Raw genomic sequence first — 57,671 nt, forward strand, 5'->3', positions numbered from 1 at the left:
TCTGGATCAGGCCCTCCTGGAGACCGACCAGGGCGGTGGCGTGCGTCAGGTTCGGGAAGTACCCGATGCGGACCTCGGAGGCGGACAGCTTCTTGGCGTCAGCGGCGGGGGCGGCGGACGTCTTCGCGTCGTCCTTCCCGGCCTCGGAGCCGTAGCCGCACGAGGCGAGCGCGCCGATCAGGAACGGGAGGGCGGCAGCGGCGGCGATACCGCGGCGAGCGGCCTTACGGGTGGTGATACCGGTGGCAGGCACGGGAGGGCTTCCTCTCGTGACGTCGTCTCATGACGCGCGTCTTCGTTTGCGGAGCGGGGGCGGGTACGGCTCGTGGGGGGTGAGGGCGCAATTGCGGGATGCCGACGGCAATTCGGTCATCGCACACATCGCGCCACTCCTCCCTGGCCGCTGCCGAGGCGGCCGCTGCCTACGCGGCCGCCCTCCTTGGCGAAGCTCGAGTAGATGTCGGAGAGCATGGGTTAGAAGTCCCACCCTTCTTCATCCGCCTGGACGGTGGTGCGGGCCTGGGAGGCGAAGGACTCGCCGGCCATGCCCGCCGCGAGGGTGGTCCCGTCGGCCGGGTCGATCAGCAGGAAGGACCCGGTACGGCGCGAGTCGGCGTACGCGTCGAGCGCGAGCGGCTCGGCGGTGCGGACGACGACGCGGCCGATGTCGTTGGCCACCAGCTGCCCGGGGTCGGGGTGCTGGGACAGGTCGTCCAGGGTCAGCCGCGAGGGGATCTCCTTGACGATCGCCTTCACCGTGCGCGTGGTGTGCTTGAGCAGCACCCGCGCGCCGACGGCCAGGGGCTGGTCCGCGACGTGGCAGACCGTCGCGACCACGTTCTGCGTGGTGGCGGGGGCGCTCGCGGACGGCGCGATCAGATCGCCGCGCGAGATGTCGATGTCGTCCGCCAGACGCACCGTCACCGACTGCGGCGCCCAGGCGATGTCCACGCTCTCGCCGAGCGCGTCGATCCCGGCGATGACCGAGGTACGGCCCGAAGGCAAGACCGTGACCGGCTCGCCGACGCGCAGCACACCGGAGGCGATCTGGCCCGCGTAGCCCCGGTAGTCCGGGTGCTCCGCGGTCTGCGGGCGGATCACGTACTGCACCGGGAAACGCGCCGGGCAGGCCGTGAGGTCGTGGCTGACCGGGACGGTCTCCAGGTGCTCCAGCACGGTCGGGCCGCCGTACCAGTCCATGTGGGCGGAGGGCTCGACCACGTTGTCCCCGGCGAGCGCCGAGATCGGGATCGCGGTGATCTCCGGGACGCCCAGGTCCGAGGCGTACGCGGTGAACTCCTCGGCGATCGATGCGAAGACCGCCTCCTCGTAGCCCACCAGGTCCATCTTGTTGACGGCCAGCACGACGTGCGGGACCCGCAGCAGGGCGGCGACGGCCGCGTGCCGGCGGGTCTGCTCGATCACGCCGTTGCGGGCATCGACGAGGACCACGGCCAGGTCGGCGGTCGAGGCGCCGGTGACCATGTTCCGGGTGTACTGCACGTGCCCGGGAGTGTCGGCGAGGATGAACCGGCGGCGCGCGGTTGCGAAGTAGCGGTACGCGACGTCGATGGTGATGCCCTGCTCCCGCTCGGCCCGCAGGCCGTCGGTCAGCAGCGCCAGGTCGGGGGCGTCCTGGCCGCGCTGGGCGGACACGGCCTCGACGGCCTCCAGCTGGTCCGTCAGGACCGACTTGGAGTCGTGCAGCAGCCGCCCGACCAGCGTGGACTTGCCGTCGTCGACGGAACCGGCGGTCGCGAAGCGCAGCAGCGTGGTCGCCGACAGGTCGGCGAACTGCTCGGTGGTGGAGGTCATTTCTAGAAGTACCCTTCGCGCTTGCGGTCTTCCATCGCGGCCTCGGACATCTTGTCGTCGGCGCGGGTCGCACCCCGCTCGGTGAGCCGGGAGGCGGCGATCTCGGTGATCACGGCGTCCAGCGTGGTGGCGTCGGAGTCGACGGCACCGGTGCAGGACATGTCACCGACGGTGCGGTAGCGGATGAGCCGCGTCTCGGGCGTCTCGCCCTCCTTGGGGCCGCCCCACTCGCCGGCCGTCAGCCACATGCCGTTGCGCTGGAAGACCTCGCGCTCGTGCGCGAAGTAGATCTCCGGCAGCTCGATGCCCTCGCGGGCGATGTACTGCCACACGTCCAGCTCGGTCCAGTTGGACAGCGGGAAGACGCGCACGTGCTCGCCCGGGGCGTGGCGGCCGTTGTAGAGCTGCCACAGCTCGGGGCGCTGACGCCGCGGGTCCCACTGCGAGAACTCGTCGCGGAGGCTGAACACCCGCTCCTTGGCGCGGGCCTTCTCCTCGTCACGACGGCCGCCGCCGAACACCGCATCGAACTTCAGCTGCTGGATCGCCTCCGTGAGGGGAACGGTCTGCAGCGGGTTGCGGACCCCGTCGGGGCGCTCACGCAGCTTGCCCGCGTCGATGTACTCCTGGACCGAGGCCACGTGCAGGCGCAGGTTGTGCTGCGCCACTGCCCGGTCGCGGTAGGCCAGGACCTCGGGGAAGTTGTGCCCGGTGTCCACGTGCAGCAGCGTGAACGGCACCGGCGCCGGCGCGAACGCCTTCAGCGCCAAGTGCAGCATCACGATGGAGTCCTTGCCACCGGAGAAGAGGATCACCGGCTTCTCGAACTCACCCGCCACCTCGCGGAAGATGTGCACGGCCTCGGACTCGAGGGCGTCGAGGTGCGACAGCGCGTAGGGCGCGTCCGTCCCTTCGTGGACGTGTGCGACGGTGGCGGTCATGCCAGACCCCTCTCGGTGAGCAGCGCGTGCAGGGCCGAAGCCGACTCCTGCACGGTCTGCGTGTGCGACTCGATGCGGAGGTCCGGGGACTCCGGCGCCTCGTACGGGTCGTCGACGCCGGTCAGACCGGAGATCTCGCCCGCCGCCTGCTTGGCGTACAGGCCCTTCACGTCACGCTCGGAGCAGACCTCGACCGGGGTGGCCACGTGGACCTCCAGGTACGAGGTGCCCTCGGCGGCGTGCCGCTTGCGGACGGCCTCGCGGCTGTCCGCGAACGGCGCGATCACCGGCACGAGTGCCTTGACGCCGTTGCTCGCGAGGAGCTCGGCGACGAAGCCGATCCGCTGCACGTTCGTGTGGCGGTCCTCCCGGGTGAAGCCGAGGCCGGCGGAGAGGAACTCGCGGATCTCGTCGCCGTCGAGGACCTCCACGCGGTGGCCCTCGGCGCGCAGCCGCTCGGCCAGCGCGTAGGCGATGGTGGTCTTGCCCGCGCTCGGCAGCCCGGTCAGCCACACGGTGGCGCCCTGGTCGCTCACGCTCATCTGCTCTGTCTCCGTCGGTTCTTCGAACTCTTCGAACTCTTCGATTGCTCTGGGGTCGTTCATCAGCCGTGCAGTCCGCACTCGGTCTTGGCCCGCCCGGCCCAGCGGCCGGCCCGGGCGTCCTCGCCCTCCGCCACGCGGCGGGTGCAGGGGGCGCAGCCGACCGAGGCGTAGCCGTCCATCAGCAGCGGGTTGGTCAGGACCCCGTGCTCCGCGACGTAGGCGTCCACGTCGTCCTGGGTCCAGCGGGCGATCGGGGAGACCTTGACCTTCTGCCGCTTCTCGTCCCAGCCGACCACCGGGGTGTTCGCCCGGGTCGGGGACTCGTCGCGACGCAGGCCCGTCGCCCACGCCTCGTACGCGGTCAAGCCCTCTTCCAGCGGCTTGACCTTGCGCAGTGCGCAGCACAGGTCGGGGTCGCGGTCGTGCAGCTTCGGGCCGTACTGCGCGTCCTGCTCGGCCACCGTCTGCCGCGGGGTGAGGGTGATGACGTTGACGTCCATCACGGCCTCGACCGCGTCACGGGTGCCGATGGTCTCCTCGAAGTGGTAGCCCGTGTCCAGGAAGACCACGTCCACGCCGGGGAAGGCACGGGAGGCCAGGTGGGCGACGACCGCGTCCTCCATGGAGGAGGTCACGGCGAACTTCTTGCCGAAGGTCTCGGCCGCCCACGCGAGGACCTCCAGCGGGGAGGCGTCCTCGAGGTCGCGGCCCGCCTGCTCGGCCAGCGCCTTGAGATCGCGCGCCCCGGCCGTCCGGTCCACTGCCTGACTCGTCGTCATATCTCGTCCCCTCCAGCGGTGTCGGACTGAACGCCCCGGGCCAGCAGCCCGAGGTACTTCAGCTGGAAGGCCCGGTTGCAGGCCCTGCATTCCCAGGCGCCGTGACCCGTCTCGTTCGGAAACAGGTCCTCGTCGCCGCAGTACGGGCAGTAGAACGGGGCCGCGCGCTCGCTCACGAGAGGTCCTCGTCCTTCGCACGGGTCACCCAGGCGGCGAAGCGCTCGCCGTCCGCGCGCTGCTCCTGGAAGCGCGTGACGACCCGCTCGACGTAGTCGGGCAGACCGGCCGAGGTGACCTTGAGACCGCGGACCTTGCGGCCGAAGCCGGCCTCCAGGCCGAGGGCGCCGCCCAGGTGGACCTGGTAGCCCTCCACCTGGTTGCCGTCGTCGTCCAGGACCAGCTGGCCCTTGAGACCGATGTCCGCCACCTGGATACGGGCGCAGGCGTTCGGGCAGCCGTTGATGTTGATGGTGAGCGGCTCGGCGAACTCCGGCAGGCGGCGCTCCAGCTCGTCGATCAGCGAGGCGCCGCGCGCCTTCGTCTCGACGATGGCCAGCTTGCAGAACTCGATGCCGGTGCAGGCCATCGTGCCGCGGCGGAACGGGGACGGCTTGACCCGCAGGTCCAGTGCCTCCAGGGCCTCCACGACGGAGTCGACCTTGTCCGCCTCGACGTCGAGGACGATCATCTTCTGCTCGGCGGTGGTGCGCAGCCGGCCGGAGCCGTGCTGCTCGGCGACGTCCGCGATCTTGGTCAGGGTGGCGCCGTCCACACGGCCGACGCGGGGCGCGAAGCCGACGTAGAACTTGCCGTCCTGCTGCCGGTGGACGCCGACGTGGTCGCGCCACTGGCCGCTCGGCTGCTCGGGCGCGGGGCCGTCCGTCAGCTTGCGCTTCAGGTACTCGTCCTCCAGGACCTGGCGGAACTTGGCCGGGCCCCAGTCGGCGACGAGGAACTTCAGCCGGGCGCGGGTGCGCAGGCGGCGGTAGCCGTAGTCGCGGAAGATCGAGATGACGCCCTCGTAGACGTCCGGGACTTCGTCGAGCGAGACCCAGGTGCCCAGGCGCACGCCGAGCTTGGGGTTGGTCGAGAGGCCGCCGCCGACCCAGACGTCGAAGCCGGGGCCGTGCTCGGGGTGGTTCACGCCGACGAAGGCGATGTCGTTGATCTCGTGCGCCACGTCGAGCAGCGGCGAGCCGGAGACCGCGGACTTGAACTTGCGGGGCAGGTTGGAGAAGTCCGGGTTGCCCACGATGCGGCGGTAGATCTCGTCGATGGCGGGCGTGCCGTCGATGATCTCGTCCTGGGCGATGCCGGCGACGGGCGAGCCGAGGATGACGCGGGGCGTGTCGCCGCAGGCCTCGGTGGTGGAGAGGCCGACGGCCTCCAGGCGGCGCCAGATCTCCGGGACGTCCTCGATCCGGATCCAGTGGTACTGCACGTTCTGGCGGTCGGTGAGGTCGGCGGTGCCGCGCGCGAACTCCTGCGAGATCTCGCCGATGACGCGGAGCTGCTCGGTGGTCAGCCGGCCGCCGTCGATGCGGACGCGCAGCATGAAGTACTTGTCGTCCAGCTCCTCCGGCTCCAGGATCGCGGTCTTGCCGCCGTCGATCCCGGGCTTGCGCTGGGTGTACAGCCCCCACCAGCGCATGCGGCCGCGCAGGTCGTTGGGGTCGATCGAGTCGAAGCCCGTCTTGGAGTAGATCGTCTCAATGCGTGTCCGCACGTTGAGACCGTCGTCGTCCTTCTTGAACTGCTCGTTGCCGTTGAGGGGGGTGTGGTGTCCAACGGCCCACTGACCCTCACCGCGGTGACGGCCGGTCTTTCGGCGCGCGGCGGCGGGCGTTTCGGGGGTGGCGGCCATGGCGGTACATCCTTCTTCGGCGGCGTCAATGCAGGGTCAGGGGGAGCGGCGGCGAGCCCCTGTCATCGGCCCTGCCGCTGAGCAGGTGCGGCCGATCGCCACCCGTTGCCGGTGTTTCCGGAGGTCAGGGCGGTCTTCTGGCTTCAGGGGACGTGCAGGTGCTTCGGGGATCGACGCGTCCGCAGCGGCGGGGACGACGTCGATGTGCGGCGGTGGCTGGTTCCGTCAGCTCGCCGGACAGATGGCGCTGGACATGCGGCCGAGGTCGACGTGCCGCCGACTCACCAAGGCAATTCCAGCTCCATTCATGGCGGAAGCGTGTCATGTGCCGATTGGAGGAGTCCACTACTGTCCATTATCCGGACGATGTGGTCCCGCATTGCGAGACGGAGTGACGCCCGTCACCCGGGATCCGGCCTGCGACGCCGCCGGGCCCGGCCCCCGTCGGCGGGGGCCGGGCCCGGAAGGATGCGGGTGGCCGGGGAGGGGTCAGGCGCCCGGCCAGGGGCCCGGGGTGGGGGCGGACTCCTTCTCCTCCGTCTCCGTACGGAAGACCTTGAAGCCGCGGCGGAGGTAGTTGTCCATCGCCGTCGGGCCGTCCTGGCTGCACGTGTGGAGCCACACCCGCGTCGTCGCCTCGCGCTCCGGCCAGCGGTCCGCCAGTGACCATGCCGCTTCGACGCCCAGCGTCAGCAGGTGCCCCCCGATCCGGCGCCCGCGGAAGTCCGGGAGCAGCCCGAAGTACATGATCTCCACCACGCCGTCGTCCTGCGGGTCGAGCTCCACGTACCCGGCCGGCGTCCCGCGGTCGTACGCCACCCAGGTCTCCACGCCGGGACGGCCCAGCTGCTCCACCCACTGGGCGCGGGTCAGCGCGAGCCGGTCCGTCCAGTGGATGTCACCGCCCACCGAGGCGTAGAGGAAGCGGCTGAACTCGGGCGAGGGGACCTCCGCCCGCCGGACCTGGATCTCAGGCCCTGGGACGGCCGCCCGGACCAGGTCCTGCGGGGAGGCCATTTCCAGGGACCAGGTGGTGAGTGTGATGGTGCTCATGCAGGTCAGGGAATCACGGCCTGCCCCGTACGGCCCAGGCGGGCCTTGATCACCGCCGGTGCCGTGGAGTGCGGCAGCAGCGCCGCCGGGTCCTGCGGGCGGATCAGCTCCACCTCCACGTCGTCCGCGAAGCGGTACGGGCGGTGGGTCAGGACCCCGCCCAGGTGCCGCCGTACCCGGGACAGCTCCGCCCGGACCGTCACCGTCCGCGTCGGGTCCCCGAACAGCTCCGCCGACAGCTCCGCCGCCGACCGCCCCCGCGGGCTCTCCGCCAGCAGGAACAGCAGCTCCGCATGGCGCGGGCTCAGCTCCTGGGACCAGCTCCCGGCGGCCCCGTACACCGTCGCCGACCACGTGCGCGGACGGCTCAGGTCCAGGACGACCCGGCTCGCGGCCGTCGCCGTGCCCCGCTCCTCGGCGATGCGCAGCAGCCAGCCGCCCGGCAGCGGCTCCACGACGCAGTCCCCGAGCTGCGGCACCCACACCCGGCCCGGCCCGAACCCCTTCGGCAGCGGGATCCGGTCCGCCGGGGCCAGGCCCGTCACCGCCGCCGTCCAGCCCTGCGGGTCCACCACGACGGCCTGCCCGGGCAGCCGGGCCAGCAGCGGCGCCGCGACCGCCCGCAGCCGCTCCAGCGACTCCAGGTGGCGGATCCGCAGCTCCCGCTCCGCGAGCCGGGCCACCGCGCTCACCCACGCCAGCGTGGCCGGGTGCATCGTGGCCAGCGGCCCGCTGACGTCGACCACGCCCAGCAGCTGCCCGTCCCGCGGGTCCCGCACCGGGGCCCCCGCACAGGTCCAGTCGTGGTGGCTGGAGACGAAGTGCTCCGCCGAGAACACCTGGACGGGCTGGCGGGCCACCAGGGCGGTGCCCACCCCGTTGGTGCCCACCACCGCCTCGTCCCAGTCGGCGCCCACCGAGAACCCGAGGCGGTCCGCCTTGCGCAGGATCGACGTGGCCCCCTCCCGCCACAGCAGCCGGCCCTCCGCGTCGGCGACGACCATGATGTGCAGCGCCGTGTCCAGCGTCGGCAGCAGCCCCTCGCGCAGCACCGGCAGGATCTCCCGCAGCGGCGAGACCTGCCGCCGCTCCTCGGTCTCGGCCGTCGACAGCATCCGCGAGCGCGCGTCCCGGTCCGGGTGCACCCCGCAGGCCAGCATCCGGCGCCAGGACTCGGCGATCTCGGGGCGGGGCTCGGCCGGCGGCCGGTCCCCGGCCAGCGCGGCCGCCCGTACCCCCTTGAGCAGACGCGCGGCCTCCCGCGCGTCCATGGCCGAGATGCGTGCCGCATCGACCGTGCTGCCTGCGGTGTGGGCCACCGGAACCTCCCCGTGTGGAACAGGACGTACGAGGGAATCCGCCCGGGCGGTCCGCGCGTGCCGCTTCCCCGGGCACGCACGGCGGACGGTTCCGACTCAGAGGGTTGCAACGGTATGCAACTCTCGCCAACTCCCGGTCACCCGACCGAAACTGTCCGGACGTCGCCTCGCGGCGTGACAGCTCCTCCTCGGGGCTTTCGGATCAGGGGTGGTGCCGAGTCGGCGCGGCGCCACCCCTGCTCCCGGTCAACGGGTCCGGATCCCGGCTCGGACCTGTTTGGGGACAGGGCCCGGAACCTAGCCCGCGATCCGCGCCCGTTCGACCAGCGCACCCAGCCCCAGGCTGTGCGGCAGCGTGCCGAAGGCCGCACCCCCGTCGCCGCCCAGGCGCGAGGCGCAGAACGCGTCCGCCACCTCCGGCGGCGCCCAGCGCACCAGCAGCGATCCCTGGAGCACCAGGGCGATGCGCTCCACCACCCGGCGCGCCCGCGCCTCGATGCCCTCCAGGTCCGCGAGCTCCGTCAGCAGCCCCTTGATGGCCGAATCCAGCCGGTGGTCGGCCCCGCGCGCCCGCCCCACCTCCTGGAGGTACGCGTTCAGCGCCTGGGGCTCCCGCTGTAGGGCCCGCAGCACGTCCAGGGCCTGTACGTTGCCCGAGCCCTCCCAGATCGAGTTCAGCGGGGACTCGCGCAGCAGCCGCGGCAGCCCGGACTCCTCGACGTAGCCGTTGCCGCCCAGACACTCCAGTGCCTCCGCCACCATCGGCGTGCAGCGCTTGGTCACCCAGTACTTCGCGGCGGGCACCGCGATGCGCAGGAAGGCCCGCTCCTGCTCCGTCCCGGTGTCGTAGGCGGCCGCGAGGCGCAGCCCGAGGGTGGTGGCCGCCTCTGATTCCAGAGCGAGGTCGGCCAGCACGTTGCGCATCAGAGGCTGCTCGATGAGCCGTGCTCCGAAAGCAGAGCGGTGCTCCGTATGGTGCACGGCCTGCGTCAGCGCCTGCCGCATCTGCGCGGCCGAGCCCAGCACGCAGTCCAGCCGGGTCGCCGCGACCATCCCGATGATGGTCCGCACCCCCCGCCCCTCCTCGCCGACCCGCCGCGCCCACGTCCCGTCGAACTCCACCTCGCCCGACGCGTTCGACCTGTTGCCGAGCTTGTCCTTCAGCCGCTGGACCGCGAAGGCGTTGCGCGTGCCGTCCGGCAGCACCCGCGGCACCAGGAAGCAGGTCAGCCCCCCGGGCGCCTGCGCCAGCACCAGGAAACCGTCCGACATCGGCGCCGAGCAGAACCACTTGTGCCCCGTCAGCAGGTACTCGCCCGCCGCGTCCAGCGGCTTCGCCGCCGTCGTGTTCGCCCGTACGTCGCTGCCGCCCTGCTTCTCCGTCATGCCCATGCCGAACAGCACGCCGCCCTTCTGCGCGGCCGGCCGCAGCCCTTCCTCGTACACGTGCGAGGTCAGCCGCGGCTCCCACTCGGCGGCCAGCTCCGGGTCCGTCCGCAGCGCCGGTACGGCCGCATGGGTCATCGAGACCGGACAGCCGTGGCCCGCCTCGGCCTGCGACCACACGAAGAACCCGGCCGCGCGGCGCAGGTGCCCGGCCGGCCGCCCCCACGCATCGGTCAGCCCGGCGCCCACCGCGTGCCCGAGCAGCCGGTGCCAGGCCGGGTGGAACTCCACCTCGTCGATCCGGTGGCCGTACCGGTCGTGCGTACGCAGTTTCGGGGGGTTCTCGTTCGCCAGCGCACCCCACCGCTGGGCCTGCGCCGAGCCCGCGGCCCGCCCGAGTTCCGAGAGCTCCTCCCGCACCTCGCCGAGGAGTTCGGGCGCCGAGGCCGACAGGTGCCGCTCCACGCCCTCGCGAAGGGCCCGGTCGGTGCCGTAGACGTCGTAGCCCACCAGGGGAGGGGGCTGGTTGGTGACGGTGTGGGTGGTGGCTGCCATGCGGATACCGTAAGGACGTGCAGCCAGCAAAAGAAACACCCGAGCGGGTCCCCGGGCGGCTCCATCGGGCCCGCGCCCTCTACCGCAACGTCTCCAAGCGCAAGATGGCGTGGCTGCTCCTGAAAGACACCGTCAATTCGTGCATCGAGTACCGGATCCTCGGCCTGGCGGCCGAAGCGGCGTTCTTCACGCTGCTCTCGCTGCCGCCGCTGTTCCTGGGCCTGCTGGGCCTGCTCGGGTACGTGGACGGCTGGACGGGCGGCACCTTCGTGGCCTCCATCGAGGAGAACATCCTGAACGCGGTCGGCACCGTGCTCTCCGACCGGGGCGTCAGCGACATCGCGAAACCGATGCTCGACGACGTCACCAAGGCGGGCCGCCCGGACCTGATCTCCCTCGGCTTCGCCTTCGCGCTCTGGTCGGGCTCGCGGGCCGTCAACGTCTTCATCGACACCATCACCGTGATGTACGGGCTCGACGGCCAGCGCGGCATCGTCAAGACCCGGCTGCTGGCCTTCCTGCTCTACGTGATCGCCCTGGTGATCGGCGCGATCGTGCTGCCGCTGATGGTGGCCGGGCCGGACGCCGTCGTCCGCTGGGTGCCCTGGAGCACGGAAGTGATCGCGGTGCTGTACTGGCCGACGGTCACCCTGCTGTCCATCGCCTTCCTGACCACGCTGTACCACGTGTCCGTACCCGTGCGCTCCCCGTGGATCGAGGACGTGCCGGGCGCACTGGTGGCGCTCGCCATGTGGGTGCTGGGCTCGTTCCTGCTGCGGATCTACCTGACCAACACCGTCGAGGGCCCGACCATCTACGGATCGCTGGCCGCACCGGTCGCCGTCCTGCTGTGGATCGGCGTGTCGGCCTTCGCCGTCCTGGTCGGCGCGGCGGTGAACGCCGCCATCGACCGCGTCTGGCCGTCCGTGGCCACCGCCGCGGCCCGCGAGGCGAACGAGCGGGCCCGGGAGGCGGAGGCCGCGCAGCTGGTCGCGCGGGCCGCCGCCTGGCGGGCGCTGGCCGAGGGCGAGTCGGAGGACGACGATGAGGGCGACGCCGGGATGCCGTCCGAGTTCCCGGAGCGCTGGTCGAACTTCCTGCCGCCGGAGGACTACTCCTCCCGCCTGCGCAAACACTGACCACCGACGGGTCGGACAAGCTGTCGGAAATGAACCGGAAGAAGAACCGGAGGAGGAACCGGAAAAAGAATTGGCGGGCTGCCGAGCGCACTTGCTACGTTGAGCGTGTTCCCGCCGATCGGCGCGGAACTGCCAGCACGTGCATGACCCGGAGGTGAGTTCATTGAGGACTGTCGTCACGCAGGGCGCGGATCGCACCCAGAAGACCATCAATGTCACTTCCGTGGTCTCCGGCTGACCTCACACCTCTTCGCGCGCCGCCGAGCGCGCGCTGCCGGGGCCACCCTGTGAAGGGTTCCCCCTTGTCTTCCTCTTCTTCCTCTCCTTCTCCTTCGCTTCCGTCTTCCTCGTACGCGCAGGCCCTCACCTCCCTCGGCTGGGACCAGGCGTGGGAGGCCGAGTTCGCCCCGTACACCGACCAGGGCCTGGTGCCCGGCCGCGTGGTGCGGGTGGACCGCGGCCAGTGCGACGTCATGACCGCGGACGGCATCGTCCGCGCCGACACCGCCTTCGTCACCCCGCACGACCCGCTCCGCGTCATCTGCACCGGTGACTGGGCCGTCGTCGAGGCGGCCGGCAACCCCCGGTACGTGAAGACGTACCTGCCGCGCCGGACCGCCTTCGTACGCTCCACCTCCTCACAGCGCTCCGAGGGGCAGATCCTCGCCGCCAACGTCGACCACGCGATCATCGCGGTCTCGCTGGCCGTCGAGCTCGACCTGGGACGCATCGAGCGCTTCCTGGCCCTCGCCTGGGAGTCCGGCGCACAGCCGCTGGTCGTCCTGACCAAGGCCGACCTCGTACCGGACCCGGTGACGCTCTCGCACCTGGTCCAGGACGTGGAGACCACGGCGCCGGGCGTCGACGTCCTCACCGTCTCCTCCCACACCGGGGAGGGCACGGACGTACTGGCGGCCGTCGTCGCGGGCGGTACGAGCGTGCTGCTCGGCATCTCCGGTGCGGGCAAGTCCACGCTGGCGAACGCGCTGCTCGGCTCCGACGTCATGGACGTGCAGGCCACGCGCGACGTGGACGGCAAGGGCCGGCACACGACGACCACCCGCAACCTGCTGGCCCTGCCCGGCGGGGGAGTCCTCATCGACACGCCGGGACTGCGGGGCGTCGGCCTGTGGGACGCCGAGGCCGGGGTCGGCCAGGTCTTCTCCGAGATCGAGGAGTACGCGGCCGACTGCCGCTTCCACGACTGCGCGCACCAGGCCGAGCCGGGGTGCGCGGTGCTCGAGGCGGTCGAGACCGGCGCACTGCCGGAGCGGCGCCTGGAGAGCTACCGCAAGCTGCTCCGCGAGAACCAGCGGATCGTCGCCAAGACGGACGCCAGGCTCCGCTCCGAGATCCGCCGGGACTGGCGGATCAAGTCGGCGATCGGCCGAGCCAATTACGCGGCCAAGCACAACGGCGGCTTCTGACCCGGACAGCCGCAGGCCCGGCCCCTGCTCCGGCAGGGGCCGGGCGCCGGATCGGGCCTCAGGCCTCCAGGCCCCACGCGAGCACCCGATCCGGGTGGATCCGGATCACCTCCGGGCTGAAGTGCGGGCCCAGCGTGTGCGGGCCCACCTCCAGCGTGGCGTGGCCGCGGACCTCGATCCCGCGGACCCGCCACGGCCGGGTGCTCACCAGATCGTCCACCACCAGCGCGAGCCGCGGGTTGCCCTGGAGGTTCCGCCACTTCTTCGTCGATCCCATCGCCAGGCCGCCGACCAGGATCGTCCCGTCCTCCTGCGGGAAGAACCCCACCGGGTTCGCCTGCGGCTGCCCGGCCGCGTCCACCGTCGCCAGCCGCCCCAGACGCTGCGACCCGAGGTACGCCAGCTCCGCCTCGCTGAAACCCTTGAACTCCGTCATGCGCACCAGCCTCGCAGCGCCGAAGTCCCACCGCATCCGGCCTGCGGCCGAGCTGTGCCTGGGCCCATGGCCTTAAGCCGTGAACACCAGCGAGGCGTTGTGCCCGCCGAAGCCGAACGCGTTGGCCAGCGCGGCCGGCACCCGCCCGTGCCGCGCGGAGCCCCGGACCACGTCCAGGCCGATGCCCGGGTCGAGGGTGTCGAGGTTGCGGGTCGCCGGGATCACCCCGTCCCGTACCGCGAGGACCGCCGCGATCGCGCCGACCGCTCCGGCAGCACCGAACAGGTGCCCCGTCATCGACTTGGTCGCCGTCACCGCCGGGTGCCCGCCCACCGCCCCGGCGATCGACCGCGCCTCCACCAGGTCCCCCGACGGCGTGGACGTGGCATGTGCGTGGACGTGCGCGATGTCCGAGGGGGCGAGCCCGGCCGCGGCCAGCGCCAGCCGCATCGCCCGTACCTGGCCCTCCGCGTGCGCTGCCGTGATGTGGTGCGCGTCGGAGGTCACCCCGGCCCCGGCCAGCGTCGCGTGGACCCGGGCCCCGCGCGCCGCCGCGAAGGCGGCCCGCTCCAGGACGACCACGCCCGCGCCCTCCCCGATGACGAACCCGTCCCGGCCGGTGTCGAACGGCCGGGAGGCGGCCGCCGGGTCGTCGTTGCGCGTGGAGTGCGCCTTGGCCTGGGCGAATCCGGCCAGCGGCAGCGGATGGATGCAGGCCTCCGTACCGCCGGCGACCACGACGTCCGCCCGGCCGAGGCGGATCAGGTCCAGGCCCAGCGCGATCGCCTCCGCGCCCGAGGCGCAGGCGCTGACCGGGGTGTGCGCGCCGCCGCGCGCTCCGAGGTCGATGCTCACCCATGCCGCCGGACCGTTCGCCATCAGCATCGGCACGGTGTGCGGCGAGACCTTCCGCACGCCCGCGGACTCCAGTACGTCGTCCTGCCCGAGCAGGGTCAGCGCCCCGCCCGTCCCGGTCCCGATGACCACGGCGAGCCGCTCCGGCTCCACCTCCGGCCGCCCGGCTCCGGCCCACGCCTCCCGCGCGGCGACCAGCGCCAGCTGCTCGCACCGGTCCATCCGCCGCGCCTGCACCCGGTCCAGTACCTCACCCGGCTCCTGCCGCACCCGCCCCGCGATCCGTACGGGCAGCGCGGCGGCCCACTCCTCCTCGATGGGCCCGATGCCGTTCTCGCCGCGCAGCATCGCCCGCCACGTCGTCTCCACGTCCCCGCCGAGCGGGGTGGTGGCCCCGAGCCCGGTGACGGACACGCCTGAGTGGTCAGCGCTCATGACTCATCCCCTTGTGGTCTTCTCACAGTTGGTCGGACTGCTGTCCCTTCCACTGTGACAAGCAGGGACCGGCGACACAGGCAAGATGATCAACGGACTCGCCGTCCGGGAATTGTCGGGTTACGCCATGGCGGTCCGTCAGCCGACCAGTACCGCCCCGACCCACGCGCCCACCACCATCAGGCACGCGAGCAGCTCCACCAGCACGCTCGTCCCCACCGCCCGCATCACCGCCCGCACCGAGGCCCAGGCCTCGCCGTGCGTGCCCAGCCGCAGCCGCTCGCACAGGTAGATGCCCCCCACGAACCCCGGAACCGCCCCCAGCACCGGCACCACCACGAAGCCGAGCAGCGCACCCGCGCCCGCGTACACCGCCATCCGGCGGCTGACCCCCACCCCGCGCAGCCGCCGCGGCGGCAGCTGCCACTCGATCACCTGGACCACCAGCAGCAGCGCCGTCGTCGAGACCAGCAGGGACCACGCCAGTGCCGAGCGCTCGTGCAGCGCCCACCACAGCACGCCCGCCCAGACCAGCCAGGCCCCCGGAACACCCGGGACCAGCACCCCGAGCACCCCGAGCAGCAGCACCAGCCCCACCAGGAGCAGCTGAGGCAGATCCATGCGCTCAGCCTGACCGACCAGGGGCTATCGGGCCACCCAGCTAGCGGGCCACTCAGCTATCGGGCCACCCAGCCCCGTTCGTACGCATGCCAGCCCAGCTGGAGCCGGGTCGTGACCCCGGACAGCTCCATCAGGCCCTTGACCCGCCGCTGCACCGTCCGCAGCCCCAGCTCCAGGTGCTTCGCCACGCTCGCGTCCGTCATGCCGGCCAGCAGCAGCGTCAGGATCTCCAGGTCCGTGGTGTCGGGGATGCCCTCGGACACCTCCGCCCCGTCAGCCCCCAGCCGCAGCGGCAGCGCCTCCCGCCACACCGCCTCGAACAGCCCCGTCAGGGACTCCAGCAGCCCCGACGCGTGCACCACCAGCGCCGCCGGCTCCGCCCCGGGCCCCGTCAGCGGCACGAGCGCGAGCGACCTGTCCGCGATCACCAGCCTGGTCGGGACCTGCCCTGTCACCCGGACCCCCTCGCCCCGCGCGAGCGCCGTCGACGCCTCCCGGATGCCGGTCGGCAGGGTCAGCACGTCCCGCTCGATGACCACCCGGTACTCGACGCCCCGTGCGGCGGCCTGCTCCTCCGCCTCGTTGTCCATCCCCGTCACCACCTGGGGCCGGCTGCTGACCAGGGCGCACACCTCCTCCACCGCGCCCACCTGGAGCTGGTGGAAGCGGTGCGCCACCGCGCTGGCCCCCGTCACCACCTCCACCAGGTCGTGCACCGACGGCTCGGACGCCTCCGCCCGGTACTCCTGCGCCAGCAGCGCCGCCGCCAGCTCCGCCTGCTCCAGCTCGTGCCGCTGCTGCGTCAGCAGCGCCCCCAGCGCCACCCCCGGCGGGGCCGCCACCCAGCGCCCCGGCCGGGCCGAGGACTGCGCCGCCAGCCCGTGCCGCTCCAGGTGCCGCAGCGCCCGCTCGGTCTGCGGCACCGGCAGTGCCAGCCGGTGCGCCAGGTCCGGTATCTCCGCAGCCCCCAGCGCCACCAGCGCGCGGTACGCCGACTCCTGGCCCTCGTCCAGGCCTATCGCACTCAGCAACCGGTCCACCCACCCTCTCGACGCCGTTCCTGGCGGGAAGCGGCCACGGCGCAAACCCGCCGCGGACATCATCGCCGCACCTCCCGGCTCTCTGCCAAGGTGACGCCACCGCAGCACCAACATCCGCCGGTCAGAAGCCACTTGCGGGCAGTTTTGTCATGCGATGCAGCAGTTGGCCGGAATTCACCTGGGGAGAGCGATGCGCCCGATATCGCGCACGGCACTGGGAGCGGCGGCCGGTGCGGCCGTCCTGGCCGTCACCGCCGTCGGCCCGTCGGCGGCACAGCCGATCGACGGAGCGCCTGGAGGAGCGGGGAAGAGACCGGTCGCCGGGAGCGAGGCGGCCGGAAAGCAGCCCACGGCCCCCGTCACCGTGACCCTGGTCACCGGCGACCGGATCCTGGTGTCCACCGACCCGGCCGGCCGCACCGCCGCCACCGCGATGCCGCGCGAGGACGGCTCGCAGCCGCTCGTACAGACCCGCCAGAGCGGCAAGGACCTGTACGTCTACCCCGAGATCGCGGTCAGGGCCCTCGCCGCCGGCACGGTCGACCAGGAGCTGTTCAACGTCACCGGCCTGATCCGGCAGGGCTACGACGACGCGCACGCCAAGAAGCTCCCGCTCATCGCGGTCTACGACGGCTCCGTCAACCTGGCGCGCAGCGCACCGCCCACCCCGCGCGGCGCCGAACGCTCCCTCGTCCTCGGCTCCATCGGCGCCGTCGCCCTCGCCGCCGACAAGCAGCAGGCCGCCGCCTTCTGGGCCGACATCGCGCCGGGCCGGTCCTCCCGCTCGGCCGCCGCAGGCGGGCTGAAGAAGCTGTGGCTCGACGGCAAGGTCCACGCGAACCTGGAGCGGTCCACCAAACAGGTGGGCGCCCCCGCCGCCTGGGCCGCCGGCTACGACGGCAAGGGCACCAAGGTCGCCGTCCTCGACACCGGCACCGACCTCGGGCACCCCGACCTCAAGGGCCGCGTCGCCGCGTCGAAGAACTTCACCGACTCCGACACCGACGCGGACCGCCAGGGCCACGGCACCCACACCATCTCCACCGTCGGCGGCTCCGGAGCCGAGAGCGGCGGCGCCAGGAAGGGCGTCGCGCCGGGCACCGAACTGCTCAGCGGCAAGGTCCTCAACGACGAGGGCTACGGGCTCGACTCGTGGATCATCGCGGGCATGGAGTGGGCCGTCGAAAGCAAGGCCGACGTGGTCTCGATGAGCCTCGGCGACCCTTCCCAGACCGCCTGCGACGACCCCATGTCGGCCGCCGCCGAGCGCCTCGCGCAGAGCAGCGGCACCCTCTTCGTGATCGCCGCGGGCAACTCCGGCCCCGGCAACAACACCGTCTCCTCGCCCGGTTGCGCGCCCAGCGTGCTGACCGTCGGCGCCGTCGACCGCGACGACACCACGGCCCCCTTCTCCAGCCGCGGCCCCGCCGGACTCCAGCACACCCTCAAGCCCGAGATCGCCGCGCCGGGCGTCGGGATCTCCGCCGCTGCCATGGGCGGGCGCGGGGTGTACGCGTACCAGTCCATGTCCGGTACCTCCATGGCCACCCCGCACGTCGCAGGCGCCGCGGCCATCGTCAAGCAGCGCCACCCCGACTGGACCGCCCAGCAGGTCAAAGCCGCCCTCGTCGGCTCCGCGAACTCCGGCGTCCTCGGGGACGTACGCCAGACCGGCGGCGGCCGCCTCGACGTCAAGGCCGCCGTCGACAGCACCGTGACCGGTGCCCCGGCCGTCCAGGGCGGCACGTACAACTGGCCGCAGGACCGCAGCGACCGGACGACCGTCGAGATCCCGTACACCAACACGGGCGCCCGGCCCGTCACTCTCGGCCTCGCCGTCGAGAAGGTCACCGGCAACGACGGCTCGGCCGTCAAGAGCGCCGTCGCCCGCCTCGACCGGCGCACCGTGACCGTCCCGGCCGGCGCCACCGTCAAGGTGCCGCTCGTCCTCGACCCCTCGGCCCGGCTGGAGCGCTCCCAGTACGGGGACGTCACCGGCCGCGTAGTCGCCACCGCGGACGGCGTGCACGTCTCCACCCCCTTCTCGCTGTACGTGGAGCCGGAGACCGTCACCCTGCGCGTCAAGCTGATCGACCGCGCGGGCAAGCCCGCCGCCGGACCCTCCTCCCTGGACGTCATCGGCACCGACGACGCCAGCGGGGAGCGCCGCTTCAACGACGGCGCCGTGGACCAGGTCTACCGGGTGCGCCCGGGCTCGTACTTCCTCTCCGCCTTCGTCGGCACCCTCGACGCCGGTGACGGAGCCACGCTGTACGACTCCCTCACCTACCTGGGCCGCCCCCAGGTGGAGGTCAGGAAGGACACCGTGATCGCGCTGGACGCCCGGAAGGCGGCCCGGCTCTCGATCGCCACCGACCGGCCGGCCGAGGCCCGCAGCACCACCCTCGCCTTCTCCCGGTACTGGGACGAGTCCTGGCTGCACGCCGGCACGGCGATGGGCGGGCGCACCATCCGCGGCTACTACGCCTCGGTCGAAGGCCGGGCGCACGAGGGCGAGTTCGAGTTCGGCAGCTACTGGCGCGCGGCCGCCCCGCTGATCTCCGAACTGAAGGCCGCAGGCGGCCCGGCGCTGCACCCGATCACCGCCTCCACCGGCAGCGACAACCTCGACGGAACCGGCAGCGCGCCGCTCGTCGACGCGGGCTCCGGTACCCCGCAGGAGCTCGCCGCCGCCGGCGCCAACGGCGCGATCGTGCTGGTCAAGGCAGCGGACGGCTCGCTGTACGAGGTCGCGAACAACGCGAAGGCGGCCGGGGCCAAGGCCGTCGTCGCCCACCGCGACGCCCCCGGCCGCTGGGTCGGCTTCACCGGCTACGCCGGCGGCTCCCTGCCGGCCCTGACCATCGAGCAGCCGGAGGCGAAGGCGCTGCTCGCCAAGCTCGCGGCCGGCAAGGTCACGCTGAACTGGAAGGGCAGCGCGAAGAGCCCGTACGTCTACAACCTGGCCCAGATCGAAAAGGGCCCGGTACAGGGCGAGCGCACCTACCGGGTGCGCGACCGCGACCTCGGCGCCGCCGAGTCGACGTACCACTCGATGGGCGTGGCCGCCGACTTCGTCGACCTGACCGGCGCCTACCGGCCGCTCGGCAACGCCGTGTACTTCGGCGGCCTGGACACCGTGGCCGTCCCGGGCAAGCGCACCGAGTTCTACTCCGCCGGGGACACCGCCTGGGACCACTTGGTCTCCAGCAGCTTCCCGTGGGGCGAGTTCATGACCGACCGGCAGCGCACGTACGCCAAGGGCGGCAAGCGCAGCGAGAGCTGGTACGACGGGGTCGTCGGCCCGGTCGCCGGCCGCGACCTCGCGGGCCGGCCGCAGCTGGCCGCCGAACGGCAGGGGAACCTGATCGGCTTCGCCTCCGCGATGTGGGGGGACACCGGGCACTTCGCACAGCAGGGCTCCTTCGGAGACGTCGGCGGGCTCGTCCTCAAGCGGAACGGCGAGCAGATTGGCGACAGCTGGTACCCGTCGGGGGTCTTCGAGGTCCCGGCGGAGGAGGCCACGTACGAACTGACGCAGCAGATCGAGAAGTTCGGCCAGCCGGCCCGCACGTGGCAGCGCTCGCAGGCGGTGGCGACGACGTGGACCTTCGTCTCGAAGCAGGACCCGGCCCAGTACTCGCAGGCCATCCCGATCCTGTTCCCGTCGGTCTCGATCCCGGCGGACGGCATGAAGACGCTGCCGGCGGCCGACGGGCAGACGATCGGGCTGGCTGTGACAGGGCACGCGGGCTATGTGCCGGGCGCGCTGAAGTCGGTGAAGCTGTCGTACTCGTACGACGGTGAGCACTGGACACGGGCACAGGTGGCCGAGCGGGGCGGCCGGTGGTCGGCGGTCGTGAACCACGCCGGGGCCGGGGCCGGCCGTCAGGTGACGCTGAAGGTGGAGCTCACCGACACGAACGGCGCCGCCGTCACCCAGACGGTCGCGCGGGCGTACGACATCCGGTAGGTCGTACGAGAGATACGAAAAGGGGTCCACCGGGCGGCGGCCCGGTGGACCCCTTTTCGCGTATTCGGCGTTTTCTGCCGCTCTGGGGGGCCGAGAATGAGCCCATGAGTCAGCAGGGCGCGGACGACTGGTGGCAGAAGCTGTACGAGGACCCGGACACGGGACCGGTCCCGGACCCGGGGGACACACTGGAGAGCCGTTTCCACTCGGCGTCGGCAGTGACGTCCCCACCGGACCCGGCGCTACCGGCCCCACGCCCCGCGCCCCCGGGGCCGCCCCCGTCGCCCGAGCCGCCGGGTCCGCCGCGGGGTGCTGCGCCGCCGGGGGCTGTGCCGCCCGGGGCGCCGACGGGGTACGTGCCGCCGGGGGCCGTGCCTCCCGGGTCGCCTCCGCACCTGGCGCCGTCGGGGTACGTGCCGCCCGGGGCGTCGGCGGGGTCCGTGCCGCCGGGGGCGCCTCCGCACCTGGCGCCGTCGGGGTACGTGCCGCCCGGGGCGTCGGCGGGGTCCGTGCCGCCGGGGGCGCCTCCGCACCTGGCGCCGTCGGGGCCGCCACCCCCGGCGGAGTCCGTGCTGCCGGGGGCGTCGGCGGGGGCCGTGCCTTCCGGGGTGTCGGCGGGGTCCGTGCCGCCCGGGGCGCCTCCGCACCTGGCGCCGTCGGGGCTGCCGCCGGAGAATGCGGCTCCCGGTTCGCCGCCGAGCGCTGTGCCGTCGCGGACTGCATCGCCCGTAACACCCCCGCGCGCCGTGCCGCCCGAGGCTGCGCCGACCGGGCCGTCGGCGGGGTCCGTGCTGCCGGGGCCGCGGCGGGAGGCTGCCCCCGAGCCGCCGCCCCGGGACCCCCGGGAGCCCGGCACGACCGGATACGGCCTCGGCAGTGTGACCGTGCCGCCGGCGCTCCCGGAGGAGCCGCCCGAACTGCCGGTCTGGCGCTGGGGCGTCCCGCGTGACACCCCGCCCGAGCCCCCGTCCCCCACCCCCGAGCGGACCTCCGGCACCTGGCCTCCACACGGACAGGCCCCGGGCCCCGAGACCGCCCCCGGGCGGCCCGAGCGCGCCCCCGCGCAGGACGCGGGCTCCTGGCCCGCCCCCGGACCGGAGTCCGGCCCGGGACCCGACGCCGGTACGGGAACCTGGCCCGGAGCCGGAGCCGGAGCCGGAGCCGGAGCCGGAGCCGGAGCCGGAGCCGGAACTGGATCCGGGGCGGGGCCGTGGGCCGACACGGAAGGGGCTTCCTCGCCCGGGGCCGGCACGTGGCCCGACACCGGCTCCGGAACGGGGGCCGAGCCCGGGACGGGTGCGGCCACCGGTACCTGGCCGCTGGCCGGGGACGGCACAGGGCGCCCGCCCGAGGCCTGGGCCGCCCCCGGCTCGGCCGACCTCGGCCGGGGCGACCTCGGCCGGGCCGACCCCGGCCGGGGCGAGCCCGGCCCCGGCCTGCTGCCCCGGGCTCGGTCCGGTGCCGAGCCGGGCTCCTGGCCGGACCTGGAGGCCGGTGCGGGGCCTGATGCCGCCGCCGCGCAACGCGGGTCCGCACCTGACACCGGGTCCGGGCCGGGAACCCGGCCCGCCGCCGAGCCGCCGGCCGGTCCCGGGGCCCAACCGTGGGCCGGTCCCCGTGCCGACACCGGACCGTGGTCCGGTTCGCAGGCTCCGGCCGGCCCTGGAGCTGGACCGGGTTCCTGGTCCGATGCCGGTACCGGTACCGGTACCGCCCCGTCGGCCGGTCCCGGGGCCCAACCGTGGGCCGGTCCCCGTGCCGACACCGGACCGTGGTCCGGTTCGCAGGCTCCGGCCGGCCCTGGAGCCGGACCGGGTTCCTGGTCCGATGCCGGTACCGGTACCGCCCCGTCGACCGGTCCCGGAGCCCGACCGTGGGCCGACCCGCGGTCCGGTTCGGAGCCTCCGGCCGGTTCCGGTTCCGGTTCCGGTGCCGGGCCCGAGGACGGATCCACGGGACGGGCATGGCCCGGGGCCGGGGAGGCCGCGGGGGTGGGCGCCGCCGGCGCCGGGCCCGTCGGCGAGTCCTGGTCCGATGCCGATGCCGATGCCGGTGCCAACGCCGGTGCCGTGCCCGACGACGGGCCCCGGGCCGGTTCCGGTGCCGGGCCCATGCCTGCGCCCCGGCCCGAGGCCCGGCCGGGAGCCGAGGGCCGGGACGGGGAGCGGCCTGTCGTGGGGTATCTGGGGGACCGGGCGCCCACCTATGCCGCCGAGCCCGGGGCGCTGCCCCTCACCGATCCGGGGGCGCTCGACGGGCTCGTGCCCGACACCGTCCTCGAGGGGGCCCGGCACGGGACGTACACCCTGCGTGCCACCTCCGTACGCGGGGACTCCGCCCGGTTCCGCGGCGAGGCCCGGCGGGACTTCCTGCTGACCGCCCGCTTCGGCACCGGCGACGACGCCCTCGTCCTCGTGGCCCTCGCAGGCGGCGACCGGGCCGCCCCCGGGGCCGCCGAGGCCGCCGTCGAGCTGTGCCGCTGGATGGCATCGGCCGTCGGCCGGAGCCGGGAGCGGCTGGCCGACGACATCCGCGCCGGCCGGCGCGACGCCCTGCGCTCGGGGCTCCAGCGGCTCACCGACCGGGGCTACGGCCGCCTCCGGGCGCACGCCGCCGAGCTCGGGCTCCCGGAGGACGCGTACACCGCCGGCCTGCGCGTGCTGCTGCTCCCCATCGACCCCGAGTGCAAGACCCGGGTCTGCTTCGGCGCGGGCGCCGGCGGCCTGTTCCGGCTCCGGGCCGGGGCATGGGAGGACCTGGAGCCGGAACCGAAGCCGGAGCCGGACCCGACCGAGACCGCCGGGGACGGGTTCCGGTTCCGGGCCGCCGTGGCCCGGCCCGGCGACACCCTGCTGCTCTGCTCCGGCGGGCTCGCGGACCCCATGCGCGAGGATGGCCTCCTTTCGGCCGAACTCGCGGCCCGCTGGGCCGACCCGGAACCCCCCGGCCTCGCGGTCTTCCTCGCGGACACCCAGCTCCGCCTCAAGGGCTACGCCGACGACCGGACGGCCGCCGCGGTCTGGGAGGCGTAACCCGGCGGAACGTGCATGGATGGAAGGCGCACCTGGCAGGCAACGGAAGGGGCGCCCCTCCATGGGCAAGCAGAACGTGGCCGAGCAGTTCATCGACATCCTCGTACGCGCCGGCGTGCGCCGGATGTACGGAGTCGTCGGCGACAGCCTGAACCCCGTCGTCGACGCCATCCGGCGTACGGGCGGCATCGAGTGGATCCAGGTCCGCCACGAGGAGACGGCCGCCTTCGCCGCCGGGGCCGAGGCACAGATCACCGGCCGGCTCGCCGCCTGCGCCGGCTCCTGCGGCCCCGGCAACCTGCACCTGATCAACGGCCTCTACGACGCCCACCGCTCGATGGCTCCGGTGCTCGCGCTCGCCTCCCACATCCCCTCCGGCGAGATCGGCCTCGGTTATTTCCAGGAGACCCACCCCGACCGGCTGTTCACCGAGTGCAGCCACTACAGCGAGCTGATCTCCAACCCGCAGCAGATGCCCCGGGTGCTCCAGACCGCCATCCAGCACGCCATCGGCCGCAGCGGCGTCGGCGTGATCTCGCTGCCCGGCGACATCGCCTCCCTCCCGGCCCCGGACAAGAGCATCGAGCACGCGCTCGTGACCGCGCGGCCGACCGTACGTCCCGGCGACGGGGAGATCGAGAAGCTGGTCCGGCTGATCGACGAGGCCGAGAAGATCACGCTGTTCTGCGGCAGCGGCACCGCCGGGGCGCACCCCGAGGTCATGGAGTTCGCGGGCCGGGTCAAGGCGCCCGTCGGGCACGCCCTGCGCGGCAAGGAGTGGATCCAGTACGACAACCCGTACGACGTCGGCATGAGCGGGCTGCTCGGCTACGGCGCCGCCTACGAGGCCACGCACGAGTGCGACCTGCTGATCCTGCTCGGCACGGACTTTCCGTACAACGCCTTCCTGCCCGACGACGTGAAGATCGTCCAGGTGGACATCCGCCCCGAACACCTCGGCCGGCGCTCGCAGTTGGACCTCGGCGTCTGGGGAGACGTACGGGAGACCCTGCGCGCCCTGAACGCCCGGGTGAAGGCCAAGACGGACCGCCGCTTCCTGGACCGGATGCTGAAGAAGCATGCGGACGCCCTGGAGGGCGTGGTCAGGGCGTACACGCGCAAGGTGGAGAAGCACACCCCGATCCACCCCGAGTACGTGGCCGCGGTGCTCGACGAACTCGCCGACGACGACGCGGTGTTCACCGTCGACACGGGCATGTGCAACGTGTGGGCGGCACGCTATCTTTCCCCGAACGGCAAGCGGCGCATCATCGGTTCCTTCAGCCACGGCTCCATGGCCAATGCCCTCCCGCAGGCCATCGGCGCACAGTTCACGGACCGCGGCCGTCAAGTGGTGTCGATGTCGGGCGACGGCGGTTTCTCGATGCTGATGGGAGATTTCCTCACCCTGGTGCAGTACGACCTGCCCGTCAAAGTGGTCCTCTTCAACAACTCATCGCTCGGCATGGTCGAGTTGGAGATGCTGGTTTCCGGCCTGCCCTCGTACGGAACGACCAATCACAACCCGGATTTCGCGGCGATCGCGCGCGCGGCGGGCGCCTTCGGGGTCCGGGTGGAGAAGCCCAAGCAGCTCACCGGGGCTCTGAAGGACGCGTTCCGGCACAAGGGACCCGCCTTGGTGGACGTGGTGACCGATCCCAACGCCTTGTCCATTCCACCCAGGATCAGCGCCGAGATGGTGACCGGTTTCGCACTTTCCGCCAGCAAGATCGTGTTGGACGGTGGCGTGGGAAGGATGATCCAGATGGCTCGATCCAACCTGCGCAACGTGCCTCGCCCCTAAGCCCGCAGGAGTGCGGATTGCCCCGGCGGGCATGCATCCCGTAGACCAGTTCGAGATCCATGGGACACGGGGGAGGTACATCGCCGTGCGGGTGGGGGCGAAGACCGGGAAGCAGTGGAGAAGAGGGCGGCCCGTACCGCGCGAACCGTCCGTCGAGGACGGGGGAGCGGTGGACGCGCTGGAGATCAGCCGAAGCGTACGCCGGGCGGATCTCAAGGCCGTGGGCGAAGTGCGCCGGGCGTTACGGGAGCTGATGCGCCACCGGTGCCCGGCCGACACCGCGGAGGTGGCGGAGCTGCTGATCACCGAGCTCGTCACCAATGCCCTCGTCCACACCGACCAGGGCGCAGAGGTGTCCGCGCGGCTCGCCGCGGACCGGCTGAGGGTGGAGGTCCGGGACTACGCCTCGCGCCGGCCCCGGCCGTACGTACCGACCGCCGACGACGGTACGCACGGCCGGGGACTGGTGCTGGTGCAGGCCCTCGCCGACGCCTGGGGCGTGGACACGCCGGTGCAGGCCGGCGGCAAGGTGGTGTGGTTCGAGCTGGACGGCGCCCTCGGGATGTACGGCGGGGCGTAGGGACGATACGGCGCGGCGTACGGCGGGACGTACGGCGGGACGTACGGCGGAGGGCCCGCCTGACCGGCGGGCCCTCCGAGGTCCGGGGCGCGGTGCAGCCGTCAGCCGAACTGCTGCTCCAGGTCCTTGAGCTTGCGCTCGAGCGAGTCGAGGCGGGGAATGGTCTGGGTGTCGTCCTCGGCGGTGAGGTCCACCGTCCGGGCGCCGGTCACCTCAGCGACCTCGGTCCGGTGCACGGCCTGCAGGGAGGGCCGGCGGCGTGGGGCGGGCAGCTGTCCGGTTTCCGCTATGGCCGGCTCCGCGCCGACCGGCGCGGAGCCCGACCCGGGGGCCAGCCCCGGCACGTCGACCTGGCGGGCGCGGGATCGCCCGAACGCCCGGTTCTGCCGGCCCAGGGCCTTGATGCGGGCCCGGTCCAGCCGGTTCTGGTCGCGCCTGCGGTGGCGGTCCTGCTCCCGCTCGCGCTTGTCCTCGCGCACCTCGTCGACGGCCTCGTCGAGGGTGCGCACCCCCTCCAGCAGCATGAGCGACCAGGCGCCGAAGGTCTCCCGGGGGGCCCGCAGCCAGCGGACCATCCGGATCTGCGGCAACGGCCGGGGAATCAGGCCCTGTTCGCGCAGCGCTGCCCGGCGGGTCTGCTTGAGGGCGCGGTCGAAGAGGACGGCCGCCGAGAGCGACATCCCGGCGAAGAACTGCGGGGCGCCGTCGTGGCCCATGCCGCGCGGCGCGTGCACCCAGTTGAACCAGGCGGCCGCGCCCGCGAACAGCCAGACCAGCATGCGGGAGCCGAGGGCCGCGTCACCGTGGCTGGCCTCGCGGACGGCGAGCACCGAGCAGAACATGGCGGCGCCGTCGAGGCCGAAGGGGACCAGGTACTCCCAGCCCCCGGAGAGGTTCAGGTTCTGCCGGCCGAATCCGACCAGTCCGTGGAAGGAGAGCGCGGCGGCCACCGCCGCGCAGCAGAACAGCAGGACGTAGGAGGCGGTTCCGTAGACGGCTTCCTTGCGCCGCCGCCGCTCTTCGCTGCGCTCCCACGTGTCGTCCGCCGCGGCCTTGTCGCCCTCCCGCTTGCCCCGGGCCAGTACCGCAACTGCCGCAAGTACGCCCAGGATCAGCAGGCTGCCGGGCAGCAGCCAGTCCAGCGATATGTCGGTCAGTCTCATGCGGATGTCCCTTGCCTCTGCCTCGCGTGTGCGGCCTTCCGGGAGCCATGGTGACGCAGGAGATCGGCCCGGCACGCGGGTTTCGGGGCAAGTGGACGCCATCGGGGGGTGGGGCCCGCCGGATAGGGTGTTGTGGGTCGAACTGCCGCTCGCGCGGCCATGGTTGTGTTCGATTACGGTCAGCCGGACGAGTGGGTTCAGATGTCAGGCGGCAGCCGTGAGGCGGACGATGCGATCCGCGTCGCAGGTGCGGGGGCACGTGGTGCAGGTGTCCTCGGGCCGGATCGTGTAGAAGAGGCAGCAGCTGGCCCGGTCGCGGGTGGGTAGCCGTTCGCCGTCCGGGCCGGAGAGCATGCGGAATGCCGCGCCGGCGGTGTACGGGGCCGTCCTGCCGGGCAGCAGCGCCTCCAGCTCGGCCCTGGCCCGGCGCTCCTCGCCCACGAGCTTGCCCAGGTGCCAGACGCCCGAGACGATCTCGTCGGTCACCATGCCCCACAGGGCGCGGCGGCCGCGCCGCGTGCGCGGGCCGAAGCCGTCCAGGAGGGGCTCGAGGTGCTGGGCCACCGCAGCCCGCACCTCACCGCGCAGCGCCTCCTCGTCGGCCACGACACGGGCCCCGGGGAGAGCGGCCGCCGGATCGTCCGGCAGGCAGGCGAAGGACTCGATGCGCACGCTCATGCGCCCTTGGGTCCGGTGGAAGGCCACGTGCTGCGGCGACAGCCGGGGCACCCGCCGGTGGAGGAACCAGGGGGCCGTGATCAGCAGGCACGCGGGCCATGCGTACCGGTGCAGGCCGAAGGTGGCCACGACGTCGGGTCGGGCCTGGCGGCCGTAGTCCCGCAGCACCTGGGCGTCGTCCCAGGCGAGGTACCCGTCCAGCTCGGCTCCGCCCGCGGCGAGCGCGTCCGCACCGACCCACCCCACACCGCGAGGGGCAGCTTCGTGCGCTGCGCGCTCGACGACCTGCAGCCTGTCGTACACCTGCGACAGGCGTGCGTACGCGTCCGCCACCGGAGAGCCGGGCAGGGGCGGGGCGTAGACGGAGCTGTCGGGCATGGCGGAACCACCGATTCACACGAGCGCGAGAGACAAAGGTAAGCCTTACCTTAGCTGATCTCGGTGGCCCGTACCAGCACTTGGCGAACCGATTCACCTATTCTCGGAGGGCCCAGGTCGAAACCCAGAGGAGGACCGAGTGCACGAAGCGGCCCGCGTCGGGGTGACGGCGCTGATCCCGACACAGAAGGTGCTGCGCCATTCGGTGCGCGGGCAGGTGCTGGACGCGCTGCGCGCCGCACTCGTCGACGGGGAGCTGGTGCCGGGGGAGATCTACTCCGGGCCGGCCCTGGGGGAGCGCTTCGGAGTCTCCGCGACGCCGGTGCGCGAGGCGATGCAGCAGCTGGCGCTGGAGGGGGCGGTGGAATGCCTCCCGAACCGGGGCTTCCGGGTGCTGTCGCGTACGCCGCGGGCCCTGGCGGAGCTGGCGGAGGTCCGCGCGCTGCTGGAGGTTCCGGTGATGCTGCGGCTGGCCCGTACGGTCCCGGCGGAGGCCTGGTCGGCGCTGCGGCCGGCGGCGGCCGCCACGGCCGAGGCCGCCGCGGCCGGTGACCTCCCGGGGTACGCGGATGCGGACCGGGCCTTCCACCGGGAGGTCCTCTCCCTGGGCGGGAACGACCAGCTGGTCCAGGTCGCGGAGGAACTCCACCGCCGGTCCCAGTGGCCGCTGCCGGGCGCTCCGCGGGTCCGCAGGGCGGACCTCGTCGCGGACGCGGCGGAGCACTCGGCCCTGCTGGAGGCCCTGATCGCAGGCGACCTCCCCCTGATCGAACCCCTGATCCGCAACCACTTCACCGGCACCTGACCCGGCTCCCCGCACCCGTCCCGGCCCCGCCGGGCGTGACCGCCCGGGTCAGGTGGCCGGGGCCGGGTGGAGCTGGTCTGCCAGCCAGGTGGGGATGCCGCCCAGGAGGTGGAACAGGCGGCGGGCCTCCGCGCGGAGGCGGGCGGCCTCCGGCTCCGGCTCGGCTTCGGCCAGGGCCGCCAGCGCCGGGGCCGTGCCGATCAGGAAGCCCAGCTCCTCCCGGATGCGCAAGGACTCCGCGAAGCCCTTGCGGGCCTCCGCCACCTCCCCGTCCCGCAGGGCCAGCGCCGCCAGGTGCCGCCAGGTGAAGGACAGGAGCAGGGTGTCCCCGTGGGCCAGGGCCCCGGCATGGGCGCGGCGGTATGCGGGCCGGGCCGACTGGGGGGCGTCCGCCAGGTGTTCCGCGACCAAGCCGCGCCGGAAGTCCAGCAAGGGCCGCGTCCGGGACCCCGGGGACAGCAGCGCCGCCGCCCGGCCCAGCGCCGACCGGGCCTCGTCCGAGCGGTCGCGGACCCCGAGCACGGTGGCCGCGTACGCCAGTTGCCCGCGCTCGCACGCCGCCGAGCCCCGCTCGTCGTCGTCCCGGGCCACCGCCTCCGCGATCCGCAGCGCGTCCTCCGCCTCGGCCCAGCCCTGCCCGGTGAACAGGCACCGCTCGACCAGCAGCGCGGTCCGCTGCACGGCCGCGCCGGCGTCGGGCAGGTGCGGCGTCAGCAGGGCCGCCGCGTCGGTCCAACAGCCGCGCGAGCGCAGCCGCCATATCGCCCGCTGGAGGGGGTCGTCTCCCCCGGTAGTTCCGGCACCGGACATGGCGGTATCCGCCACATTGCCCTCCCCAAAGCAACCAAGCAGCACGTCGTCGAGCCCTGGGCCGAAATGAGAGCACGGATCGACGGCTTCGGCCAAGGGGTCGGGTGAACTCTTTCACAAAGTCCGGACGCCGCGTCAGGCACCCGGTACCGCCCCTGGCCGGATCTGCTCAGCTCATCCGCAGTGCGAGGAAGAAGTCGAGCTTGTCCTCCAGCCGCGACAGGTCACGCCCCGTCAACTGCTCGATTCGCCCGACCCGGTAGCGCAGCGTGTTGACGTGCAGGTGCAGCCGCGTCGCACACCGCGTCCACGAGCCGTCGCAGTCGAGGAACGCCTCCAGCGTCGGAATGAGCTCGGCGCGGTGGCGGCGGTCGTAGTCCCGCAGCGGGTCCAGCAGGCGCGCCGTGAAGGCGCGGCGCACGTCGTCCGGGACGAACGGCAGCAGCAGTACGTGCGAGGCCAGCTCGTGGTGGCCCGCCGCGCAGACCCGGCCCGGGCGCGCCGCGGCGACCCGGCGGGCGTGCCGGGCCTCCTCCAGCGCCCCGCGCAGCCCCTCCGCGGAGTGCACGGCCGCGCTGACGCCGAGGGTGAGCCGGCCGTCGTCGGCGAGGCCCGCCTGCAGGGGCTCCCGTACGGCGGAGAGGAGCTCGTCGGCGTGCAGGGCGCTGTCCGGGCCGCCCTTCTCCTCGCCGGGTTCCGCGGGCAGCGCGGGCAGCGGTACGAGCGCGATGGCCTCGTCACCCGCATGGGCCACCGCGATCCGGTCCGAGGGCTCGGGGCCCGAGACGGACGGGTCGACCAGGATCTCCTCCAGCAGCGACTGGGCCACCGGGCCGCCGGGGATGTCCCCGCCCTCCCAGTCGACCCGGGCCACGACGACCTGCCAGTGCGGGGCGGTGCCCAGCCCGGGCAGCAGCACCGGGGCCGCGACCCGCAGGCGGGCGGCGATCTCGGCGGGCGCGGCGCCCGTCTGGACCAGCTCCAGCACCTCCTGGGCCAGGCGGCGGCGCACCGTACGGGCCGCGTCGCGCCGGTCCCGCTCGACGGCGATCAGCTGGGTCACGCCCTGGAGCAGGTCGAGCCGCTCGGCGGGCCAGTCGCCCGCGTCCGCCTCGACGGCCAGCAGCCAGTCCGAGAGCACGCTCTCGCGCACGTCACGGGCCCCGGGGCCGCCCGGGCCCCGCCCCGCTCCCCTGATCGGGAACAGGGAGTAGGTAATACCCTGGATGGAGATCCGGTGCGGGCCCCTGCGCCCGGTGCGGACCGCCGCCAGGTGCTCGCCGGCCAGCGTCGCGCAGACGCCTGCTGCCAGGGGTTCTCCCGCTCCGGCGATCTGCCGGCCCGTGGGGGACAGCACCCAGGCGCGCAGATCGAGGTCGGTGGTGAGCAGATCGAGCACCACGTCCGGTCCACCGCCCGCGGGGCCCGAGGTCATCAGGCGGCGGTGCCGGTCCACGACGGCCGCGAGATCGCCCGCGCGCTCCCCCGAGACCTGCCGCACCACGTACTCGGTGATCGTGGCGAATGCAACGTCTTCGTTCACAGCGAACAACGGCAGCCGGTTGCGCCGACAGGCTGAAACGAGATCGTCCGGGATGTCCCCCAGCTCTGCCTCGCCCGCGGCGAGGCCCGCGACGCCCGCGCTCGCCAGGATTCGTACGAACGGCTCGGAGTCGGCTGAATTTCTTCGCCAGGCCAGGCCAGTGAGGACGAGTTCGCCCCCTGTGAGGTATCGGCTGGGATCCCTCAGGTCGGTCGTCATGACGCCGCGGACCGTCCGGTCGAGTTCGTCCTCGCCGCCCAGCAGCCGCAGCCCCAGCGCCTCGGTTTCCAGCAGTGCGCGCAGCCGCATGGTGTCGCCGCCGATCTGTCTCGAATGTTGCCGTTGGAAATCGGGCAGGTCGTTGCATCCTGCCTTTCATACGAATCTACAAGACGAGGGAGGCCGCCAGCCAACTCCTTCATGGTTTCGGTGACTGCACCGGGGGGACGCGCGGCTTGTGTACTGACTCCACACCGCGTTAACAGCACGTGAACGACCAGTCGAGGGCCCCTCGGGCCTCCTGGCTTGAAGTGAACGACACGATGAAGAAGAAGAGAGCCGCACATGGACTTCCTTCGCCCCGCCAGCTGGGAGGAGGCACTCGCCGCTAAGGCCGAGTACCCCACAGCTGTGCCGATTGCGGGTGGCACCGACATCATGGTCGAGATCAACTTCGACCACCGCCGTCCGGAGTACCTCCTTGACCTCAACCGCATCGAGCTGCTGCGGGAGTGGGAGGTAGGCGAGGAGGTCACCAAGCTCGGCGCCTCCGTCCCGTACACCCAGATCATGGAGAACCTGCGCGGCACGCTGCCGGGACTCGCGCTCGCCTCGCACACGGTCGCGTCCCCGCAGATCCGCAACCGCGGCGGTGTCGGCGGCAACCTCGGTTGCGCCTCGCCCGCCGGTGACTCCCACCCCGCCCTCCTCGCCGCCGGCGCCGAGGTCGAGGTCGAGTCCGTACGCGGCTCCCGCCTGATCCCGATCGACGAGTTCTACACGGGCGTCAAGCGCAACGCGCTCGCCGCCGACGAGCTCATCAAGACGGTCCACATCAAGAACGCCACGGGCCCGCAGCAGTACTCCAAGGTCGGCTCCCGCAACGCGATGGTCATCGCCGTGTGCGCCTTCGGCCTCGCACTGCACCCCGAGACCCGCACCGTGCGTACGGGCATCGGCTCGGCCGCCCCGACCCCGATCCGGGCGAAGGCTGCCGAGGAGTTCCTGAACGCCGCACTCGAAGAGGGCGGTTTCTGGGAGTCCCGCAAGGTCATCACCCCGTCGATCGCCAAGCAGTTCGGTGAGCTCGCCACCGGCGCGGCCAACCCGATCGACGACGTCCGCGGCACGGCGAAGTACCGCCGCCACGCGGTAGGCATCATGGCTCGCCGTCAGCTCGTCTGGACGTGGGAGCAGTACCGCGGCACGAACGGCCGCTCGCTCGAAGGGGCTGCGTAACCATGCGCGTCAATTTCACTGTCAACGGCCGTCCGCAGGAAGCCGACGACGTCTGGGAGGGCGAGTCCCTCCTCTACGTCCTGCGCGAGCGCCTGGGCCTGCCCGGTTCGAAGAACGCCTGTGAGCAGGGCGAGTGCGGTTCCTGCACCGTCCGCCTCGACGGCGTGCCGGTCTGTTCCTGCCTGGTCGCGGCCGGTCAGGTCCAGGACCGCGACGTCGTGACCGTCGAGGGCCTTGCGGACTTCGCCAAGCAGCGCGAGGAGCACGGCCACGGCGGTGCCTGCGGCACCGGCGGCGGCTGCGGCAGCAAGGGCGTCACCACCGACGAGGCCAAGCGCTGGTCCGCGCACGGGTCCGACAGCGGGCTCCGCCCGCGGGCCGGTGACTCCCAGACCGGTGAGGGCGTCGAGCTCTCCGGCATCCAGCAGGCGTTCATCGACGCGGGCGCCGTCCAGTGCGGCTTCTGCACCCCGGGTCTGCTCGTCCAGGCGGACGCGCTCCTGGAGCAGAACTCCGACCCGTCCGACCAGGACATCCGTGAGGCCCTGTCCGGCAACCTCTGCCGCTGCACGGGCTACGAGAAGATCCTCGACGCGGTCCGCCTGGCGGCCGCCCGTCAGGGAGAGGCGGTCTGACCATGGCTCAGAACACCCGCACCGTGCCCGCCGGTACGCCGACGAACGTCACCCAGAAGCACAACAAGGGCGGCATCGGCGAGTCCATCCTGCGCCCGGACGGCACCCTCAAGGTCACCGGTGAGTTCGCGTACTCCTCGGACATGTGGCACGAGGACATGCTCTGGGGCCAGACCCTGCGCAGCACCGTCGCCCACGCCGAGATCGTCTCCATCGACATCTCCGAGGCGCTCGCCATGCCCGGCGTGTACTCGGTCCTGACGTACGACGACCTGCCGGCCGAGATGAAGAACTACGGCCTCGAGATCCAGGACACCCCGGTTCTCGCCAACGGCCGGGTACGTCACCACGGTGAGCCGGTCGCCCTCGTGGCCGCCGACCACCCGGAGACCGCCCGCCGCGCGGCCGCCAAGATCAAGATCGACTACCGCGAGCTGCCGCTCGTCACCGACGAGGCCTCCGCCCTCGCCGAGGGCGCGCCGCTGATCCACGAGGGCCGCGACGACCACCACATCGGTCACGTCCCGCACCCGAACATCGTGCACCGCCAGCCGATCATCCGCGGCAACGTGGAAGAGGCCCGCAAGCGCGCCGACGTCATCGTCGAGGGCGAGTACACCTTCGGCATGCAGGACCAGGCCTTCCTCGGCCCGGAGTCCGGCCTGGCCGTGCCGTCCGAGGACGGCGGCGTCGAGCTTTACGTCGCGACCCAGTGGCTGCACTCGGACCTCCAGCAGATCGCCCCGGTCCTGGGCCTGCCGCCGGAGAAGGTCCGCATGACGCTCTCCGGCGTCGGCGGTGCCTTCGGTGGCCGCGAGGACATCTCGATGCAGATCCACGCCTGCCTCCTGGCCCTGGCCACGAACAAGCCGGTCAAGATCGTCTACAACCGGTTCGAGTCCTTCTTCGGCCACGTGCACCGTCACCCGGCGAAGCTGTACTACGAGCACGGCGCCACCAAGGACGGCAAGCTCACGCACATGAAGTGCAAGATCGTCCTGGACGGCGGCGCGTACGCGTCCGCCTCCCCGGCGGTCGTGGGCAACGCCTCCTCCCTCTCGGTGGGTCCCTACGTCCTGGAGGACGTGGACATCGAGGCGATCGCGCTCTACACGAACAACCCGCCCTGCGGCGCGATGCGCGGCTTCGGCGCCGTCCAGGCCTGCTTCGCCTACGAGGCCCAGATGGACAAGCTCGCGGCGAAGCTGGGCATGGACCCGGTCGAGTTCCGCCAGCTGAACGCCATGGAGATGGGCACGGTCATGCCCACCGGCCAGGTCGTGGACGCCCCGGCGCCCGTCGCCGAGCTGCTGCGCAGGGTCAAGGCCCGCCCGCTGCCGCCGGAGCGCCAGTGGGAGACCGCCGGCGAGGGCGCGGACGTCCGCGCGCTGCCCGGTGGCCTCTCGAACACCACCCACGGTGAGGGCGTCGTCCGCGGCGTCGGCTACGCGGTCGGCATCAAGAACGTCGGCTTCTCCGAGGGCTTCGACGACTACTCCACCGCCCGCGTGCGCCTGGAGGTCATCAACGGCGAGCCCGTCGCGATGGTCCACACGGCCATGGCGGAGGTCGGCCAGGGCGGCATCACCGTCCACACGCAGATCGCCCGTACCGAGCTGGGCGTCACGCAGGTGACCATCCACCCGGCCGACACCCAGGTCGGCTCCGCCGGTTCCACGTCCGCCTCGCGGCAGACGTACATGACCGGTGGCGCGGTGAAGAACACCTGTGAGGCCGTCCGCGAGGCGCTCCTGGAGATCGGCCGCCGCAAGAAGGGCTCGTACCACCCGGCGTGGGCCACTGCCGAGCTGCTGCTCGAAGGCGGCAAGGTCGTCACCGACGGCGGAGAGGTCCTCGGCGACATCGCCGAGATCCTGGAGGACGAGGCCATCGACCTCGAACTCGAGTTCCGCCACCACCCGACCGTGCCGTTCGACCTGGTCACCGGCCAGGGCAACGGTCACGTCCAGTACACCTTCGCCGCACACCGCGCGGTCGTCGAGGTGGACACCGAGCTGGGCCTGGTCAAGGTCGTCGAGCTGGCGACCGCCCAGGACGTCGGCAAGGCGCTGAACATGCTCTCCGTGGTCGGCCAGATCCAGGGTGGTACCACCCAGGGCCTGGGCGTCGCGATCATGGAAGAGATCATCGTGGACCCGAAGACCGCGAAGGTGCGCAACCCCTCCTTCACGGACTACCTGATCCCGACCATCCTCGACACCCCGACCATCCCGGTCGACGTCCTGGAGCTCGCCGACCCGAAGGCGCCGTACGGCCTGCGCGGAATGGGCGAGGCCCCGACCCTCTCGTCCACCCCGGCCGTCCTCGCGGCGATCCGGCAGGCGACCGGTCTGGAGCTCAACAAGACGCCGATCCGTCCGGAAGCCCTCACCGGCACCCTCTAGGACGGCGTGGTCCGGGGGCCGCGAGGCCCCCGGACCCCCACAGATTTCCGGGCGGTGTGACACCGGGAACGTCACACTTCCAGCCACACCGCCCGGAGCAAGAAGTCCGGAGTACGGGAAACCGCACCGCTCGCGGTCCGTTCCACCGGCAGTACCCCCACGGAACACCCGGTGGCCCCGGCACCCCGGAGCCGCCACCAGTACCGCAGAACCCCCGCAGTACCCGCAGTACACGCAGTGAATTTCGCGTCGCCTCGGGCCGTCACCCCGGGTCGTGCAGCCAACGGCATTTCCCAAATCCCGCGTCTCCAATCTCCATGCGGGTGCCCCTTTGAACCTTGGGAGTTAGGCACCATGACCCAGTCGTCTGTGGAGCCCAAGACCACCGCGGAAGAGGCCGGCGACGGCTCTCGTACCCCCGCCGGGCGTTCTTGGCTCGACCGGTACTTTCACATCACCCATAGAGGATCCAGCGTCGGCAATGAGATTCGTGGCGGAGTCACGACCTTCATGGCCATGGCGTACATCCTCCTGCTCAACCCGCTGATCCTCTCCGGCAAGGACGTCGCCGGAGACACCATGAGCCAGAAGGCGCTCATCACCGCCACCGCGTTCGCGGCGGCCCTGACCACGCTCCTCATGGGCTTCGTCGGCAAGGTCCCGCTGGCCCTGGCCGCAGGCCTTTCCGTCTCCGGCGTGCTCTCCTCGCAGGTCGCCCCGCAGATGACCTGGCCGCAGGCCATGGGCATGTGCGTGATGTACGGCGTCGTGATCTGTCTCCTGGTCGTCACCGGCCTCCGAGAGATGATCATGAACGCGATCCCGCTCGCGCTCAAGCACGCGATCACCATGGGCATCGGCATGTTCGTCGCCCTGATCGGCCTCGTGAAGGCCGGCTTCGTCGGCAAGGGTTCCGAGTTCGGTCCCCCGGTCCAGCTCGGTTCGGTCGGCGAGCTCGCCGGCTGGCCCGTCCTGATCTTCTGCGTCACCCTGCTGACCATCTTCATGCTGCAGGCCCGCAAGGTCCCCGGCGCGATCCTGATCGGCATCGTCGGCGGCACCGTGCTCGCCGCCATCCTCAACGCCGTCGCGGACATCGACGCGAAGGCCTGGCGCAACGGTCCGCCGACCCTGGACGGCTCCGCGGTCTCGATGCCCGACTTCTCGCTCTTCGGCCAGGTCGAGTTCGGCGGCTGGGGCGACGTCGGCGTCATGACGGTCGGCATGATCGTCTTCACCCTGGTGCTCGCCGGCTTCTTCGACGCGATGGCCACCATCATCGGCGTCGGCACCGAGGCCAAGCTCGCCGACGACAAGGGCCGTATGCCGGGCCTGTCCAAGGCGCTGTTCATCGACGGTGCCGGCGGCGCCATCGGCGGCTTCACCGGCGGCTCCGGCCAGACCGTGTTCGTCGAGTCCGCCACCGGCGTCGGCGAGGGCGCCCGCACGGGCCTCGCCTCCGTCGTCACGGGCCTCTTCTTCGCCGCCTGCCTCTTCTTCACCCCGATCACGCAGATCGTCCCGGGTGAGGTCGCCTCCGCGGCCCTGGTCGTCATCGGCGCGATGATGATGCAGAACGCCCGCCACGTGGACTGGGCCGACACCGCGACCGCCATCCCGGTCTTCCTGACCGTGGTGGTCATGCCCTTCACGTACTCGATCACCCCGGGCGTCGCCGCCGGTGTCATCTCCTACGTGGCCATCAAGGTCGCGCAGGGCAAGGCCCGCGAGATCGGCGCCTTCATGTGGGTCCTGACCGGCGTCTTCCTGGTCTTCTTCGCCCTCCACCCGATCGAGGCGTGGCTCGGTGTGAAGTAAGGCCGGGCCCGTGATCAAGACCTGACCCTCCACGCATCCGATACTGGAAACCGAACCTCTCCGAGGAGGCCGCACATGCTGGACATCGCCGAAGAACTGAACCGGTGGGTCGAGCAGGGACGTGACTTCGCCGTCGCCACCGTGGTGGCGGTCGGCGGGAGCGCGCCCCGGCAGCCCGGAGCCGCACTCGCCGTCGACAGCGAGGGCACGGCCATCGGATCGGTTTCCGGCGGATGCGTGGAGGGCGCGGTGTACGAGCTGTGCCGGCAGGCGCTGGAGGACGGCGAGACCGTCCTGGAGCGCTTCGGCTACAGCGACGACGATGCCTTCGCCGTGGGTCTGACCTGCGGCGGGATCATCGACATCCTCGTCACCCCGGTCCCCGTGGGGTCCCCGGCGCGCGAGGTGTTCGCGGCCGCGCTGGCCGCGGCCGCCCGCGGTGAGGCCGCGGCGGTCGCCCGGATCGCGGAGGGGCCGGCCGAGCTCAAGGGCCGGGCCGTGCTCGTCCGGGGCGACGGCGGCCACGAGGGCGGTTTCGGGGGCCACCCCGAGCTGGACCGCACCATCGCCGAGGAGGCCCGCGCCATGCTGGACGCGGGCAGGACCGGCGTGCTGGAGATCGGCGCCGACGGCCGGCTCTGCGGAGAGCCGCTCAAGGTGCTCGTCGAGTCCAGCGTCCCGCCGCCGCGGATGATCGTCTTCGGCGCCATCGACTTCGCGTCCGCCCTGGTGCGGATCGGCAAATTCCTCGGCTACCACGTGACCCTGTGTGACGCGCGACCCGTGTTCGCGACGAAGAACCGTTTCCCCGAGGCGGACGAGATCGTCGTCGAATGGCCGCACCGCTACCTCGAGGCACAGTCCTCGGCGGGCTCGCTGGACGGCCGGACCGTCCTGTGCGTGCTCACCCACGACGCCAAGTTCGACGTCCCGCTCCTCGAACTGGCCCTCAGGCTGCCCGTCGCGTACGTCGGCGCCATGGGCTCCCGCCGTACCCACGAGGACCGCAACAAGCGGCTCCGCGAGGTCGGCGTGACCGAGCTCGAGCTGGCCCGGCTGCGCTCCCCGATCGGCCTGGACCTCGGCGCCCGCTCCCCGGAGGAGACCGCGCTGTCCATCGCTGCCGAGATCGTCGCCAACCGCCGCGGCGGCTCCGGCGCGGCCCTCACCGGAGCGCACATACCGATCCACCCGGACACCTCTAACACGGTGATCGGCAGGATCGGCTCCGTCGCTTGAAGGACGTGAAGGCACGGGCGTGAAGAAGCGGGTGTGAAGAAAAGGGCGTGACCCGAGGGTTGCGCCCTTTTGCTGTTCCCCCTATTTTACCGGCCGGTAACAGCGCTTCCCTGCAACGGAGTTGAGCGGATGTCCAGGACCGCACGCACCGCCCGCACGGCCCGCACGGCCCGCACGGCCCGTACCCCCGTACGTACGCTTCTCGCCGGCTGTGCGCTGGTCGCGGCCTCGCTCGCCGGGGGCACCGCATCGGCCTCCGCCCCGGCCGCGGGCCCCGCCGCCGGCCCCGGCGTCCGCGAGGTGCTGTTCGTCGGCAACAACTGGGAGGGGACCGCCGATGTGCTCGCCTCCACCGGGGACCTCGCCAAGGTCGGCCGGATCAATATGATCCCCGACAAGGAGGAGCGGCTCCGGGAGATCTACCTCAATCCGATCAAGCTCGGTTTCTTCCTCGGCATCCGCAACACCGCGGGCGAGGGCCACGACCAGTTCGTGGACGACATGTACACCACTGCGGACGGCGCCGCCGTGGTCGCCTCCCGTCCCAGCTTCGCCGACGTCGTCTCGATCGACGTGCGGACGGGCCGGGTCAACTGGCGCTTCCCCGTCGCCGGCTACCGCTCCGACCACATGGCGGTCTCGCCGGACGGCACCCGCGTCGCCGTCTCCGCCTCCACCGCCAACACCGTGCACGTCCTGGACATCGCCACCGGGCGGCAGCTCGGCTCCTTCCCGACCGGCGACAAGCCGCACGAGAACACCTTTTCCCGTGACGGCCGCTACCTGTGGAACAGCTCCATCGGGGACGTCACCTCCGCCCTCGACGCGCCCTGGCTGGACTGGACGAAGGGCGACCGGAAGATCACCGTCGTCGACGCGCAGACCTTCCGCACGGTCCGCGTGATCGACATGCGCGAGCGCCTGAACGCCTTCGGCCGCTCGGACCTGTCCGATGCCGTCCGGCCCATGTCGTTCAGCCCCGACGAGTCCAAGCTCTACTTCCAGGTGTCCTTCTTCAACGGGGTCGTCGAGTACGACGTGGCCACCGACCGGATCACCCGGATCAAGGAGCTCCCCCGCAACCCCGCCACCAACGCGGACCGCACCACCTGGGTCAACGACTCCCGCCACCACGGCATGTCCATGAGCCCGGACGGGGCCAAGCTCTGCATCGCGGGCACCATGGACGACTACGCCACCGTCGTGGACCGCGCCACCCTCGCCGAGGGGCCGCTGGTCCAGGCCGACAAGCCGTACTGGGCCACCGTCGACGGGGACGGCACGGCCTGCGTGATCTCCGAGAGCGGCGCCGACCGGGTCACCGCCATCGACTTCGCCACCGGGACCAAGCGGGTCTCCGTCCCGGTCGGCGACCACCCCCAGCGCGTCCGCCTCGGCCACGTCCCGACGGGCTGGACGGGCCCGCAGTAGCAGGGCCCGGAGCGGCGTTCGCCCGCCCGGGCAGCGGTAGGCGCACCGCCCGGGCCGGCCGCGGGATGCCGGGGCGGCCGGGGCGGCCGGGCGGGATCAGGCGGGCAGGGAGATGCGGGCCGCCGACATGCCGAAGGAGGAGCTCCAGGCTCCGGGAGCCAGACCGGTGGGCTTCGGGTGCAGGTCCTCGTCGCGGTAACGGCGCACGCTCTGGTGCCAGTTGAGGACGGCGACCATCCAGTCCTCCAGCTCCCGCACGTACGCGTCGAGCGAGGCGCGCGCCTGCCGGTCGAGGCCGTGGTCCTCGTACAGCACCGGCAGCTGGTGGTCCCGGATGTGCTCGAACTCCCGGGTGCGCTGCGCCAGCAGGTCGGCGACGATCGCGAACGCCTGCGGGTAGCCGATGTCGAAGAAGTTCTGGGTGACGAGCACGTGGTTGTGGACCTCGCCCTCGACCTCGATCTCCTTCTGGTACGAGTGGAGGTCGTTGACGATGCACCCGACGTCCGCCGCCGCGCTCTCCAGCGAGCGCATCACGCCGTCCCGGTAGACCTCGGGCGGGACGCCGTCGCCCTCGTGGCCGAACTTGGCCAGGAACATCGTCAGGTACGAGCCGAACGTGAAGCGGCGCATCTCGGCGTAGTCGACCGGGTCGGGAATCCTGTTCACGACCGCGTTGCCGATCTCCCAGACCCAGCTGTCCAGCATCCCGATCACGTGCCCGCGGAACTCCGCGCGCATCGCGGCGCTCATTCCGGCGACGGTGCGGGCCCACAGTTCCTTCAGGCTCCGCTCCATCGCGGTGACCGGCTCCGGGGCCTCGCCCGGATCGACCGGGATCATGGAGATCAGCCGGTCGGTCGCCGCCCGGGCAGCTCCCGGTGACTTCGAGCCGCCGAAGACCTTGGGGTAGTAGTCGTCCGCGTACGTGCCCCAGGCCAGCCACTGCGCGCTCAGGCTCAGCGCCTCGGGCGTGGCGTCGGGGTCGATGCCCGCCGAGCACAGCGCGAAGTCCATGCCGACCAGCTTGGCCTCGTCCCAGATGTCGGAGCCGGGGTCGCCGGGCTGCGGATGCAGCAGGCCCATCTCCCGGCACCAGACCACCAGTTCCCGGCGCGCCCGGTCCAGGTGCGGACTGAGGGTGAGCGGGAACGGCATGTGGAACTCGGGCAGCAGTGAAGGGCCCACCTTCTGGAACGGAACGTGCGTGAAGCTGCGCCGGCGCATGTCCATGGCGCGGGGGGTGAACACCGAGCGCAGGTCGAGGGCGGCGGTTCCGGGCCCGCTGGGCATGAAGGGCAGGGTGAGCGGGGCCGCCGCCCCTGCCCTGGCCTCCGCGTTCATGTAGCGGCTGGAGACCATGTGCCATTCGTGGCCGCCGGACTGCCAGTCCTGCAGGCCCTTCGCGTACGCGAGTACGGACGCCAGCTCCACGGGGTCGAGCCCGTGCCGGGCGGCGAGCGCGGGGACCTCGGCGAGGGCCGTGTACTCGAACTGCTGGAGCCGCGAGGTCAGCAGGTCGTTCGACAGGTCGGCGGCCTCCTGGGTGGTGCACTTCAGGAAGGTCTCCAGGACCAGGACGGCGTTGGAGAGTTCGCCCTCCTGCTCCACTTCGCGCTGGTAGGAGAAGATGTCGTTGCGGATGTGCACCGCGTCGGAGAAGGCGTCGCGCAGCACCTCGAGCGGGCGCGCGTGCGCGACCCGGGCCGGCACCTCGGCGGACACGTACTCGATCAGCCCCGCGGACCAGGGGGCGCCGCCGACCTTGCGGCGCATCTCGATGTACTCGAGCGGGTTGGCCACCCGGCCGATGTTGATGTTGTGGAGCTCCCACATCGACTCGTTGAGGAGGTTCCTCGTCGACTCGGAGAATCGTTCCCGCCAGTCCATCGACATCGCGGGGACCGTCCGCGACCACAGGTCCTTGAGGCCCGCCTCGACCTGGTTCGCGGGCTCGGGGAACCCGTCGGCGAGGTCCATCGGCATGAAGGCGGCCAGCCCGTCGAGGTACTTCTTCGCACCCTCGCGGTCCTGGGTGCGCTTGTAGACCTCCAGGAAGTGGTCGTCGAAGAAGAACACCCACACGTACCAGTCGGTGACCAGGTCCAGCGCGTCGCCGTCGCAGTCGGGGTGCGTGTACGCGCACAGCAGCGCGTAGTCGTGCGAGTCCAGGTCCTTCTGCGTCCAGACACCGGACCCCTCCAGCATCCCGAAGTCGCGGGCCCACTGCCGGGTGTGCGTTCTCGCGGCCTCCAGGTGGGGGTTCAGTCGCGCCGGATACGGCACGTAGAAATCCGGCAGTTGAAACGGCTGTGTCACGGCGCGACGGGCCTTTCGTCCGAGGGTACGGGGGTCATGGACGCGGCCCCCCGCACGAGATCAGCAGGGCCCCTACCCCTGTTGCCCCGAAGACAAGGGGGAGTTCACCGCTTCAGGTGACGGCGGTGTCGTTCCGCGGCGGCGGGGCCCGGTGGCGGCTACGGGAGCCGTGGAGCCGAGGAGCCGTGCGGGATCGTGCGAGCGGGGCGCCGTGCGGGCCGTCGCAGGACGTGGACGCACCGGCGATCGAACGCCATATGACCGTTCCGTGTTCGCGGAATCCTCCGGGAGCGGCGCCACTGCCGGGCACGGTGCGGGTCACGGGGCAATTCCAAGGGCGCCCGGTATAGCAGCCGTCACACGGCGTTCGAATTCATTCGAAGGTGTGGAGGGGGTCCTTTTCGAAGGTGTTGCGCCGAAAACGAACGGCATATGTATCCGGCCAGTGGTGGCCGGATGCAGCCAGACTGAAAGGGAAGCCATTGACTCCTTCCGCCCTGTGCGTGTCTACTCGGTGCACCGGCCAAGCAATACGGCGGATGTGCCTCCCGTGCATATCAACCGGCGTGGCCGGACGACCCATTGATGTGCGCAAGCACGCGAAAAGAGGGGGAATTACATGAACAAGATTCTTGCCGCCCTGCGCAGTACCCCGATCTGCCGGGACCTCTCGTTCGTTAAGAAGAGCGAGCCGAGCCTGAAGCAGAGCGCCTGGTACTTCTGGTACTAAGCCGGAAAATCCAGCACCGGGCCCGTACCCGGCAGAGCCGGCTCCGACTCTCCGGTCCTGCCGCGTACGGGCCTTCCGCATTCCACGGAGCCCTCATATGCCAGCCACGCCCCACACGGATTCGCGTACGCGCCGTGCCACCGTATTCGCCCCGCGACTCCAGGCGCTCATCGACGACCACCTCGGCAAGGACCTCGTACGGCTGGAGCCCGACACCATCGGAATTGCGGGAGCGGAACTCTCCGACCGGATTCTCGCCGCCCGAAAGGCCACCGAGACCGAGCGGCCGACATTCAAGCCCCTGCACGGCCGGTCCATTTCCAAGACCGAGGCCTCTTCGGTGATGCGCACCATTGGGAAAGACGTGCGCAAAGCCCTGGAAGGCCCGATACCGGCGAATGCGGACCTGTCGGGACCGTGGCCCCTGACCGGCCACAATTTCCTGCGCGATCTCATTCTGCGCGACGATCCCCGCCGGCTGCGGATCCTGATGTCCCGGACGCTGGAGATCGACCCGAAACTGACCTGGTCGACCATCGTCGCCGGAGCCGCGCTCCCGCGCCGGCCCCGGCCCGGCCCGCACCTGACGCACATCGCCGGCCTGTTCGCCGAAGCCGAGGGCTACCACGACCGCCGGTACGCCATGGGCATGTACCGGCGCGCGGCCGCCCCGGTCTGCTTCACCGTCTCCACCCTCGTCGCCAACGCCCTGTGGCTCGGCGCCCCCTTCGATGACGGCGACTCGAACCGCAACATCCTCCACGAGGCGATGCGGCTGCTGCCGCCCTCCTGGAACCTGCTGCGCAACCGCAGCCCCGAGTACCCCGCCCTCGACTCCCGCATCGGGCCCGGCGACGACGTACTCGTACTGCCGCTGCTCACCCACCGCGACCCCGCCCTGTGGGACGCCCCACTGGAGTTCCGGCCCGCCCGCTGGGACACCCTCGACCCGGACGCCACCCCCGGGTACATGCCGTTCGGCCACGCGAGCGAACGCTGCTGGGGGCGGCACATGGTGATGCCGCTGGCGGAACTCCTGCTCGACCACATCCGCCGGACCGGACTCGTCGTCGCCCCCGGCCAGCGCACCGCCGAGGTGCCGCTCGTCGGCCTCCTCGGCGTGAAGACCGTCCACATCGGCCCCAGGAACCGGGTGCAGCATGCGTGACCGCAAGGCCCGACACCCCGAGATCGTGGAAGTCCTGGACGCCGACTGGCAGGACCACGCCCACGAGATCTACGGCAACTGGCGGCGCGAGGGCGGCATCCGCTACGTCCGCTACCCCGGCCCCGCCGCCGTCGAGGGCTGGGTCGTCACCGGACACGCGGAGGCCAAGGCCCTGCTGGCCGATCCCCGGCTGTCGAAGAACCGGGCCGCCCAGCGGTTCGGCCGGCGCATCGGGCTCACCGAGGGGCCTGGCGCGGCGATGTTCTCGCACATGCTCAACGCCGACCCGCCCGACCACACCCGGCTGCGCCGGCTCGTACAGAAGGCGTTCACCGCCCGCCGCACCGCGAGCCTGCGCCCCATGATCGAGCAGCTCGTCACGCAACTGCTCGACGCCCTCGAAGGCAAGGCCGAGGCGGAACTGATCTCCGAGTTCGCCCTCCCGCTGCCGGTCGCCGTCGCCTTCGAGCTGTTCGGCGCCTCCGACGCGGACCACGAGATCCTCCAGGTGCGGGGCAACAGCCTCGGCGGCGGCCAGGGCGACGGCGAGGTCTCCGTCTTCACCGCGGAGAGCATGGTGGCCTACCTCCGCGCCCTCATCGCCCTCAAACGCGAGAACCCGGACGACGACGGGCTGCTGTCCGCCCTGCTCACCGCCCGCGACGAGGACGGCGACGCCCTCACCGAGGACGAGATCACCTCCATGTCCTTCCTCCTCGTCGTCGCCGGCCACCAGACCACGGTCAACCTCGTCGCGAACGGCATCCACGCGCTGCTCACCCACCCCGACCAGCTGGCCGCGCTGCGCGCCGACCCGGCCCGGGTACAGGGCGCGGTCGAGGAGGTCCTGCGCTACGAGTCCCCGTCCGGCCTCGCATCCCTGCGCTACGCCACCGAACGCATGACCGTGGGCGGAGTGACCATCCGCGAGGGCGACTTCGTACAGATCTCGCTGCTCGGCGCCGACCGGGACCCGGCCGTCTTCGCCGACCCCGACCGGTTCGACATCGGCCGGGCCGACGCCGGCCGGCACCTGGCGTTCGGGCACGGCATCCACCACTGCCTCGGGGCGCCGCTCGCCCGCCTCCAGGGCGAGATCGCCCTCACCCGGATCATCGAGCGCTTCCCCCGCCTGCGGCTGCACGAGGCGCACGAGGCGCGGTGGCAGTCCAACCCCCGCCACCGCGGCCTGCTCAGCCTGCCCGTACGGCTGGGCTGAGGAGGCCTGAGAGCCGGAAGCCGCCTTCCGCGCCCCGGCAGGGGAGGGCGAGGAGGGCGGCTTCTCCGTGACCGGCGAGGTGCGCGCGGACTACTCCGCCTCGCCCTCCAGGTTGCCCTCGGTGTCCAGGTACACCTGGCGCAGCGCTTCGAGGACCTGCGGGTCCGGCTTCTCCCACATGCCGCGGGACTCGGCCTCCAGGAGGCGCTCCGCGATGCCGTGCAGGGCCCAGGGGTTGGCCTCCTCGAGGAAGGCGCGGTTCGTCGGGTCCAGGACGTACGTCTCGGTCAGCTTGTCGTACATCCAGTCCGCGACCACGCCCGTCGTGGCGTCGTAGCCGAAGAGGTAGTCCACGGTCGCCGCCAGCTCGAAGGCGCCCTTGTAGCCGTGGCGGCGCATCGCCTCGATCCACTTGGGGTTGACCACGCGGGCGCGGAAGACGCGGGACGTCTCCTCGACCAGGGTGCGGGTCTTGACCGTCTCCGGGCGGGTGGAGTCGCCGATGTACGCCTCCGGGGCCGTGCCGCGCAGGGCGCGGACCGTGGCCACCATGCCGCCGTGGTACTGGAAGTAGTCGTCCGAGTCGGCGATGTCGTGCTCGCGGGTGTCCGTGTTCTTCGCGGCCACCGTGATCCGCTTGTACGCGGTCTCCATCTCGGCGCGGGCCGGGCGGCCCTCCAGGCCGCGGCCGTACGCGTAGCCGCCCCACACCGTGTAGACCTCCGCGAGGTCGGCGTCCGTACGCCAGTCGCGGGAGTCGATCAGCTGGAGGATGCCGGCGCCGTACGTGCCCGGGCGCGATCCGAAGATACGGGTCGTCGCACGCCGCTCGTCACCGTGCTCGGCCAGGTCCGCCTGGGCGTGGGCCCGGACGTAGTTGTCGGACGCCGGCTCGTCCAGGGACGCCGCCAGCCGTACCGCGTCGTCGAGCAGGCCGATCACGTGCGGGAACGCGTCCCGGAAGAAGCCCGAGATGCGCAGCGTCACGTCGATCCGGGGACGGCCGAGCTCGGCCAGCGGGATCGGCTCCAGGCCGGTCACCCGGCGCGAGGCCTCGTCCCAGACCGGGCGGATGCCCAGCAGGGCCAGCGCCTCGGCCACGTCGTCGCCCGAGGTGCGCATCGCGCTCGTGCCCCACAGGGACAGGCCGACGGAGGCAGGCCATTCGCCGTTGTCCGTGCGGTAGCGGGTCAGCAGCGAGTCGGCCAGGGCCTGGCCGGTCTCCCACGCGAGGCGGGAGGGGACGGCCTTCGGGTCCACGGAGTAGAAGTTGCGGCCGGTCGGCAGGACGTTGACCAGGCCGCGCAGCGGGGAGCCGGAGGGGCCGGCCGGGACGAAGGAGCCGTCCAGGGCGCTCACCACGTGGGCGATCTCGTCGGTCGTGCCGGCCAGCCGCGGGACGACCTCCCGGGCCGCGAAGTCCAGTACGGCCGCCACGTCCGGCGAGTGCGCCGAGTATTCGGCCGCGACCGAAGCCACCGCAGCCGGGGCCCAATCCGCGTCCTCCATCGCCTGCACCAGCGCGCGGGCCGCCTCCTCCGCCTCGTCGGCGGTCGTACGGGTGGCTGCGGACTCGTCCAGGCCGAGCGCCTCGCGCAGGCCGGGCAGGGCCGTGGTGCCGCCCCAGATCTGACGGGCGCGCAGGATCGCGAGGACCAGGTTGACCCGGGCCTCGCCGGTCGGGGCGCCGCCCAGGACGTGCAGGCCGTCGCGGATCTGGGCGTCCTTGACCTCGCACAGCCAGCCGTCGACGTGCAGCAGGAAGTCGTCGAAGCCCTCGTCGTCCGGGCGCTCCTCCAGACCCAGGTCGTGGTGGAGCTTCGCGGCCTGGATCAGGGTCCAGATCTGGGCGCGGATGGCCGGCAGCTTGGCCGGGTCCATCGCGGAGATCTGCGCGTACTCGTCCAGGTGCTGCTCCAGGCGCGCGATGTCGCCGTACGACTCCGCGCGCGCCATCGGCGGCACCAGGTGGTCGACCAGGGTGGCGTGCACGCGGCGCTTGGCCTGGGTGCCCTCGCCCGGGTCGTTCACCAGGAAGGGGTAGATGAGAGGCAGGTCGCCGAGCGCGGCGTCGGGTGCGCAGGCCGCCGACAGGCCGGCGTTCTTGCCCGGCAGCCACTCCAGGTTGCCGTGCTTGCCGAGGTGGATCATCGCGTCGGCGCCGAAACCGCCGTCCTCGGCGCGGGCCTGGATCCACCGGTACGCGGCCAGGTAGTGGTGCGAGGGCGGCAGGTCCGGGTCGTGGTAGATCGCGATCGGGTTCTCGCCGAAGCCGCGCGGCGGCTGGATCAGGATGAGCAGGTTGCCGCGGCGCAGCGCCGCGAGGACGATGTCGCCCTCCGGGTTGGCCGAGCGGTCCACGAACATGTTGCCCGGGGCCTCGCCCCAGTGCTCCTCGACGCTTTCGCGCAGCTCGGCGGGGAGCTCGGCGAACCACCGCTTGTAGTCGGCGGCCGGGATCCGGACCGGGTTGCGGGCCAGCTGCTCCTCGGTCAGCCAGTCCTGGTCGTGGCCGCCGGCCTCGATCAGGGCGCGGATCAGCTCGTCGCCGTCGCCGGAGACCAGGCCCGGGACCTCCTCGACGGGGCCGAAGTCGTAGCCGCCCGCGATGAGGGTGCGCAGCAGCTCCACGGCGCTGGCCGGGGTGTCGAGGCCGACCGCGTTGCCGATGCGGGAGTGCTTGGTGGGGTACGCGGAGAGGACGAGCGCGATCCTCTTGTCGCGGCGCTCGATGTGCCGCAGGCGGGCGTGGCGGACGGCGATGCCGGCGACGCGGGCGGCGCGCTCGGGGTCGGCCACGTACGCGGGCAGGCCGTCCTCGTCGAGCTCCTTGAAGGAGAACGGGACGGTGATCAGGCGGCCGTCGAACTCGGGCACGGCGACCTGCGTCGCGGCGTCGAGGGGGGACAGGCCCTCGTCGTTCTCCTCCCAGGCGCTGCGCGAGCCGGTCAGGCACAGGGCCTGCAGGATCGGGACGCCGAGCGCGGCCAGCGCGCCCGCGTCCCACGACTCGTCGTCGCCGCCCGCCGAAGCGGTGGCGGGCTTGGTGCCGCCGGCCGCGAGGACGGTGGTGACGACCGCGTCCGCCGACTCCAGCGCGGCGATCAGGTCCGGCTCCGGGGTGCGCAGGGAGGACACGTACAGGGGGAGCGCCTGGGCGTCCTGGGCCTCGATCGCATCGCACAGGGCGTGCACGAAGGCGGTGTTGCCGCTCATCTGGTGGGCGCGGTAGTACAGCACGGCGATCCGCGGACCCCCGGTGGTCCCCGGTGTGCGCTCCAGCGGGCCCCAGGTCGGTGCGGCGGCGGGCGGCTCGAAGCCGTGGCCGGTGAGCAGCACGGTGTCGGAGAGGAACCGGGCCAGCTGGTCCAGGTTGGCGGGGCCGCCGTGGGCGAGGTAGCCGTGTGCCTCGGCCGCGATGCCGATCGGGACCGTGGAGGCCTCCATCAGCTGGGCGTCCGGGGCCTGTTCGCCGGTGAGGACGACCACCGGGCGGGTCTGGTCCGGCGCCAGCAGCAGGTCGAGGCCGTCCTGCCAGGCGCGCAGACCGCCGAGGAGGCGTACGACGACCAGGTCGACGCCGTCGAGCAGCCCGGGCAGGTCGTCGAGGGGAAGGCGGGAGGGATTCGCGAACCGGTACGGCACGGGGCCGTCCGCGGCGCGGGCGCTGAGCAGATCGGTGTCGGACGTCGACAGCAGCAGGATCATGCGGCGGCAGGCCTTCCTCGGGGTTTCCGCGCCCCGGGCAGTGAGGACAGCGGGAGTTCCTGACTCACCCGGCGGATTGCTCTGCAGGGTTCACAGTGGCGGGACCGCGCCGGATTCGCACCGGGCTTCCTCCCAGCGGGCCATGTGGCTCCGCCGCTGGTCATCTTAGGTGGCGATCTCCCCGACCGGGAGTGGGGGTGGCCCGCGCCCGGGCGCCCGACCGGCGGACCCGCCCCCGCCGGCGACCCGCCGCGCGCCCCCGCTCCGCGGAGCGCCGAGCCCGCCCGCGCGGCATCACTGCGCCGAGGGGGCGGGTGGTGACGGCCACAGGTCGGGGCGGGGGAATCGTGGGTATGCTCGCCGCCATGCCGCCCCAGCCCCCTTCCGCCGCATCGCGGGACGAACCCGTCATACGCGACCGCGGTGACGCATGTCCCGGTGCGCTGCGGCTGCATGCTGCGGACGACGGGTTCCTGGCCCGGGTCCGGGTACCCGGCGGGATGCTCGACGCGGACGCGGCCGCACTGCTGGCCGATGCCGCGGACCGGCTCGGCGACGGGCACATCGACCTCACCTCCCGCGGCAATGCGCAGCTGCGCGGACTCGGGGCGAGCTGCGGCGGCGAACTGCAGGCCGTGCTCGTCCGCGCCGGCCTGCTGCCCGCGCCCACCCACGAGCGGGTCCGCAACATCGTCGCCTCGCCGCTCACCGGCCTCGACCGGCGCGGACTGCCCGACGTGGCGCCCTGGGTCGCGGAGCTGGACCGGCTGCTGTGCGCGAGTGCGCCCGCTGCCGGGCTGTCCGGCCGCTTCCTGTTCGCCCTCGACGACGGCCGCGGCGACGCTCGCTCGCTGGCCGCGGACGTGACCGTGCTGGCACGGGGCGCCGACCGGGCACTGGTGCTGCTGGGCGACACACCGGCCGAACGCACCGCCGACGCCCCGGACGCCGGATCCGACCCCGCTGGGCAGCGCCCCGCACGGGCGGTGCTCGTCGCCTCGGCCGACGCGCCGCGGGCCGCGCTGACCGCCGCCCTGTATTTCCTGGACGCGGCGCGCGCAGCCGGCACCCGGGCCTGGCGGATCGCCGAACTGCCCGCCGAACACGCCTTGGCCGCAGCCGGGTTGACGGACCGGCTGGCGGCCGTCGGCATCGCCGCCGAGGCCGGGGCGCTGCCCGCACCGGCCGCGGCCGGCACCGCGTCCCCGTACGGGCGGGCGCCCGAGCCGGGGACCGTCACCGGACCCGACGGGACCGTCGCGCTCAGCGTGCTCGCACCGCTGGGACGCCTGACCACCGCGCAGTGGCGCCTGCTGGCCGGCCTCACGGGCCGCATCCGGCTGACCCCCTGGCGCGGCGTCGTCGTCCCCGGCCTGCCCGCCCACACCGCAGCGCAAGAGCTGGCCGCCCTCGCCGAGGCCGGGCTGGTCACCGCCCCCGACGACCCCTGGCGGTCCGTCACCGCCTGTACCGGGCGCCCCGGTTGCGCGAAATCCCTCGCGGACGTACGCGCCGACGCGCGCGCCGCCGTCACCCGGGCGACCGGCCCCCTGCCCGTGCACTGGTCCGGGTGCGAACGCCGGTGCGGGCACCCCCGCGGCACCGCGTGGGTGGACCTGGTCGCCACCCCCTCCGGGTACGACCTCTCCGTGGCCGGGCGCACCCCGCGCCGCGGCCTGAAGACCTCCGAACTTCCCGCGGCCCTCGCGGACGCACGCCGCACCACCTCCCACGACGCAGCGAAGAAATGAGCGAGTACACAGTGTTCGAGTACGAGAAGGACGGCGCGGCGATCTACCGCCAGTCCTTTGCCACGATCCGCGCCGAGGCGGACCTCTCCGGGCTGCCCGCCTCCGTCGCCCAGGTCGCGGTACGCATGATTCACGCCTGCGGAATGACCGACCTGCCCCAGGACCTCGGCTACACCCCCGACGTCGTGCTGCGCGCGCGTGCCGCCCTGACCGCCGGCGCGCCGATCCTCTGCGACGTGCAGATGGTCGCCAGCGGGGTCACCCGCAAGCGGCTGCCCGCCGACAACGAGGTGATCTGCACCCTCTCCGACCCGGCCGTGCCCGCCCTCGCCGCGAAGATGGGCACCACGCGCAGCGCCGCCGCCCTCGAAGTCTGGCGCGACCGCGGCCTGCTGGAGGGCTCCGTGATCGCCGTCGGCAACGCGCCGACCGCGCTGTTCCGGCTGCTCGAGATGATCGAGGAGGGCGCCGCGCGCCCCGCCGCCGTCATCGGCGTCCCGGTCGGCTTCATCGGCGCCGCCGAGTCCAAGGACGCGCTCGCCGCCCACGCCTCCGGCCTCGACCACCTGATCGTGCGCGGCCGGCGCGGCGGCAGCGCCATCGCGGCCGCCGCCGTCAACGCGATCGCGAGCGAGGAAGAATGAGCAGCGCAGCCAGCACCGCAGCCCGCACCGGAAAGCTGTACGGCGTCGGGCTCGGCCCCGGCGACCCCTCCCTGATGACCCTCCGGGCCGTCCAGGTCATCGCCGAGGCGGATGTCGTCGCGTACCACAGCGCCCGCCACGGCCGCTCGATCGCCCGCTCGATCGCCGCCGGGCACCTGCGCGCGGACCACGTCGAGGAGCCGCTGGTCTACCCGGTCACCACCGAGACCACCGAGCACCCCGGCGGCTACCAGGGGGCGATGGAGGAGTTCTACGAGGAGTCCGCCGCCCGGCTGGCCGCGCACCTGGAGGCCGGCCGGACCGTCGCCGTGCTCGCCGAGGGAGATCCGCTCTTCTACGGCTCGTACATGCACATGCACAAGCGGCTCGCCGACCGGTACGAGGCCGAGGTGATCCCCGGGGTGACCTCGGTGAGCGCCGCCGCCGCCCGGCTCGGCACCCCGCTCGTCGAGGGCGAGGAGGTGCTGACGATCCTGCCCGGCACCCTGCCGGAGGAGGAGCTCACCGCCCGCCTCGCCGCCACGGATTCCGCGGTCGTGATGAAGCTCGGCCGTACCTTCCCGGCCGTGCGCCGGGCCATGGAGGGAAGCGGGCGGCTGGCGGAGGCGCGGTACGTCGAGCGCGCCACCATGGCGGGCGAACGGACCGGCGTCCTCGCCGACACCGACCCCGACAGCGTCCCGTACTTCGCCGTCGCCGTCGTGCCGAGCCGCATCGGCAACCCGGGCAGCGTGCCGTCCGGGCCCGGCGAGGTCGCCGTCGTCGGCACCGGACCGGCCGGGCCGCTCTGGCTCACCCCCGAGACCCGGCGGGCGCTGGCCGACGCCGAGGTGCTCGTCGGGTACACCACGTACCTGGACCGCGTACCCGTCAAGCCGGGGCAGATCCGGCACGGCTCCGACAACAAGGTCGAGTCGGAGCGCGCCGAGTTCGCGCTCGACCTCGCCCGCCGCGGCAAGCGGGTCGTGGTGGTCTCCGGCGGCGACCCGGGCGTCTTCGCCATGGCCACCGCCGTCCTGGAGGTCGCGGGGCAGCCGGAGTACAAGGACGTGCCCGTACGGGTCCTGCCGGGGGTGACCGCCGCCAACGCGGCAGCCGCCGCGGCCGGGGCCCCGCTCGGCCACGACTACGCCACCATCTCCCTGTCGGACCGGCTCAAGCCGTGGGAGGTCATCGCGGAGCGGCTGCGCGCCGCCGCCGCGGCGGACCTGGTGCTGGCCCTGTACAACCCGGGCTCGCGCAGCCGGACCTGGCAGGTCGCCCAGGCCAAGGAGCTGCTGCTGGAGCTGCGTTCGCCGCAGACGCCGGTCGTGGTCGCCCGCGACGTGGGCGGCCCGGAGCAGTCGGTCCGCATCCTCGCGCTCGGTGAACTGGAGCCGTCCGAGGTGGACATGCGCACGATCCTGCTGATCGGGTCCTCGCAGACCCAGGTCACGGAGCGGCCGGACGGCTCCCGCGTGACGTGGACCCCGCGCCGCTACCCGGAGGCCTGACCCGCAGCACGGGCGGCCGCCCGCCCCGCCGCGGGCGCGGCGGCCGGCCGTCCTGCGGCGGGGCGCTCAGCACTGCCAGAGGAACGCCGCCCGGCCGCAGGGCTCGCAGGCATGCGCATAGGCGCTGCCGGAGCCGAAGTTGGGGGCGGTGAGAGGGTCCGGACCCTCCTCCAGCCGCGCGGCGAACTCCATCGGGCCGCCACAGCCCGGGCAGTCGGGCGTCTCGTCGCCCTGAAGCCAGTCGGGGGTGCCGCCGAGCTGTCCGAGGACGTGGTTCCTCGGGCGCCCGCTCTGCTCGGACCAGGCCTTCGAGGCGAGCCGGTACTCCGGCTCGGACACCGTGACGCGCTCGACGGTACGGACCGCCCCGAGCTGGCGGACGTCCTCCTCCTCGTCCTCCTCCTCGTCCTGGGCGGTGGGGAGTGCGGGCAGTGGCAGCGGCACCAGCCCGGCCGCGGGGAAGAGGTAGGCCCTGTTGCCGCCGGCCGTCGCGCTCCAGTCGTGGCACATGCCCGGGTCGTTCGCGCACATGAAGACGGCGAGGACCCCGCGCCCGCCGTCGAGGACCACCTGTGCGATGAACCGGAGCGGCCCGGAGCAGGCCGCACAGGTGGGCCACTGCGTGCCGGCCGGCGCCAGCGGAAGGCCGCCGATGCGGGTGACCGGGGAGTCGGGTGCGGCGGAACGGTCGTGGATCAGCAGGGTGGTAGTGCTCATGGCGACGAGAGTAGGAGACCCCTCTGACAACGGCCGGGGCGGGCTAGACCTTCCCTGCCGGGGCTCCCGCGAGCCACTCCAGGGCCGCCGCCACGGACTCCGCCTCCGCAACGCCCTCCGGGACAGGGGGCCTGCGGACGACCAGGACCGGGATGCCGGCCTCGCGGGCCGCGGTGAGTTTGGGAGCGGTGGCGGAGCCGCCGCTGTCCTTGGTCACCAGGACGTCGATCCGGTGCCGTGCGAGCAGCTCCCGCTCGCCGTCCAGGGTGAACGGGCCCCGGTCGAGCAGGACTTCGAGCCGCGGGGGCACCGGCGCATCCGGCGGGTCCACGGAGCGCACCAGGAACCAGGTGCCGGCCAGGTGCGCGAACGTGTGGAGGCCCATGCGGCCGGTGGTCAGGAAGGCCCGGCTGCCGAGACCGGGCAGCCGAAGGGCCGCCCCGGCGAGCGAGTCGGCGAAATGCCAGTCGTCCCCCGGGCCGGGGGACCATCCGGGGCGGCGCAGCGCGAGCAGCGGGACGCCCGAAAGCGACGCGGCGGCGGCTGCGTTGAAGCTCATCCGCTCCGCGAAGGGGTGGGTGGCGTCGACCAGGTGCGAGACCCGGTGGGCGGCGATCCAGGCAGCCAGGCCCTCGACGCCGCCGAAGCCGCCGATCCGCACCTCCCCGGGCGGCAGCACCGGCGCCGCGACCCGGCCCGCGAGCGAGGTGGTCACGCGGAGGGGGCTGTGCCCCGCCGGGCACGTGCCGGTGGCGCGGGCCGCTGCGGCGGGCGCGCCGACTTCCGGCTCCGGCCCCGATTCCGGCCGCGGCCCCGGACCGGTTCCCGCAGCGGCCAGCGCCCCGGCGAGCTGCCGGGCCTCCGTCGTACCGCCCAGGATCAGGACGTGGCGGGCCGGATCAGCAGACATGCCGGTCGCGCTCGGGCGAGTACAGGTGGCTGTCGCGGAACTGCTCGGCGCCGAGCGTACGGCCCACCACGATGACCGCGGTGCGGACCAGGCCCGCCGCCTTCACCTGATCGGCGATGTCGGCCAGCGTGCCGCGCAGGATCAGCTCGTCGGGTCGGCTGGCCATCGCCACGACCGCCACCGGGCACTCGGCCCCGTAGTGCGGCAGCAGTTCGGCGACGACCCGGTCCACGTAGCGCGTGGCCAGGTGCAGGACCAGCAGCGCGCCGCTGCGGCCCAGGGTGGCCAGGTCCTCGCCGGGCGGCATCGGGGTGGCCTGCTGGGCGATCCGGGTCAGGATCACGGTCTGGCCGACGGTGGGGACGGTCAGCTCCCGCTTCAGCGCAGCCGCGGCCGCCGCGAACGCCGGGACGCCGGGCACCACCTCGTACGGGATGCCGGCCGCGTCCAGCCGCCGCATCTGCTCCGCGACCGCGCTGAAGATCGACGGGTCGCCCGAGTGGAGCCGCGCCACGTCCTCGCCCGCCGCGTGGGCCCGTACGCACTCGGCGATGATCTCGTCGAGGTTCAGCTGCGAGGTGTCGACCAGGCGGGCGTCCGGCGGGCACTCGGCCAGCAGTTCGCGCGGGACGAGGCTGCCCGCGTACAGGCAGACCGGGGCGGCGGCCAGCGTCCGGGCACCGCGCACCGTGATCAGGTCGGCGGCGCCGGGGCCCGCACCGATGAAGTACACGGTCATGAAGTCTGATCCTTTTCGTTCTCTTCGTGCGCTGCTGTGGGAGGGGCCGTCCGCGGCCGGGGCTTGGTCACGGACCACTGGGTGACCGGCATCGCCTGCCGCCAGCCCGTGAAGCCGCCGACCGGCACCGCGTGCGCGACGGCGAGTTTGACCAGGTCGCCGCCGTGGCGCCGGTAGCGCTCGGTGAGGACCGCCTCCGACTCCAGGGTCACGGTGTTGACCACGAGCCGGCCACCCGGGGCCAGGGCCGCCCAGGCCGCGTCGAGCAGGCCCGGCGCGGTCAGCCCGCCGCCGATGAACACCGCGTCGGGGGCCGGGAGTCCGGCGAGGGCCTCGGGAGCGGCGCCGGTGACCACGCGCAGCCCCGGAACGCCGAGCGCCGCCGCGTTGCGGGTGATGCGGGCCGCCCGCTCCGGGACGCGTTCCACGGCCACGGCCCGGCAGGAGGGGTGCGTGCGCATCCACTCGATGCCGATGGAGCCGGAGCCGCCGCCGATGTCCCACAGCAGCTCGCCGGGGGCCGGGGCGAGGGCGCACAGGGTCGCGGCCCGTACGTGGCGCTTGGTGAGCTGGCCGTCGTGCTCGTACGCGGTGTCGGGCAGGCCGGGCGTCGCGCCGAGCCGCGGGACATCGCTCTCCGGATCGCGGCGGCAGTCCACGGCCACCACGTTGAGCGGATCGCCGGGCGCGTGGTCCCAGCTCTCGGCCCGCCCCTCGTACGTGTCCTCGCGCTCGGAGCCGAGCTGCTCCAGCACCCGCATCCGGCTCGGGCCGAAGCCCCGCTCCCGGAGCAGCGCAGCGATCTCGTCCGGGGTCGCCGCTCCGGCGCTGAGCACCAGCACCCGCCGACCCTCGTACAGCGCGGCCGCGAGCCGGGCCACCGGGCGGCCGACCACCGTGACCACCTCGGTCTCCTCCACCGGCCAGCCCAGGCGGGCACAGGCGTACGACACCGACGAGGGGTGCGGGTGGACCCGCAGGGCCTGTGGCCCGAGCTCCTGGGCCAGGGCCCGGCCGATCCCGTAGAACATGGGGTCGCCGCTCGCCAGCACCGCGATCCGGCGGCCCGCGTGCTCGGCCATCAGCTTCGGCACGGCCGGCCGCAGCGGGCTCGGCCAGGCCACCCGCTGGCCGGCGCACTCCCCGGACGGCAGCAGGTCCAGCTGCCGCGGCCCGCCGATGAGCACCTCGGCCCCGGTCAGCGCGGACCGCGCGGCGGCGGTGAGCCCGGCCCAGCCGTCGGCGCCGAGGCCGACGACCGACACGGGCAGGGGGGAGGGTGCGGGGCTCACTGCGCGGTACCTCGGGAACGGGAAGGGAGCGGGTGGACCCGCAGCCTACTGGCCGGGTGACCGGCCCCCGGCTCCACCCCCGCGAAGGGCGAGGTCTACCCTCGGTAACCCACCGCAACCCCGTCGCTCGACCCACCTCGCGAGGGAGACCGCATGCCTGGCTGGAACGCCGAGAACATCCCCGACCAGAGCGGCCGGACCGCCGTCGTCACGGGCGCCAACAGTGGTATCGGCTACGTCGCCGCCCGGGAGCTCGCCCGGCGCGGCGCGGACGTGGTACTGGCCTGCCGCAGCGCGGCGCGCGGCCGGGCCGCGGTGGTCCGGCTGCGCGCCGAAGTCCCGGGCGCCGAGGTGGAGTTCGTACCGCTGGACCTGGCCGACCTGGGCTCCGTACGGGAGTTCGCGAAGGCGTACGGGCAGCGCCACCGGTCCCTCGACCTCCTCGTGAACAACGCGGGCGTGATGGCCCTGCCGTACGGGCGCACCGCCGACGGGTTCGAGACCCAGTTCGGGGTCAACCACCTCGGCCACTTCGCCCTGACCGGACTGCTCCTGCCGCAGCTGCTGGCCGCGGACCCCGGTGCCCGGATCGTCACCGTCTCCAGCGGGTTCCACGCGCTCGGCGACGTCGACCTCGACGACCTGAACAGCGAGCACCGCTACCGGCGCTGGATCGCGTACGGCCGCTCCAAGACCGCGGGCCTCCTCTTCACCCACGAACTGGCCCGGCGCCTCGAGGCCGCCGGCTCCGGCATCGTCGCGGCGGCCGCGCACCCCGGCTACGCCTCGACCAACCTGCACGTCGGGGCATCGCGCCAGGAGGGCCACCGGCCCATGTCCCGGCTGATGGGGGTCGGCGCCGCCGTCCTCGCACAGTCCGCGGCCTCCGGGGCCCTGCCCACGCTGTACGCGGCCACCGCGCCGGGGGTACGGCCGGACGCGTTCTACGGACCGCGGCTCGGCTGGCGCGGGGCGCCCGTCCGCTCCTGGCGGGCGAA

43 protein-coding genes, 1 pseudogene and 1 riboswitch (1 of these 45 running past the window's edge) are annotated in these 57,671 nt (G+C 72.8%); of the genes and pseudogenes, 19 read left to right on the forward strand and 25 right to left on the reverse strand.

The features are described from left to right. The 11 genes and pseudogenes from ACZ5WG_RS35505 to ACZ5WG_RS35555 all read right to left on the reverse strand — a co-directional run. Positions 1-253: pseudogene (locus ACZ5WG_RS35505) on the reverse strand (sulfate ABC transporter substrate-binding protein); the annotation flags it as partial. A 221-nt stretch (positions 254-474) separates the two neighbouring features. Continuing rightward, positions 475-1,815 (reverse strand): sulfate adenylyltransferase subunit 1, encoded by a 1,341-nt coding sequence (locus tag ACZ5WG_RS35510; RefSeq protein WP_468728649.1) that lies wholly within the window; start codon positions 1,813-1,815, stop codon positions 475-477. 2 nt (positions 1,816-1,817) lie between these two features. Further along, the gene (gene cysD, locus ACZ5WG_RS35515; RefSeq protein ID WP_365951397.1) at positions 1,818-2,756 is read right to left on the reverse strand and encodes a sulfate adenylyltransferase subunit CysD; all 939 of its coding nucleotides are present in this window, start codon (positions 2,754-2,756) and stop codon (positions 1,818-1,820) included. After that, positions 2,753-3,298, reverse strand: coding sequence for an adenylyl-sulfate kinase (cysC, locus tag ACZ5WG_RS35520; protein WP_350993795.1), 546 nt, complete (start codon positions 3,296-3,298; stop codon positions 2,753-2,755). The genes cysD and cysC overlap by 4 nt, the downstream gene beginning before the upstream one ends. Positions 3,299-3,360: 62 nt before the next feature. Beyond that, the gene (locus tag ACZ5WG_RS35525; protein WP_468728650.1) at positions 3,361-4,080 is read right to left on the reverse strand and encodes a phosphoadenylyl-sulfate reductase; all 720 of its coding nucleotides are present in this window, start codon (positions 4,078-4,080) and stop codon (positions 3,361-3,363) included. Next, the gene (locus tag ACZ5WG_RS35530; RefSeq protein ID WP_007267254.1) at positions 4,077-4,256 is read right to left on the reverse strand and encodes a hypothetical protein; all 180 of its coding nucleotides are present in this window, start codon (positions 4,254-4,256) and stop codon (positions 4,077-4,079) included. Before ACZ5WG_RS35530 ends, ACZ5WG_RS35525 begins: the two co-directional genes overlap by 4 nt. Further along, entirely contained in the window at positions 4,253-5,944 is a 1,692-nt protein-coding gene (locus ACZ5WG_RS35535; protein WP_468728651.1) for a nitrite/sulfite reductase, read from the reverse strand. The genes ACZ5WG_RS35530 and ACZ5WG_RS35535 overlap by 4 nt, the downstream gene beginning before the upstream one ends. A 225-nt stretch (positions 5,945-6,169) precedes the next feature. Next, positions 6,170-6,253 (reverse strand): putative leader peptide, encoded by an 84-nt coding sequence (locus tag ACZ5WG_RS35540; protein WP_309550570.1) that lies wholly within the window; start codon positions 6,251-6,253, stop codon positions 6,170-6,172. 180 nt (positions 6,254-6,433) lie between these two features. Further along, positions 6,434-6,997, reverse strand: coding sequence for a GNAT family N-acetyltransferase (locus tag ACZ5WG_RS35545; RefSeq protein ID WP_468728652.1), 564 nt, complete (start codon positions 6,995-6,997; stop codon positions 6,434-6,436). Positions 6,998-7,002: 5 nt separating this feature from the next. Continuing rightward, positions 7,003-8,268 (reverse strand): GAF domain-containing protein, encoded by a 1,266-nt coding sequence (locus tag ACZ5WG_RS35550; protein WP_468728793.1) that lies wholly within the window; start codon positions 8,266-8,268, stop codon positions 7,003-7,005. Between the two features lie 345 nt (positions 8,269-8,613). Continuing rightward, positions 8,614-10,257 carry an acyl-CoA dehydrogenase family protein gene (locus tag ACZ5WG_RS35555; RefSeq protein ID WP_468728653.1) on the reverse strand — a complete coding sequence of 548 codons (1,644 nt, stop codon included), beginning with the start codon at positions 10,255-10,257 and terminating at the stop codon, positions 8,614-8,616. A gap of 17 nt (positions 10,258-10,274) precedes the next feature. Between ACZ5WG_RS35555 and ACZ5WG_RS35560 the strand changes: the two genes are divergently transcribed. Together ACZ5WG_RS35560 and rsgA are read left to right on the forward strand one after the other, a co-directional pair. Further along, the gene (locus ACZ5WG_RS35560; protein WP_266634378.1) at positions 10,275-11,396 is read left to right on the forward strand and encodes a YihY/virulence factor BrkB family protein; all 1,122 of its coding nucleotides are present in this window, start codon (positions 10,275-10,277) and stop codon (positions 11,394-11,396) included. 302 nt (positions 11,397-11,698) lie between these two features. Then, entirely contained in the window at positions 11,699-12,823 is a 1,125-nt protein-coding gene (gene rsgA, locus ACZ5WG_RS35565) for a ribosome small subunit-dependent GTPase A (RefSeq protein ID WP_468728654.1), read from the forward strand. A 58-nt stretch (positions 12,824-12,881) separates the two neighbouring features. On the opposite strand, the gene ACZ5WG_RS35570 is transcribed toward rsgA, so the two are convergent. From ACZ5WG_RS35570 to ACZ5WG_RS35585, 4 genes are all read right to left on the reverse strand, one after another. Then, positions 12,882-13,259, reverse strand: a complete 378-nt coding sequence (locus tag ACZ5WG_RS35570) for a PPOX class F420-dependent oxidoreductase (protein WP_468728655.1) — start codon at positions 13,257-13,259, stop codon at positions 12,882-12,884. A 72-nt stretch (positions 13,260-13,331) separates the two neighbouring features. Continuing rightward, positions 13,332-14,549, reverse strand: coding sequence for a beta-ketoacyl-[acyl-carrier-protein] synthase family protein (locus ACZ5WG_RS35575; protein WP_468728656.1), 1,218 nt, complete (start codon positions 14,547-14,549; stop codon positions 13,332-13,334). 138 nt (positions 14,550-14,687) lie between these two features. Continuing rightward, positions 14,688-15,170: a DUF456 domain-containing protein gene (locus ACZ5WG_RS35580; protein WP_468728657.1), complete on the reverse strand. Its 483-nt coding sequence runs from the start codon at positions 15,168-15,170 to the stop codon at positions 14,688-14,690. 56 nt (positions 15,171-15,226) lie between these two features. Continuing rightward, a complete protein-coding gene (locus ACZ5WG_RS35585) occupies positions 15,227-16,201 on the reverse strand; it encodes a helix-turn-helix domain-containing protein (protein ID WP_365951408.1) in 975 nt (324 codons plus the stop codon). 199 nt (positions 16,202-16,400) lie between these two features. Here ACZ5WG_RS35585 and ACZ5WG_RS35590 point away from each other — a divergent pair, with 199 nt between their 5' ends. From ACZ5WG_RS35590 to ACZ5WG_RS35605, 4 genes are all read left to right on the forward strand, one after another. Beyond that, on the forward strand, positions 16,401-20,183 hold the full coding sequence (locus tag ACZ5WG_RS35590) for a S8 family peptidase (protein WP_468728658.1): 3,783 nt from the start codon (positions 16,401-16,403) through the stop codon (positions 20,181-20,183). 1,991 nt (positions 20,184-22,174) lie between these two features. Then, positions 22,175-23,215 (forward strand): protein phosphatase 2C domain-containing protein, encoded by a 1,041-nt coding sequence (locus tag ACZ5WG_RS35595; protein ID WP_468728660.1) that lies wholly within the window; start codon positions 22,175-22,177, stop codon positions 23,213-23,215. A gap of 61 nt (positions 23,216-23,276) precedes the next feature. Further along, positions 23,277-25,019: a pyruvate dehydrogenase gene (locus ACZ5WG_RS35600; RefSeq protein ID WP_468728661.1), complete on the forward strand. Its 1,743-nt coding sequence runs from the start codon at positions 23,277-23,279 to the stop codon at positions 25,017-25,019. 253 nt (positions 25,020-25,272) lie between these two features. Then, positions 25,273-25,599, forward strand: coding sequence for an ATP-binding protein (locus ACZ5WG_RS35605; protein ID WP_468728794.1), 327 nt, complete (start codon positions 25,273-25,275; stop codon positions 25,597-25,599). A 101-nt stretch (positions 25,600-25,700) separates the two neighbouring features. Here the strand turns inward: ACZ5WG_RS35605 and ACZ5WG_RS35610 are convergent, their stop codons facing one another. Together ACZ5WG_RS35610 and ACZ5WG_RS35615 are read right to left on the reverse strand one after the other, a co-directional pair. Beyond that, positions 25,701-26,762 (reverse strand): DUF2637 domain-containing protein, encoded by a 1,062-nt coding sequence (locus tag ACZ5WG_RS35610; protein WP_468728662.1) that lies wholly within the window; start codon positions 26,760-26,762, stop codon positions 25,701-25,703. Between the two features lie 204 nt (positions 26,763-26,966). Next, positions 26,967-27,818, reverse strand: a complete 852-nt coding sequence (locus tag ACZ5WG_RS35615) for a (2Fe-2S)-binding protein (RefSeq protein ID WP_468728663.1) — start codon at positions 27,816-27,818, stop codon at positions 26,967-26,969. A 139-nt stretch (positions 27,819-27,957) separates the two neighbouring features. Between ACZ5WG_RS35615 and ACZ5WG_RS35620 the strand changes: the two genes are divergently transcribed. Then, positions 27,958-28,623: a GntR family transcriptional regulator gene (locus tag ACZ5WG_RS35620; RefSeq protein WP_468728664.1), complete on the forward strand. Its 666-nt coding sequence runs from the start codon at positions 27,958-27,960 to the stop codon at positions 28,621-28,623. Between the two features lie 48 nt (positions 28,624-28,671). Here ACZ5WG_RS35620 and ACZ5WG_RS35625 read toward each other — a convergent pair whose 3' ends face one another. After that, the gene (locus ACZ5WG_RS35625; protein ID WP_468728665.1) at positions 28,672-29,448 is read right to left on the reverse strand and encodes a hypothetical protein; all 777 of its coding nucleotides are present in this window, start codon (positions 29,446-29,448) and stop codon (positions 28,672-28,674) included. A 154-nt stretch (positions 29,449-29,602) separates the two neighbouring features. Beyond that, complete coding sequence (locus tag ACZ5WG_RS35630; RefSeq protein WP_468728666.1) at positions 29,603-31,285, reverse strand: PucR family transcriptional regulator; 1,683 nt, start codon at positions 31,283-31,285, stop codon at positions 29,603-29,605. Positions 31,286-31,540: 255 nt separating this feature from the next. Here ACZ5WG_RS35630 and ACZ5WG_RS35635 point away from each other — a divergent pair, with 255 nt between their 5' ends. From ACZ5WG_RS35635 to ACZ5WG_RS35660, 6 genes are all read left to right on the forward strand, one after another. Next, on the forward strand, positions 31,541-32,434 hold the full coding sequence (locus ACZ5WG_RS35635) for an FAD binding domain-containing protein (protein WP_468728667.1): 894 nt from the start codon (positions 31,541-31,543) through the stop codon (positions 32,432-32,434). Positions 32,435-32,436: 2 nt separating this feature from the next. Further along, complete coding sequence (locus ACZ5WG_RS35640) at positions 32,437-33,069, forward strand: (2Fe-2S)-binding protein (RefSeq protein ID WP_468728668.1); 633 nt, start codon at positions 32,437-32,439, stop codon at positions 33,067-33,069. 2 nt (positions 33,070-33,071) lie between these two features. Further along, a complete protein-coding gene (locus ACZ5WG_RS35645) occupies positions 33,072-35,474 on the forward strand; it encodes a xanthine dehydrogenase family protein molybdopterin-binding subunit (protein ID WP_468728669.1) in 2,403 nt (800 codons plus the stop codon). 354 nt (positions 35,475-35,828) lie between these two features. Further along, positions 35,829-37,292, forward strand: a complete 1,464-nt coding sequence (locus tag ACZ5WG_RS35650; protein WP_365951420.1) for an NCS2 family permease — start codon at positions 35,829-35,831, stop codon at positions 37,290-37,292. 75 nt (positions 37,293-37,367) lie between these two features. Beyond that, complete coding sequence (locus ACZ5WG_RS35655) at positions 37,368-38,531, forward strand: XdhC family protein (protein WP_468728670.1); 1,164 nt, start codon at positions 37,368-37,370, stop codon at positions 38,529-38,531. 129 nt (positions 38,532-38,660) lie between these two features. After that, positions 38,661-39,962, forward strand: coding sequence for a YncE family protein (locus ACZ5WG_RS35660; RefSeq protein WP_468728671.1), 1,302 nt, complete (start codon positions 38,661-38,663; stop codon positions 39,960-39,962). Positions 39,963-40,058: 96 nt separating this feature from the next. Here ACZ5WG_RS35660 and ACZ5WG_RS35665 read toward each other — a convergent pair whose 3' ends face one another. Then, positions 40,059-42,281 (reverse strand): terpene synthase family protein, encoded by a 2,223-nt coding sequence (locus tag ACZ5WG_RS35665; protein ID WP_468728672.1) that lies wholly within the window; start codon positions 42,279-42,281, stop codon positions 40,059-40,061. 827 nt (positions 42,282-43,108) lie between these two features. Here ACZ5WG_RS35665 and ACZ5WG_RS35670 point away from each other — a divergent pair. Further along, positions 43,109-44,179 carry a cytochrome P450 gene (locus ACZ5WG_RS35670; RefSeq protein WP_468728673.1) on the forward strand — a complete coding sequence of 357 codons (1,071 nt, stop codon included), beginning with the start codon at positions 43,109-43,111 and terminating at the stop codon, positions 44,177-44,179. Further along, the gene (locus ACZ5WG_RS35675) at positions 44,172-45,398 is read left to right on the forward strand and encodes a cytochrome P450 family protein (RefSeq protein WP_468728675.1); all 1,227 of its coding nucleotides are present in this window, start codon (positions 44,172-44,174) and stop codon (positions 45,396-45,398) included. Before ACZ5WG_RS35670 ends, ACZ5WG_RS35675 begins: the two co-directional genes overlap by 8 nt. A gap of 90 nt (positions 45,399-45,488) precedes the next feature. Here ACZ5WG_RS35675 and cobN read toward each other — a convergent pair whose 3' ends face one another. After that, positions 45,489-49,106 carry a cobaltochelatase subunit CobN gene (gene cobN / locus ACZ5WG_RS35680; RefSeq protein ID WP_468728676.1) on the reverse strand — a complete coding sequence of 1,206 codons (3,618 nt, stop codon included), beginning with the start codon at positions 49,104-49,106 and terminating at the stop codon, positions 45,489-45,491. A 33-nt stretch (positions 49,107-49,139) separates the two neighbouring features. After that, a riboswitch (cobalamin riboswitch) is annotated at positions 49,140-49,278 on the reverse strand. Between the two features lie 193 nt (positions 49,279-49,471). Between cobN and cobG the strand changes: the two genes are divergently transcribed. From cobG to ACZ5WG_RS35695, 3 genes are read left to right on the forward strand one after another with little or no spacing between them, the layout of a single operon-like run. Further along, positions 49,472-50,857, forward strand: coding sequence for a precorrin-3B synthase (cobG, locus tag ACZ5WG_RS35685; RefSeq protein WP_468728677.1), 1,386 nt, complete (start codon positions 49,472-49,474; stop codon positions 50,855-50,857). After that, on the forward strand, positions 50,854-51,501 hold the full coding sequence (locus ACZ5WG_RS35690; protein ID WP_468728678.1) for a precorrin-8X methylmutase: 648 nt from the start codon (positions 50,854-50,856) through the stop codon (positions 51,499-51,501). Before cobG ends, ACZ5WG_RS35690 begins: the two co-directional genes overlap by 4 nt. Then, the gene (locus ACZ5WG_RS35695) at positions 51,498-53,015 is read left to right on the forward strand and encodes a precorrin-2 C(20)-methyltransferase (protein WP_468728680.1); all 1,518 of its coding nucleotides are present in this window, start codon (positions 51,498-51,500) and stop codon (positions 53,013-53,015) included. Before ACZ5WG_RS35690 ends, ACZ5WG_RS35695 begins: the two co-directional genes overlap by 4 nt. Positions 53,016-53,081: 66 nt before the next feature. Here the strand turns inward: ACZ5WG_RS35695 and ACZ5WG_RS35700 are convergent, their stop codons facing one another. From ACZ5WG_RS35700 to cbiE, 4 genes are read right to left on the reverse strand one after another with little or no spacing between them, the layout of a single operon-like run. Continuing rightward, positions 53,082-53,732, reverse strand: a complete 651-nt coding sequence (locus tag ACZ5WG_RS35700) for a hypothetical protein (protein WP_468728681.1) — start codon at positions 53,730-53,732, stop codon at positions 53,082-53,084. Between the two features lie 43 nt (positions 53,733-53,775). Continuing rightward, positions 53,776-54,642: a cobalt-precorrin-6A reductase gene (locus ACZ5WG_RS35705; protein WP_468728683.1), complete on the reverse strand. Its 867-nt coding sequence runs from the start codon at positions 54,640-54,642 to the stop codon at positions 53,776-53,778. After that, entirely contained in the window at positions 54,632-55,381 is a 750-nt protein-coding gene (gene cobM / locus ACZ5WG_RS35710) for a precorrin-4 C(11)-methyltransferase (protein ID WP_468728684.1), read from the reverse strand. Before cobM ends, ACZ5WG_RS35705 begins: the two co-directional genes overlap by 11 nt. Beyond that, positions 55,378-56,673 carry a precorrin-6y C5,15-methyltransferase (decarboxylating) subunit CbiE gene (cbiE, locus tag ACZ5WG_RS35715; protein ID WP_468728685.1) on the reverse strand — a complete coding sequence of 432 codons (1,296 nt, stop codon included), beginning with the start codon at positions 56,671-56,673 and terminating at the stop codon, positions 55,378-55,380. Before cbiE ends, cobM begins: the two co-directional genes overlap by 4 nt. A gap of 153 nt (positions 56,674-56,826) precedes the next feature. Here cbiE and ACZ5WG_RS35720 point away from each other — a divergent pair, with 153 nt between their 5' ends. After that, positions 56,827-57,671, forward strand: partial view of an oxidoreductase gene (locus ACZ5WG_RS35720; RefSeq protein ID WP_468728686.1) — the 5' portion only. It continues 88 nt past the right edge of the window; only the first 845 of its 933 coding nucleotides appear in the window; its start codon is at positions 56,827-56,829; the stop codon falls past the right edge of the window.

The organism is Streptomyces sp. NPDC032745, assembly GCF_055579465.1.

What these genes read in the sequence shown, in the direction of transcription:
- ACZ5WG_RS35510 (WP_468728649.1), bottom strand. Translation starts at nt 1,815, where the DNA reads ATGACCTCCACCACCGAGCAGTTCGCCGACCTGTCGGCGACCACGCTG.
- cysD (WP_365951397.1), bottom strand. Translation starts at nt 2,756, where the DNA reads ATGACCGCCACCGTCGCACACGTCCACGAAGGGACGGACGCGCCCTAC.
- cysC (WP_350993795.1), bottom strand. Translation starts at nt 3,298, where the DNA reads ATGAGCGTGAGCGACCAGGGCGCCACCGTGTGGCTGACCGGGCTGCCG.
- ACZ5WG_RS35525 (WP_468728650.1), bottom strand. Translation starts at nt 4,080, where the DNA reads ATGACGACGAGTCAGGCAGTGGACCGGACGGCCGGGGCGCGCGATCTC.
- ACZ5WG_RS35535 (WP_468728651.1), bottom strand. Translation starts at nt 5,944, where the DNA reads ATGGCCGCCACCCCCGAAACGCCCGCCGCCGCGCGCCGAAAGACCGGC.
- ACZ5WG_RS35540 (WP_309550570.1), bottom strand. Translation starts at nt 6,253, where the DNA reads ATGAATGGAGCTGGAATTGCCTTGGTGAGTCGGCGGCACGTCGACCTC.
- ACZ5WG_RS35545 (WP_468728652.1), bottom strand. Translation starts at nt 6,997, where the DNA reads ATGAGCACCATCACACTCACCACCTGGTCCCTGGAAATGGCCTCCCCG.
- ACZ5WG_RS35550 (WP_468728793.1), bottom strand. Translation starts at nt 8,268, where the DNA reads ATGGACGCGCGGGAGGCCGCGCGTCTGCTCAAGGGGGTACGGGCGGCC.
- ACZ5WG_RS35555 (WP_468728653.1), bottom strand. Translation starts at nt 10,257, where the DNA reads ATGGCAGCCACCACCCACACCGTCACCAACCAGCCCCCTCCCCTGGTG.
- ACZ5WG_RS35570 (WP_468728655.1), bottom strand. Translation starts at nt 13,259, where the DNA reads ATGACGGAGTTCAAGGGTTTCAGCGAGGCGGAGCTGGCGTACCTCGGG.
- ACZ5WG_RS35575 (WP_468728656.1), bottom strand. Translation starts at nt 14,549, where the DNA reads ATGAGCGCTGACCACTCAGGCGTGTCCGTCACCGGGCTCGGGGCCACC.
- ACZ5WG_RS35580 (WP_468728657.1), bottom strand. Translation starts at nt 15,170, where the DNA reads ATGGATCTGCCTCAGCTGCTCCTGGTGGGGCTGGTGCTGCTGCTCGGG.
- ACZ5WG_RS35590 (WP_468728658.1), top strand. Translation starts at nt 16,401, where the DNA reads ATGCGCCCGATATCGCGCACGGCACTGGGAGCGGCGGCCGGTGCGGCC.
- ACZ5WG_RS35600 (WP_468728661.1), top strand. Translation starts at nt 23,277, where the DNA reads ATGGGCAAGCAGAACGTGGCCGAGCAGTTCATCGACATCCTCGTACGC.
- ACZ5WG_RS35605 (WP_468728794.1), top strand. Translation starts at nt 25,273, where the DNA reads ATGCGCCACCGGTGCCCGGCCGACACCGCGGAGGTGGCGGAGCTGCTG.
- ACZ5WG_RS35610 (WP_468728662.1), bottom strand. Translation starts at nt 26,762, where the DNA reads ATGAGACTGACCGACATATCGCTGGACTGGCTGCTGCCCGGCAGCCTG.
- ACZ5WG_RS35615 (WP_468728663.1), bottom strand. Translation starts at nt 27,818, where the DNA reads ATGCCCGACAGCTCCGTCTACGCCCCGCCCCTGCCCGGCTCTCCGGTG.
- ACZ5WG_RS35630 (WP_468728666.1), bottom strand. Translation starts at nt 31,285, where the DNA reads ATGCGGCTGCGCGCACTGCTGGAAACCGAGGCGCTGGGGCTGCGGCTG.
- ACZ5WG_RS35635 (WP_468728667.1), top strand. Translation starts at nt 31,541, where the DNA reads ATGGACTTCCTTCGCCCCGCCAGCTGGGAGGAGGCACTCGCCGCTAAG.
- ACZ5WG_RS35640 (WP_468728668.1), top strand. Translation starts at nt 32,437, where the DNA reads ATGCGCGTCAATTTCACTGTCAACGGCCGTCCGCAGGAAGCCGACGAC.
- ACZ5WG_RS35645 (WP_468728669.1), top strand. Translation starts at nt 33,072, where the DNA reads ATGGCTCAGAACACCCGCACCGTGCCCGCCGGTACGCCGACGAACGTC.
- ACZ5WG_RS35650 (WP_365951420.1), top strand. Translation starts at nt 35,829, where the DNA reads ATGACCCAGTCGTCTGTGGAGCCCAAGACCACCGCGGAAGAGGCCGGC.
- ACZ5WG_RS35655 (WP_468728670.1), top strand. Translation starts at nt 37,368, where the DNA reads ATGCTGGACATCGCCGAAGAACTGAACCGGTGGGTCGAGCAGGGACGT.
- ACZ5WG_RS35660 (WP_468728671.1), top strand. Translation starts at nt 38,661, where the DNA reads ATGTCCAGGACCGCACGCACCGCCCGCACGGCCCGCACGGCCCGCACG.
- ACZ5WG_RS35670 (WP_468728673.1), top strand. Translation starts at nt 43,109, where the DNA reads ATGCCAGCCACGCCCCACACGGATTCGCGTACGCGCCGTGCCACCGTA.
- ACZ5WG_RS35675 (WP_468728675.1), top strand. Translation starts at nt 44,172, where the DNA reads ATGCGTGACCGCAAGGCCCGACACCCCGAGATCGTGGAAGTCCTGGAC.
- cobN (WP_468728676.1), bottom strand. Translation starts at nt 49,106, where the DNA reads ATGATCCTGCTGCTGTCGACGTCCGACACCGATCTGCTCAGCGCCCGC.
- cobG (WP_468728677.1), top strand. Translation starts at nt 49,472, where the DNA reads ATGCCGCCCCAGCCCCCTTCCGCCGCATCGCGGGACGAACCCGTCATA.
- ACZ5WG_RS35690 (WP_468728678.1), top strand. Translation starts at nt 50,854, where the DNA reads ATGAGCGAGTACACAGTGTTCGAGTACGAGAAGGACGGCGCGGCGATC.
- ACZ5WG_RS35695 (WP_468728680.1), top strand. Translation starts at nt 51,498, where the DNA reads ATGAGCAGCGCAGCCAGCACCGCAGCCCGCACCGGAAAGCTGTACGGC.
- ACZ5WG_RS35700 (WP_468728681.1), bottom strand. Translation starts at nt 53,732, where the DNA reads ATGAGCACTACCACCCTGCTGATCCACGACCGTTCCGCCGCACCCGAC.
- ACZ5WG_RS35705 (WP_468728683.1), bottom strand. Translation starts at nt 54,642, where the DNA reads ATGTCTGCTGATCCGGCCCGCCACGTCCTGATCCTGGGCGGTACGACG.
- cobM (WP_468728684.1), bottom strand. Translation starts at nt 55,381, where the DNA reads ATGACCGTGTACTTCATCGGTGCGGGCCCCGGCGCCGCCGACCTGATC.